The sequence below is a fragment of the Stutzerimonas sp. CXK-1 genome (genome assembly GCF_057738225.1).
Genome location: NZ_CM173217.1, coordinates 1,667,214 through 1,724,884 on the forward strand (window position 1 = coordinate 1,667,214; position 57,671 = coordinate 1,724,884).

At 62.6% G+C, this 57,671-nt stretch carries 48 protein-coding genes (2 of these 48 cut by a window edge); 34 read left to right on the plus strand and 14 right to left on the minus strand.

Annotated elements, in window-relative coordinates:
* A protein-coding gene (ccoN, locus tag AC0KXH_RS07950) for a cytochrome-c oxidase, cbb3-type subunit I (protein WP_014820504.1) crosses the window boundary here: on the minus strand, positions 1–1,049 show its 5' portion. Its footprint begins 376 nt before the window's first position; 1,049 of the gene's 1,425 nt are visible here — the first part of the coding sequence; it begins with the start codon at positions 1,047–1,049; the stop codon falls past the left edge of the window.
* Between the two features lie 61 nt (positions 1,050–1,110).
* Here ccoN and AC0KXH_RS07955 point away from each other — a divergent pair, with 61 nt between their 5' ends.
* Entirely contained in the window at positions 1,111–1,812 is a 702-nt protein-coding gene (locus AC0KXH_RS07955) for an alpha/beta family hydrolase (RefSeq protein ID WP_224109744.1), read from the plus strand.
* A gap of 15 nt (positions 1,813–1,827) precedes the next feature.
* Here the strand turns inward: AC0KXH_RS07955 and AC0KXH_RS07960 are convergent, their stop codons facing one another.
* Together AC0KXH_RS07960 and acnA are read right to left on the minus strand one after the other, a co-directional pair.
* Positions 1,828–3,396 carry a methyl-accepting chemotaxis protein gene (locus tag AC0KXH_RS07960; RefSeq protein ID WP_165563595.1) on the minus strand — a complete coding sequence of 523 codons (1,569 nt, stop codon included), beginning with the start codon at positions 3,394–3,396 and terminating at the stop codon, positions 1,828–1,830.
* Positions 3,397–3,748: 352 nt separating this feature from the next.
* Positions 3,749–6,424, minus strand: a complete 2,676-nt coding sequence (acnA, locus tag AC0KXH_RS07965) for an aconitate hydratase AcnA (protein ID WP_488224453.1) — start codon at positions 6,422–6,424, stop codon at positions 3,749–3,751.
* A gap of 172 nt (positions 6,425–6,596) precedes the next feature.
* Between acnA and rlmM the strand changes: the two genes are divergently transcribed.
* Together rlmM and tusA are read left to right on the plus strand one after the other, a co-directional pair.
* Positions 6,597–7,646 (plus strand): 23S rRNA (cytidine(2498)-2'-O)-methyltransferase RlmM, encoded by a 1,050-nt coding sequence (gene rlmM, locus AC0KXH_RS07970; RefSeq protein ID WP_061339353.1) that lies wholly within the window; start codon positions 6,597–6,599, stop codon positions 7,644–7,646.
* Positions 7,647–7,708: 62 nt separating this feature from the next.
* Positions 7,709–7,957, plus strand: a complete 249-nt coding sequence (gene tusA, locus AC0KXH_RS07975) for a sulfurtransferase TusA (RefSeq protein WP_041105295.1) — start codon at positions 7,709–7,711, stop codon at positions 7,955–7,957.
* Between the two features lie 13 nt (positions 7,958–7,970).
* Here the strand turns inward: tusA and AC0KXH_RS07980 are convergent, their stop codons facing one another.
* The 4 genes from AC0KXH_RS07980 to coxB are packed head-to-tail and all read right to left on the minus strand — an operon-like array spanning position 7,971 to position 12,566.
* On the minus strand, positions 7,971–8,798 hold the full coding sequence (locus AC0KXH_RS07980; protein WP_488224454.1) for a cytochrome c oxidase assembly protein: 828 nt from the start codon (positions 8,796–8,798) through the stop codon (positions 7,971–7,973).
* A complete protein-coding gene (locus AC0KXH_RS07985) occupies positions 8,789–9,148 on the minus strand; it encodes a hypothetical protein (protein ID WP_488224455.1) in 360 nt (119 codons plus the stop codon). The genes AC0KXH_RS07980 and AC0KXH_RS07985 overlap by 10 nt, the downstream gene beginning before the upstream one ends.
* Positions 9,148–11,676, minus strand: coding sequence for a cytochrome c oxidase subunit I (ctaD, locus tag AC0KXH_RS07990; RefSeq protein WP_237145826.1), 2,529 nt, complete (start codon positions 11,674–11,676; stop codon positions 9,148–9,150). Before ctaD ends, AC0KXH_RS07985 begins: the two co-directional genes overlap by 1 nt.
* On the minus strand, positions 11,673–12,566 hold the full coding sequence (gene coxB / locus AC0KXH_RS07995; RefSeq protein ID WP_269263162.1) for a cytochrome c oxidase subunit II: 894 nt from the start codon (positions 12,564–12,566) through the stop codon (positions 11,673–11,675). The genes ctaD and coxB overlap by 4 nt, the downstream gene beginning before the upstream one ends.
* A 198-nt stretch (positions 12,567–12,764) precedes the next feature.
* On the opposite strand from coxB, the gene AC0KXH_RS08000 reads away from it, so the two are divergent.
* Positions 12,765–13,229 carry a DUF2231 domain-containing protein gene (locus AC0KXH_RS08000; protein ID WP_043219697.1) on the plus strand — a complete coding sequence of 155 codons (465 nt, stop codon included), beginning with the start codon at positions 12,765–12,767 and terminating at the stop codon, positions 13,227–13,229.
* Between the two features lie 54 nt (positions 13,230–13,283).
* Here AC0KXH_RS08000 and AC0KXH_RS08005 read toward each other — a convergent pair whose 3' ends face one another.
* Together AC0KXH_RS08005 and AC0KXH_RS08010 are read right to left on the minus strand one after the other, a co-directional pair.
* On the minus strand, positions 13,284–13,697 hold the full coding sequence (locus AC0KXH_RS08005) for a CopD family protein (protein WP_041105304.1): 414 nt from the start codon (positions 13,695–13,697) through the stop codon (positions 13,284–13,286).
* A gap of 92 nt (positions 13,698–13,789) precedes the next feature.
* On the minus strand, positions 13,790–14,677 hold the full coding sequence (locus tag AC0KXH_RS08010) for an ion transporter (RefSeq protein WP_488224456.1): 888 nt from the start codon (positions 14,675–14,677) through the stop codon (positions 13,790–13,792).
* A gap of 157 nt (positions 14,678–14,834) precedes the next feature.
* On the opposite strand from AC0KXH_RS08010, the gene moaA reads away from it, so the two are divergent.
* From moaA to fliS, 8 genes are all read left to right on the plus strand, one after another.
* Positions 14,835–15,830 (plus strand): GTP 3',8-cyclase MoaA, encoded by a 996-nt coding sequence (gene moaA / locus AC0KXH_RS08015; RefSeq protein ID WP_041105307.1) that lies wholly within the window; start codon positions 14,835–14,837, stop codon positions 15,828–15,830.
* 228 nt (positions 15,831–16,058) lie between these two features.
* On the plus strand, positions 16,059–19,544 hold the full coding sequence (gene smc, locus AC0KXH_RS08020) for a chromosome segregation protein SMC (RefSeq protein ID WP_488224457.1): 3,486 nt from the start codon (positions 16,059–16,061) through the stop codon (positions 19,542–19,544).
* Between the two features lie 180 nt (positions 19,545–19,724).
* Positions 19,725–20,567 carry a cell division protein ZipA gene (zipA, locus tag AC0KXH_RS08025; RefSeq protein ID WP_488224458.1) on the plus strand — a complete coding sequence of 281 codons (843 nt, stop codon included), beginning with the start codon at positions 19,725–19,727 and terminating at the stop codon, positions 20,565–20,567.
* Between the two features lie 337 nt (positions 20,568–20,904).
* Positions 20,905–23,271: an NAD-dependent DNA ligase LigA gene (gene ligA / locus AC0KXH_RS08030; RefSeq protein ID WP_488224459.1), complete on the plus strand. Its 2,367-nt coding sequence runs from the start codon at positions 20,905–20,907 to the stop codon at positions 23,269–23,271.
* 402 nt (positions 23,272–23,673) lie between these two features.
* Positions 23,674–25,026: a flagellin gene (locus AC0KXH_RS08035; protein ID WP_488224460.1), complete on the plus strand. Its 1,353-nt coding sequence runs from the start codon at positions 23,674–23,676 to the stop codon at positions 25,024–25,026.
* Positions 25,027–25,140: 114 nt separating this feature from the next.
* Positions 25,141–25,434, plus strand: a complete 294-nt coding sequence (locus tag AC0KXH_RS08040) for a flagellar protein FlaG (RefSeq protein WP_488224597.1) — start codon at positions 25,141–25,143, stop codon at positions 25,432–25,434.
* Positions 25,435–25,499: 65 nt separating this feature from the next.
* Entirely contained in the window at positions 25,500–26,987 is a 1,488-nt protein-coding gene (fliD, locus tag AC0KXH_RS08045) for a flagellar filament capping protein FliD (protein WP_488224461.1), read from the plus strand.
* A gap of 121 nt (positions 26,988–27,108) precedes the next feature.
* Complete coding sequence (gene fliS / locus AC0KXH_RS08050) at positions 27,109–27,495, plus strand: flagellar export chaperone FliS (RefSeq protein WP_488224462.1); 387 nt, start codon at positions 27,109–27,111, stop codon at positions 27,493–27,495.
* Between the two features lie 82 nt (positions 27,496–27,577).
* On the opposite strand, the gene ppnP is transcribed toward fliS, so the two are convergent.
* Positions 27,578–27,859, minus strand: coding sequence for a pyrimidine/purine nucleoside phosphorylase (ppnP, locus tag AC0KXH_RS08055; protein WP_041105319.1), 282 nt, complete (start codon positions 27,857–27,859; stop codon positions 27,578–27,580).
* A 181-nt stretch (positions 27,860–28,040) separates the two neighbouring features.
* On the opposite strand from ppnP, the gene AC0KXH_RS08060 reads away from it, so the two are divergent.
* Both AC0KXH_RS08060 and AC0KXH_RS08065 read left to right on the plus strand, forming a co-directional pair.
* Entirely contained in the window at positions 28,041–28,292 is a 252-nt protein-coding gene (locus AC0KXH_RS08060; RefSeq protein ID WP_074519838.1) for a YkgJ family cysteine cluster protein, read from the plus strand.
* Between the two features lie 34 nt (positions 28,293–28,326).
* Positions 28,327–28,932 (plus strand): START domain-containing protein, encoded by a 606-nt coding sequence (locus AC0KXH_RS08065; protein ID WP_165563586.1) that lies wholly within the window; start codon positions 28,327–28,329, stop codon positions 28,930–28,932.
* A gap of 64 nt (positions 28,933–28,996) precedes the next feature.
* Here AC0KXH_RS08065 and gltA read toward each other — a convergent pair whose 3' ends face one another.
* Positions 28,997–30,271 carry a citrate synthase gene (gltA, locus tag AC0KXH_RS08070; protein ID WP_061339330.1) on the minus strand — a complete coding sequence of 425 codons (1,275 nt, stop codon included), beginning with the start codon at positions 30,269–30,271 and terminating at the stop codon, positions 28,997–28,999.
* Between the two features lie 360 nt (positions 30,272–30,631).
* Here gltA and sdhC point away from each other — a divergent pair, with 360 nt between their 5' ends.
* The 15 genes from sdhC (at position 30,632) to htpG (ending at position 48,686) form a co-directional block, all read left to right on the plus strand.
* The gene (gene sdhC, locus AC0KXH_RS08075) at positions 30,632–31,006 is read left to right on the plus strand and encodes a succinate dehydrogenase, cytochrome b556 subunit (RefSeq protein WP_041105322.1); all 375 of its coding nucleotides are present in this window, start codon (positions 30,632–30,634) and stop codon (positions 31,004–31,006) included.
* On the plus strand, positions 31,000–31,368 hold the full coding sequence (sdhD, locus tag AC0KXH_RS08080) for a succinate dehydrogenase, hydrophobic membrane anchor protein (RefSeq protein WP_043219721.1): 369 nt from the start codon (positions 31,000–31,002) through the stop codon (positions 31,366–31,368). Before sdhC ends, sdhD begins: the two co-directional genes overlap by 7 nt.
* A 3-nt stretch (positions 31,369–31,371) precedes the next feature.
* Entirely contained in the window at positions 31,372–33,144 is a 1,773-nt protein-coding gene (sdhA, locus tag AC0KXH_RS08085) for a succinate dehydrogenase flavoprotein subunit (RefSeq protein WP_488224463.1), read from the plus strand.
* A 10-nt stretch (positions 33,145–33,154) separates the two neighbouring features.
* A complete protein-coding gene (locus AC0KXH_RS08090; protein WP_041105327.1) occupies positions 33,155–33,859 on the plus strand; it encodes a succinate dehydrogenase iron-sulfur subunit in 705 nt (234 codons plus the stop codon).
* A gap of 274 nt (positions 33,860–34,133) precedes the next feature.
* Positions 34,134–36,962, plus strand: a complete 2,829-nt coding sequence (locus AC0KXH_RS08095; protein ID WP_061339329.1) for a 2-oxoglutarate dehydrogenase E1 component — start codon at positions 34,134–34,136, stop codon at positions 36,960–36,962.
* Positions 36,963–37,031: 69 nt separating this feature from the next.
* Entirely contained in the window at positions 37,032–38,261 is a 1,230-nt protein-coding gene (gene odhB, locus AC0KXH_RS08100) for a 2-oxoglutarate dehydrogenase complex dihydrolipoyllysine-residue succinyltransferase (RefSeq protein WP_043219727.1), read from the plus strand.
* A 98-nt stretch (positions 38,262–38,359) separates the two neighbouring features.
* Positions 38,360–39,796 carry a dihydrolipoyl dehydrogenase gene (lpdA, locus tag AC0KXH_RS08105; RefSeq protein ID WP_488224464.1) on the plus strand — a complete coding sequence of 479 codons (1,437 nt, stop codon included), beginning with the start codon at positions 38,360–38,362 and terminating at the stop codon, positions 39,794–39,796.
* A 179-nt stretch (positions 39,797–39,975) separates the two neighbouring features.
* A complete protein-coding gene (sucC, locus tag AC0KXH_RS08110; RefSeq protein WP_437270637.1) occupies positions 39,976–41,145 on the plus strand; it encodes an ADP-forming succinate--CoA ligase subunit beta in 1,170 nt (389 codons plus the stop codon).
* Positions 41,142–42,029 (plus strand): succinate--CoA ligase subunit alpha, encoded by an 888-nt coding sequence (gene sucD / locus AC0KXH_RS08115; RefSeq protein WP_041105335.1) that lies wholly within the window; start codon positions 41,142–41,144, stop codon positions 42,027–42,029. The genes sucC and sucD overlap by 4 nt, the downstream gene beginning before the upstream one ends.
* 284 nt (positions 42,030–42,313) lie before the next feature.
* Positions 42,314–43,621 (plus strand): branched-chain amino acid transport system II carrier protein, encoded by a 1,308-nt coding sequence (gene brnQ / locus AC0KXH_RS08120; RefSeq protein ID WP_043219733.1) that lies wholly within the window; start codon positions 42,314–42,316, stop codon positions 43,619–43,621.
* A gap of 61 nt (positions 43,622–43,682) precedes the next feature.
* Complete coding sequence (locus AC0KXH_RS08125) at positions 43,683–44,408, plus strand: DUF599 domain-containing protein (protein ID WP_313305099.1); 726 nt, start codon at positions 43,683–43,685, stop codon at positions 44,406–44,408.
* Between the two features lie 57 nt (positions 44,409–44,465).
* Positions 44,466–44,924, plus strand: a complete 459-nt coding sequence (locus AC0KXH_RS08130; protein ID WP_041105341.1) for a PaaI family thioesterase — start codon at positions 44,466–44,468, stop codon at positions 44,922–44,924.
* Positions 44,921–45,367, plus strand: a complete 447-nt coding sequence (locus AC0KXH_RS08135; protein WP_041105343.1) for a PaaI family thioesterase — start codon at positions 44,921–44,923, stop codon at positions 45,365–45,367. The genes AC0KXH_RS08130 and AC0KXH_RS08135 overlap by 4 nt, the downstream gene beginning before the upstream one ends.
* Before the next feature lie 56 nt (positions 45,368–45,423).
* Positions 45,424–46,659, plus strand: coding sequence for an MFS transporter (locus AC0KXH_RS08140; protein ID WP_312381645.1), 1,236 nt, complete (start codon positions 45,424–45,426; stop codon positions 46,657–46,659).
* Positions 46,660–46,781: 122 nt separating this feature from the next.
* Positions 46,782–48,686, plus strand: a complete 1,905-nt coding sequence (gene htpG, locus AC0KXH_RS08145) for a molecular chaperone HtpG (protein ID WP_488224465.1) — start codon at positions 46,782–46,784, stop codon at positions 48,684–48,686.
* A gap of 57 nt (positions 48,687–48,743) precedes the next feature.
* On the opposite strand, the gene AC0KXH_RS08150 is transcribed toward htpG, so the two are convergent.
* Positions 48,744–49,178: an OsmC family protein gene (locus tag AC0KXH_RS08150; RefSeq protein WP_041105349.1), complete on the minus strand. Its 435-nt coding sequence runs from the start codon at positions 49,176–49,178 to the stop codon at positions 48,744–48,746.
* Positions 49,179–49,475: 297 nt separating this feature from the next.
* Here AC0KXH_RS08150 and AC0KXH_RS08155 point away from each other — a divergent pair, with 297 nt between their 5' ends.
* The 5 genes from AC0KXH_RS08155 to sstT all read left to right on the plus strand — a co-directional run bounded on the left by AC0KXH_RS08155 (position 49,476) and on the right by sstT (position 55,970).
* Positions 49,476–50,507 carry an amidohydrolase family protein gene (locus AC0KXH_RS08155; RefSeq protein WP_312381643.1) on the plus strand — a complete coding sequence of 344 codons (1,032 nt, stop codon included), beginning with the start codon at positions 49,476–49,478 and terminating at the stop codon, positions 50,505–50,507.
* A gap of 49 nt (positions 50,508–50,556) precedes the next feature.
* A complete protein-coding gene (locus AC0KXH_RS08160) occupies positions 50,557–51,021 on the plus strand; it encodes a DUF3859 domain-containing protein (protein WP_488224466.1) in 465 nt (154 codons plus the stop codon).
* A gap of 149 nt (positions 51,022–51,170) precedes the next feature.
* Complete coding sequence (locus tag AC0KXH_RS08165; protein ID WP_488224467.1) at positions 51,171–52,790, plus strand: methyl-accepting chemotaxis protein; 1,620 nt, start codon at positions 51,171–51,173, stop codon at positions 52,788–52,790.
* A gap of 143 nt (positions 52,791–52,933) precedes the next feature.
* The gene (locus AC0KXH_RS08170; protein ID WP_488224598.1) at positions 52,934–54,556 is read left to right on the plus strand and encodes a methyl-accepting chemotaxis protein; all 1,623 of its coding nucleotides are present in this window, start codon (positions 52,934–52,936) and stop codon (positions 54,554–54,556) included.
* A gap of 184 nt (positions 54,557–54,740) precedes the next feature.
* Positions 54,741–55,970 (plus strand): serine/threonine transporter SstT, encoded by a 1,230-nt coding sequence (gene sstT / locus AC0KXH_RS08175; RefSeq protein ID WP_488224468.1) that lies wholly within the window; start codon positions 54,741–54,743, stop codon positions 55,968–55,970.
* 137 nt (positions 55,971–56,107) lie between these two features.
* Here the strand turns inward: sstT and fabB are convergent, their stop codons facing one another.
* A complete protein-coding gene (fabB, locus tag AC0KXH_RS08180) occupies positions 56,108–57,325 on the minus strand; it encodes a beta-ketoacyl-ACP synthase I (RefSeq protein ID WP_041105353.1) in 1,218 nt (405 codons plus the stop codon).
* An 11-nt stretch (positions 57,326–57,336) separates the two neighbouring features.
* Positions 57,337–57,671: the 3' portion of a 3-hydroxyacyl-[acyl-carrier-protein] dehydratase FabA gene (fabA, locus tag AC0KXH_RS08185; protein WP_041105354.1), read on the minus strand. It continues 181 nt past the right edge of the window; only the last 335 of its 516 coding nucleotides appear in the window; the start codon falls outside the window, past its right edge; its stop codon occupies positions 57,337–57,339.

Sequence of the window (57,671 nt, forward strand, 5' to 3'; positions counted from 1 at the left end):
GCGCCGGCGTGTACGTGGCCGATGGTCCAGTCGGTGTAGTGGGAAAGCGCGTTGACGGTCTTGATCGCCATCATCGGACCTTCGAAGGTCGACATGCCGTAGAACGCCAGGGAGACGACGAGGAAGCGCAGGATCGGGTCGCTACGCAGTTTGTGCCAGGCACCGGAGAGGGTCATCATCCCGTTGATCATGCCGCCCCAGCTCGGAGCCAGCAGAATCAGCGACATCACCATGCCCAGGCTCTGCGCCCAGTCCGGCAGCGCGGTGTAGTGCAGGTGGTGCGGGCCGGCCCAGATGTACACGGTGATCAGTGCCCAGAAGTGCACGATCGACAGGCGGTAGGAATACACCGGGCGCTCGGCCTGCTTCGGCACGAAGTAGTACATGATGCCGAGGAAGCCTGCGGTCAGGAAGAAGCCTACGGCGTTGTGGCCGTACCACCACTGGACCATGGCATCGGTGGCGCCGGCATACAGCGAGTAGGACTTCATCGCCGTGACCGGAATCTCCAGGTTGTTGACGATGTGCAGGATCGCCACGGTCAGGATGAAGCCGCCGAAGAACCAGTTACCCACATAGATGTGCTTGACCTTGCGGGTGGCCAGGGTGCCGAAGAACACCACTGCATAGGCAACCCAGACGACCGTGATCAGCAGGTCGATCGGCCACTCCAGTTCGGCGTATTCCTTGGAGCTGGTGAAACCCAGCGGCAGGGAGATCGCGGCGAGCAGGATGACCAGCTGCCAGCCCCAGAAGGTGAAGGCCGCCAGTTTTGGCGCGAAGAGCGTGGTCTGGCAGGTGCGCTGGACCGAGTAGTAGGACGTTGCGAACAGTGCACAGCCACCAAAGGCAAAGATCACCGCGTTGGTGTGCAGAGGTCGCAGGCGGCCGAAGCTCGTCCACGGCAGGTCAAAGTTCAAGAATGGCCAAGCCAACTGTGCTGCGATGAAAACGCCGAGCCCCATCCCGACGATTCCCCACACCACCGTCATGATGGCAAATTGGCGGACCACCTTGTAGTGATAGGCGGTACTGGTTGCTGTGTTCATGTATGGGCTTCCATCCACGGCTAAATGAGCAGATTTTCTTTCCTAGGAAAGCGAGGCAAGCATGGGGAAAGGGCAATTCGCCGGTATTGACCAAGGTCAATACACACATTGTGACAATGGCCATTTCGTCTGCTGGAATCGCCCGGCTGACGGGGCCTGGGCGACCCTCGTGCTGGCGCACGGAGCGGGCGCGTCGATGGACAGCCCGTTCATGTCGGAAATCGCTGAGCGCCTTGCCGCGCGCGGCATTGCCGTGTGTCGCTTCGAGTTTCGGTACATGGCCGAGCGAAGACTGAGTGGAGGCAAACGGCCGCCCAGTCCGGCGGCCCGGCTAGAGGAGGAGTGGCGGGCGATGTACGCCTGGGTGCGACAGCAAACCACAGGCGCTTTGGCGATCGGCGGGAAGTCCATGGGCGGCCGTATGGCGAGCCTGGTGGCCGACGAGTTGGGGGTCGATGCGCTGGTCTGTCTCGGTTATCCGTTCTATGCCGCGGGCAAGCCGGAAAAGCCGCGGGTGGCGCATCTGGGCACTCTTCGTACCCCGACACTGATCGTGCAGGGCGAGCGCGATGCGCTGGGTGATCGGCAGACCGTTGCCCGCTACGCGTTGTCACCGGCGATCGAGCTGCAGTGGCTCGAGGCCGCCGATCATGACCTCAAGCCGCTGAAACGTTCCGGGCTGACCCATGGCGGGCACCTGGACAGCGCCGCCGATGCGATTTCGGCCTGGCTAAGCCGGCTGCTGCCGGCGCCCGGCGTCTGACAGGCTTTCGCCCGCTCAGCGATTGAAGCGCTCGACCAGCGAATACTGCGCCTGCGCGGTAGCCGCCAGGTCCTCGCTCAGCAGCGCGAGGCTGCGTGCATCGCCCGAGGTGCGGTCGGTCAGCTGGGCGATGGTGCCCACGTTGCGACTGATTTCTTCGGCTACGGCGCTCTGCTCCTCGGTGGCGGACGCGATTTGCGTGGCCATTTCGGTGATGTTGCCAATCGCCTCGCTGATGCCCGCCAGCGCCAGGTCGGCTTCGACCACCTGGCCTACACCCCGCTCGGCTTCCACGCGGCCGCTCTCGGTCGCCTCGACTGCGTGCCTGGCCTGCTGCTGCAGCTTCTCGATGAGCTGGTGAATCTGCCCGGTGGCTTCGGCGGTGCGCTGCGCCAGTTGGCGTACCTCGTCGGCGACCACGGCGAAGCCGCGGCCACTCTCGCCCGCCCGCGCAGCCTCGATGGCCGCATTCAAGGCCAGCAGGTTGGTCTGGTCGGCAATGCCCTTGATCACATCGACCACGCTGCCGATCTCGTCGCTGTCACGGGCGAGTCGATTGACTACCTCGCCGGTCCGCGCCACCGCCGCAGAGAGCCGCTCGATCGCCTTGCGCGTCTCGCCGGTCACGTCGCGCCCGCGCACCGTCAGGTCCGTGGCCTGCTGGGTGGCTTCGGCGGCCAGCGCCACGTTTCCGGCGACCTCCTGGGTGGTGGCCGCCATCTGGTTGACCGCCGTCGCGACCTGCTCGGTTTCCTGATGTTGATGCGCCAGGCCATCGGAGCAGCTCTGGGCCAGTGTGTCGGTGCGTCCTGCCTGGCCCTGCAGTTGTACGGCACTGTCCTGCAGGCGCGTCAGGCAGGTCTTGAGGTGGGCCTGCTGGCTCAGCATGGCCATTTCCAGCTGGGCTTCGACGCCCTTGCTGTCGGTGTACATGCGCGCGATCAGCGGATCGCTGGTGGTTTGCCGGGCCAGCCCGAGTAGGCGCTTCATCCCGCGCTGCTGCCAATGCAGGCCCGCCAGGCCCAGGGGAATCGATAGCAACGCCGCGACGGCGAAACCCGGGCCGTGGTTGAGCCAGACACCGATGGCGAAGCCAACCTGGCTGATCAGTATGAAGGGCAGCCAGTTGAGAAGCAGCGGCACCCAGCGGTCGATCAACGGAATGCCGCGCTTGCCTGCGTTGAGCCGGGCATAGAGGGCTTCGGCGCGGCCAACCTGCTCGCGCGTTGGCTGGGTGCGCACCGACTCGTAGCCGGTAACGTTGCGTGCCGCGTCGAGAACCGGCGTGACGTAGGCATTGACCCAGTAATGGTCGCCGTTCTTGCGACGGTTCTTGACGATGCCCATCCAGGGTCGGCCGTCCTTGAGCGTTGCCCACATGTGCGCAAACACCGCTGGCGGGACATCTGGATGGCGGATGATGTTATGCGGTGCGTTGATCAGCTCCGCGCGATCGAAGCCGCTGACCTCGGCGAAGATGTCATTGCAGTAAGTGATCTGGCCTTTGAGGTTGGTCGTGGAGATCAGGCGCTGCTGGTCGGGGAAGGCGTATTCGCGCTGGGTTACGGGCTGATTGTTACGCATCGAGGAGGCACGTCCGGCAGGTAAGAAAGTGGTGCGACCTGCTACCTATTTGTTCTTTTTGCAGGTCCGGTTGTTTAGTCGGCTCGGTTAGCGCCTTCTTGAACGGAAGCTGACCATCAGATCAGTTCGCTTCGGAATAGGCGACCAGCGGGCAAGGGCTTAATATCCCTGTCATTTTTAGGGCCTATGGTCTCTCTCGAGTCGGCAGAAAACCATTCGCCGAAGGTTTCAAGGGAACTGATCGACGCCGCAGGGTGGCCGTGGCCGGAGTGCCGGGGGAGATGCATCGAGAAGGGACGCAAAAACGCCGGAGCAAGGATTGCTCCGGCGTTTCTATTTGCGCTGGACGAACTCAGCTGCCGATCAGCTGGCGCAGGACGTAATGCAGGATGCCGCCGGCCTTGAAGTACTCGACTTCGTTCTGCGTGTCGATGCGGCACAACACCTGGAAGCTGCTGCGCGAGCCGTCCTCGCGCTCGACGTCCACGGTCAGCAACTGGCGCGGCTTGATTTCCCCGCCCAGGCCGCGAATGGACAAGGTTTCGCGTCCGTTCAGGCCAAGCGTCTTGCGGCTTTGCTCGCCGACGAACTGCAGCGCGAGTACCCCCATGCCAATCAGGTTCGAGCGGTGGATGCGCTCGAAGCTCTCGGCGATCACCGCCTTGACGCCAAGCAGGTTGGTGCCCTTGGCGGCCCAGTCGCGACTGGAGCCGGTGCCGTATTCCTTGCCGGCAATGACTACCAGCGGCACGTTTTCCTGCTGATAGCGCATCGCCGCGTCGTAGATCGACATCCGCTCGCCGCTCGGCTGGTGCAGGGTCTCGCCGCCTTCCTCGCCGCCGAGCACCTCGTTCTTGATGCGGATGTTGGCGAAGGTGCCGCGCATCATCACTTCGTGATTGCCGCGCCGTGAGCCATAGGAGTTGAAGTCCTCCGGCTTGACGCCCAGCTGCTGCAGGTACAGCCCCGCCGGCGAACTGGCCTTGATGTTGCCGGCCGGCGAAATATGGTCGGTAGTGATCGAGTCACCAAACAGCGCCAGGATTCGCGCATTGTCGATATCCCGCGGCGGCGCCGGCGGCTCGCCAATTCCTTCGAAGAAGGGCGGGTTCTGCACGTAGGTGGACGAGGCGTTCCACTGGTAGGTGTCGCCGGCACTGACGGCGATGCGTTGCCAGTGCTCGTCACCGGTGAACACATCGGCGTAACGGCTGCGGAACATCTCGCCGTCGATCATGCCGACCGCCTGGCTCACCTCGGCGCTGCTTGGCCAGATGTCGCGCAGGTAGACCGGCTGGTTGCTCGCGTCGTAGCCCAGCGGATCGGTATCCATGTTGATGCGGGTGGTGCCGGCCAGCGCAAAAGCCACGACCAGCGGCGGTGAAGCCAGCCAGTTGGCCTTGACCAACGGATGCACGCGCCCCTCGAAGTTGCGGTTGCCCGAGAGCACCGAGGAAACGATCAGGTCGTTGTCGGAGATCGCCTGGCCGATCGCCTCTGGAAGCGGCCCCGAATTGCCGATGCAGGTCGTGCAGCCATAGCCGACCAGGTTGAAGCCGAGTTGGTCGAGGTAGCGCGTCAGGCCGGCACGCTCGAGGTAGTCGGTGACGACCTTCGAGCCCGGCGCCAGTGAGGACTTGACCCACGGCTGGCGCTTGAGGCCGCGCTCGACCGCTTTTTTGGCCAGCAGCCCGGCAGCCATCAGCACGTTGGGGTTGGAGGTGTTGGTGCAGGAGGTGATCGCGGCAATCACCACCGCGCCGTGCTTCAGCGAAAAATCCTCGCCGGCAACGGGCGCCGGAGTGTCGGCCTGCTGCTTCTTGCCGCCGGTTTCCAGCAGCAGATCGAAGGCGGCGCCGATCTCCTTGAGGTCGACCCGGTCCTGCGGACGCTTGGGGCCGGCGAGCGATGGCTGGACCTGGTCGAGGTCGAGTTCGAGCGAGGCGGTGAAGATTGGATCCGGCGTCTGGCTGTCGCGCCAGATTCCTTGCGCCTTGCAGTAGGCTTCGACCAGGGCGATGCGGTCGTCGTTGCGCCCGGTCAGACGCAGGTAGTCGATGGTCACCTGGTCGACCGGGAAGAAGCCGCAGGTCGCGCCGTACTCCGGCGCCATGTTGCCGATGGTGGCGCGGTCAGCCAGCGGCAGGTGATCGAGGCCCGGCCCGTAGAACTCGACGAACTTGCCGACCACCCCGTGCTTGCGCAGCATCTGCGTGACCGTGAGCACCAGGTCGGTGGCCGTCACGCCTTCGCGCAGTTTGCCGGTCAGGCGAAAGCCGACGACTTCCGGGATGAGCATGGAAACCGGCTGGCCGAGCATCGCCGCTTCGGCTTCGATACCGCCAACGCCCCAGCCGAGCACGCCGAGGCCATTGATCATGGTGGTATGCGAGTCGGTACCGACCAGCGTGTCGGGGTAGGCATAGGTGGCGCCGTCTTCCTCGCGCGTCCAGACCACCTGGCCGAGATATTCCAGGTTGACCTGATGGCAGATGCCGGTGCCCGGCGGCACCACGCTGAAGTTGTCGAAGGCCTGCTGGCCCCAGCGCAGGAACTCGTAGCGTTCGCCGTTGCGCTGCATCTCGATCTCGACGTTCTCGTGGAACGCCTGGTCGCTGCCGAAGCGATCGACCATGACCGAGTGATCGATCACCAGGTCCACCGGCGACAGCGGATTGATCTTCTGCGGGTCGCCCCCGGCGCGGGCCACGGCATCGCGCATGGCGGCCAGGTCGACCACCGCCGGTACGCCGGTGAAGTCCTGCATCAGCACGCGGGCCGGGCGGTACTGGATTTCACGCTCGCTGCTGCGCGTCTGCAGCCATTGCGCCAGCGCGTCGAAGTCCTCGCCTCGTACTGTCACGCCGTCTTCCCAGCGCAACAGGTTTTCCAACAGCACCTTGAGCGAGGTGGGCAGGCGGCTGATGTCGCCCAGGTGAGTCGCCGCATCGGGCAGGCTGTAATAGTGGTAGGTCTTGCCGGCTACCTCGAGGCTTCGCCGGCAATTGAGGCTGTCCAGGGACGGCATCGCGCATCTCCTTGTGGGCCCGCCTAGCGGGACATTGACAGAATGAACAGGCCAGAACCTGTTTGACCCTAGCTCTGGCCAGGGTGTTTCGCTACCTCACTGGACAGGGCCGGGGCGCCGGCGGTTCCGCTATCATGGCCGCCCCCAGCGGCTGCCCGAACAGGATCGACCCATGAATTCACTGCTGTTGCACTGCCGTCCGGGCTTCGAGGGCGAGGCCTGTGCCGAGCTCAGCGAACAGGCTGCCCGGCTCGATGTGCCCGGCTACGCCCGCGCCAAGCCGGACAGCGCCTACGCCGAGTTCGTCTGCAACGATGCAGCCGATGCCGAGCGCCTGATGCACGGGACTCGCTTTCGCGAGTTGATCTTCCCCCGTCAGTGGGCGCGCGGCGCCTTTGTGCAGTTGCCGGAAACCGATCGCATCTCGGTCCTGCTCGAGCAACTGGCCGGCTATCCGGTGTGCAGCGAGCTGTGGCTGGAGGTCACCGATACCAATGACGGCAAGGAGCTCTCGACCTTTTGCCGCAAGTTCGAGGCGCCGTTGCGCAAGGCGCTGCTCAAGGCTGGTCGCCTGGTGGACAAGAGCGGCGGGCCGCGCCTGCTGCTGACGTTCAAGAGCGGGCGCGAGGTGTTTGCCGGCGTGGCCGAGATTGGCAACAGCGCGTTCTGGCCGATGGGCATACCGCGGCTGAAGTTCCCGCGCCAGGCGCCCAGCCGCTCGACGCTCAAGCTCGAGGAGGCCTGGCACCATTTCATTCCGCGCGACCAGTGGGACACCCGCCTGGCGCCGGGAATGACCGCAGTCGATCTGGGCGCGGCGCCCGGCGGCTGGACCTGGCAGCTGGTCAACCGCCACATGCGCGTCAGCGCGGTGGACAACGGGCCGATGAACGCCGAACTGATGGACTCCGGCCTGGTCGATCATTTCCGCGCCGACGGCTTCGCCTTTCGCCCGCGCAAGCCAGTGGACTGGATGGTCTGCGACATCGTCGAGAAGCCGGCACGCAATGCGGCGCTGCTGGAAACCTGGATCGGCGAGGGCCTGTGCCGCGAAGCGGTGGTCAACCTGAAGCTGCCGATGAAGCAACGCTACGCCGAGGTGCGTCGCTTGCTGGAACGCATCCGCGACGGGCTTGCCGAACGTGGCGTGCGCGCCAGCATCGGTTGCAAGCAGCTCTATCACGACCGCGAAGAAGTCACCTGTCACCTGCGCCGGTTGTGAGGCGGCAGGTGACCTCGGCCAAGGCTTGCGTGACAATGCGCGCCTGATCTTTTGGAGTTCACATGACCCAGACTGACCTGACCGTCGATGCGGTGCTCGATGCCACCGGCCTGAACTGCCCCGAGCCGGTGATGATGCTGCACAACAAGGTGCGCGACCTGGCCGGTGGCGAGTTGCTGAAGGTGATCGCCACCGACCCGTCCACGCAACGCGATATTCCCAAGTTCTGCGTCTTTCTCGGCCACGAGCTGGTCGACCGCCAGGAAGAGGCCGGCACCTACCTGTACTGGATCCGCAAGAAGCTCGACTGAGTCGACCGACGGCTCACAGGCCGTCGTCGGGCTGGGGTTGGCTGTGCCACAGGCGGCCGAGCCAGCGCCAGGCGATCCAGCCGCCGGCAGCCAGGTAGACGAAGCCGCCGGGCACCCACATGATCAGCCCCGCCAGTTGTTGATCCGCCACGTCCCGCGCGGCGCCATAAAACGACACCGAGCCGAACGTCAGCAGGGCGCCCAGCAAGCCGGTATGCATCAGTGTCAGCAGCACCGCCATCAATGCCTGCGGCACCTGCTTGCGGTTGGCGCGCAGGACCGACCACCAGAACAGCCAGCCGGTGAAAAGAAAACAGGCGTGCTCGAAGGCATGCACCCAGAGATTGTCGAGCGCCAGGACGTACAGCCGCGGCGTGTGCCAGATCCAGATGATGGCGCCGTGCAGCAGGGCCAGCGCCGTGGGGTAGCGTCCGGCACGCAGCAGCAGAGTCCACACGCGCTGCCCGAACCAGCCGGTGACGCCGCGCCACTGTGGCAGCGGGCGCGCCAGCGCCCAGAGTGGCGCGATCACCAGAATGAACAGCATGTGCTGCGTCATGTGCCAGCTGGTGCTGGTTTCGGCCCATTCGTCGAGGGGGCCGAACACGCTCAGCACGGTCAGCAGCATCGCCGCGTGAAAACACAGCGCTTCGTGGGGGCGCGGTGGTACGCGGCGCCCACCCAGTAGGTAGAGCAGCCAGGCCGCTGCCACGAGGGCGGCGGTGATCAGCAGTGGCGTGCGTTCGGCCAGGTGCGCGTCGAACAGGCCGTGCGCCGCCGCGGGGGCCGCCCAGGCCAGGCCGAGCAGCAGGGTGGCGGCCGCGCGATGAACTACATACATGGCGGAATCTGCAGCAACGGGATGCCGACGAATAGCGTGGCAATCGCCGCGATCATGTGGATGCCGGCGGCGATCTTGGTGACGAACACCTGCCGTTCGTTGAGTTGATGGGGCGGTCTCGACAAGCGCCAGAAGTGCGTGGCCAGCCACACCAGCAGGCCGAGCGTCAGCAGCGTGAGCAGGCCGAGCCCGGCGTTCAGCCAGTTCCAGACGCCCTGCTCGGGCGCAGGCGGCGCCAGCGTGCAGACGACCGCCTGACCGCCATACATGCCGATGAACCACAGGCTCCAGATCACCAGACCCAGCGGAATCTGCACCGGGTGATAGGCCGAGGTGCGTGCGTATTTCATCAGACACCTCCCCAGGTGCCGGGAAACAGCACGATTGCCGCATAGCTGATCCACAGCACACCGAGGTTGTAGTACCAGAGTTGCTCGACGACGATCGGCTCGTAGGGCGCCTTCACGCCGACGTAGCCATAGCCGACGCGCCAGGCCTGCAGTGCGGTGAGCACCGCGGCCAGCCCGCAGTGGATGATGCTGTAGGCCAGTACGACAAAGATCACCGCATCATGCGCAGTCTGCGTCGGCTCCAGCGGTGTTCCGAGCAGTTGCCAGACCAGCAGAGCGGTCTGCAGCGAGGCGAGCAACGCAAGGCCGGCGAGGTTGACCAGCAGCGTGTTCAGCGTTCCCTGGCGCAGCCGCTTGATCAGCCTGTGCAGCCAGATGCACCCCGCACTGAGCAGCACGCCACTCACCAGCATCGGCCAGCCGTCGAGCCGCTGCTCGGGTACTTGCCACTGCGGTGCGACCGTCCACAGATAGAACCAGCCGAACACCAGCGACAGATAGAGCGCCCCGTTGGCCAGCAGGGTGACGCCCATGCCCCACAGGCCGGGGCCATCGAAGGTGCGTGAATGCAGGGGAGGCTCGTCCGGCTCGGTGCGTGCGTCCGGGGCGGCAGCCGGGTGCGCACCGTTCTCCCATGACCAGCGCAGCAGCACGACGAGCGTGGCCACGGTGGCACCCAGCGCCAACCAGTAGAACTTGTTCAGCAGGCTCAGGCAGAGCACCGCCAGCAGTACGGCAGCGATGAACGGCAGCCAGCTGTTGCCGGGCAGGTGGATGATTTCGCGCACCTTGCCGCTCAGCGGGTCGCTGCCCCAGGTCTCGCGGCGACCGTGATCGATCACCGTCAGCGCATGCTCGCCGCGGGCAATGCTGTCGCCCAGATCCGGCTCCTTCCATAGCGGGTGACGGTCGGTAACGTCCGGCAAACTGACGAAGTTGTAGGCCGAAGGCGGCAGGCTGGTCGCCCACTCCAGGGTATCGGCGTTCCACGGGTTCTTCGGCGCCGGCAGACCGAAGCGAAAGTGCAGCACGATGTCGAGCAGGATGGTCGCCACGCCGATGGCCATGACAAAGCTGCCGACCGACGAGATGAGGTTGGGAATGTCCCAGCCCAGGCCGCTTTCGTAGGTGTATACGCGCCGCGGCATGCCGATCAGGCCGGTCCAGTGCATGATCAGGAAGGTCAGGTTGAAGCCGATGAACACCAGCCAGAAGCCCCAGCGGCCCAGCTTCTCCGAGGGCATGCGCCCGGAGAAGTGCGGCAGCCAGTAGTAGAGCCCGGCCATCAGCGGAAAGAACATGCCGCCGACCAGCACGTAGTGCATGTGCGCGACGACGAAGTGGGTGTCATGGACCTGCCAGTCGAACGGCACCAGGGCGAGCATGACGCCGGTCAGGCCGCCGGCCACGAACACCAGCAGAAAACCCACCAGCCAGAGCATCGGCACCTTGTAAACCGGCCGGCCGAGCCAGAGCGTCGCCAGCCAGGCGAAGATCTGCACGCCGGTCGGCACCGCCACCAGCATGCTCGCCGCTGAGAAGAACGCCTGCGCCAGCTGCGGTATGCCGACGGTGAACATGTGGTGGACCCACAGCCCGAAGCTGATGAAGCCGGTGGTGACGACGCCGAGTACCACCCAGCGATAACCTACCAGCGGGCGCTGGCAGAACACCGGGATCAGCGTGGTGACAATGCCCGCCCCCGGAAGGAAGATGATGTACACCTCCGGATGGCCGAACAGCCAGAACAGGTGCTGCCAGAGCACGGGGTCGCCACCGCCGGCCGGGTCGAAGAAAGGGAATCCGGCGGCGCGCTCGAGTTCCAGCAGGATGCTGCCCAGGATCAGCGGCGGGAAGCCGACCACGATCATCATCGCCATCACCAGGATGTACCAGGCGTAGAGCGGCATCTTGTGCAGCGCCATGCCGCTGGTGCGGGTACGCAGGATCGATACCACCAGCTCGACCCCGGCCGACACTGCGGAGATCTCGACGAAGGTGATGCCCAGCAGCCAGAAGTCCGAGTTGACGCCCGGGGTGTGCGCCTGGCTCGACAGCGGCGTGTACATGAACCAGCCAGCCTTCGGCGCGACGTCCAGAAAGATGCTCGACAGCAGGATGATGCCGCCGAACAGGTAGCAGAAATAGCCGAGCGCCGACAGCCGTGGGAACACCAGGTCGCGTGCGCCGATCATCTTTGGGATCAGGTAGACGGCCAGCCCTTCCATCATCGGCACGGCGAACAGAAACATCATCACCGTGCCGTGCATGGTGAAGACCTGATTGTAGACGTCCGGCTCCATCAGCTCGTAGCCGGGCAGGGCGAGCTGGGTGCGGATGAGCATCGCCAGCAACCCGCCGATCAGGAAGAACACGCCACCGGTGACGAGAAAGCGCAGGCCGATGGTGGTGTGGTTGACGATGGTCAGCGCACGCCAGCCGCGCGGGTTGCCCCAGACCTCGTCGAACTGGTCATGCAGCTGATCGATGTCGGTACCTGGGGCGGTGCGGGGGGTTGCATTGCTCATGGGGAGAGCGTCTCCAGCCATTGGGCGATCTGTTCGAGGGTGGCGTCGGGTACCTCGTCGTGGCGTGGCATGGCATTGCCGTGCTTGAGCGTCTGGTGCTCGCGCAGCCAGCGGCGCAGGCCGTCGTGGTCATTGCGGATGACGCCGGCGCCGAGGGTCGGGCGGGTGGCCAGGTCGGTCAGGTCGGGTGCACGGTTGCCGTCGCTCACGCCGGCGACGCGGTGACATTGCCCGCAGCGCGACGCGAATACCGCGCCGGCCTCGCCCGGGGCCGGCCGGATTGCCGCGCGCTGCTGGCGACGTTCCAGCCAGGCCGAGAAATCACCAGCCTCCAGCGCCTCCACATGCAGCGCCATGAAGGCATGCTGGGTTCCGCAGAATTCCGAGCATTGCCCGCGGTAGGCGCCCGCATGGGCAGCTTCGAGGCGGATGACGTTGGTTCGCCCGGGAATCATGTCCATCTTGCCGCCCAGCCGCGGTACCCAGAACGAATGGATGACATCGGCACTGGTGACCTCGATGTCGGCCGGCCGACCGACCGGTAGAACCAGCTGGTTGGCCGTGACCACCTCCTGGTCCGGATAACGCACTTCCCACCACCACTGATGGCCGACGATCCGGATCCGCAGCGGCTGTTCACCCTCGACGGGCAGCGGCAGCATGCTGCGGCCGGTCGGCAGGCCAAAGGCGAGCAGCACGGCGATGCTCACGCTGGGCAGCACGATGCCGCCACCGATTACCCAGCGGCGATTGATGCGCTTGGCCTGTTCGGCGCTGTGCGGCTGCGAACGACGCAACATGGCATAGACCCACAGCGTGGCTACCGCCAGCCAGACGAGCACGGCAAAGCCAAACATCCACCACCAGACGTTAGCCACGTCCTGCGCCATCGGGCCGGCCGGGTTCAGCGCCGACTGCGCACCGCCGCAGGCAGTCAGAGAAGGAACTGCCAGCGCCAGCGTGGTCCATTTCATCAGGGCCTGCGGCTGCGTCTGTTGCTTCACCGACGCCATGCCGGCCGGCTGACGTTCGCTGTCGCGCCCGGCCGGGGCAGCGTTCAACCCGTGAAGTGGGCCTGGGAGGGCGCAATGGCGATAGAGCGAAATTCGATCCACAGCAATGCGGCGATCGGCAGCCATCCGCTGCATCCGATGATGATCCACTTTCCGGTAGCGGCGCTGATCGGTTTGCTTCCGGCCGACCTGGCCTACCTGTGGACGCTCGATCCGTTCTGGCAGCGCGGCGGGCTCTGGCTGGCCGGTGTCGGTGCGTTCGGCGGCTGGGTCGCGAGCATCGCCGGGCTGATCGATCTGCTCAGCGTGCGGGATATTCGGCGCAAGGTGACAGCCTGGTGCCACGCCATCCTGGCGGTGATGATGCTCTCGCTGGCCTCGCTCAACTGGCTTCTGCGCTATCAGGGCCTTGGCGCTGACGAGGGGGCCCTGTGGGGGCTGTACCTGTCCGTGATCACGGCGCTGCTGATCTCCCTGGCGGCGTTCCTTGGCGGGCGCCTGGTGTACGAACATGCCGTCGGCGTCGATCTGGACAGCTAGCGGGAGCGTGCGGCGGGCGCGGGCGTAAGGCGTCATGCGTCGAGTCCGTCCGGGTCAGAAGGGTTTGGCCAGCACCAGCCAGAGCGTCAGGCTGATCAGCAGGGGGATGAGCACGCCCAGCGTCAGGCACTGGTAGGTGACGCGGCGGTCCGGCCGACGCTCGACGCGCAGCACGAGAACCCCGCACAGCGCATGACAGAGCGCCATGCCGGTTACGGCCGTCAGCTTGATGATCAGCCAGCCGGCGAGGGTGCCGTCGCGCAGGAACAGCGCCGTACCCGAGCCGATGGCCAGCAGCGCGGCGGGCGTACCGATGAGGGTGAAGACCAGGCGCGTCAGATGCGCGTGGTCGCGGTAGAAGAGCTTGTCGCTACTGCGTGTGCCGGCAGCAACCAGCGCCGGTAGGTAGAGCAGCGTGCCGCACCAGCAGATCAGCGCGGCGAAATGCAGCAGCTTGAGAAGGGGCATGCCCGAGTTCGTCCGGTAGCGGCAAGTCTGACTTGTGACAGCCTTGCCTGCGAGCCGTTCGGCTGCTCGGGCTCAGTGCGCGGTCGGGGCGCTCAGTCTGCCGGTGGCGGCGACTCGTCACGCTCGGGGTGCCTTGGCGCTTCCTCGAGGCGTTCGAACAGGCGACTGCCGCAACGGCTGCAGAACGCGGCGTTGGCGTCGTGCACGCCCTTGGCGCAGCTCGGGCAGTTGTAATGCAGCACGCTATCGTCGCGCATGGCATTGGCCAGTTCGGCGGTGAAGATGCCCGTTGGCACGGCAATGATCGAATAGCCGGTGATCATCACCAGCGTCGCCAGGGCCTTGCCCAGGGCCGTGTGTGGAACGATGTCGCCGAACCCCACGGTGGTCAGCGTCACCACCGCCCAGTACACGCTCATCGGGATGCTGGTGAAGCCGTTGCTGGGCCCCTCGATCACGTACATCAGCGTGCCGTACACCACCACCAGCGTGCTCACGCTCAGCAGGAACACGACGATCTTCTGCCGGCTGCCGCGCAGCGCCACCAGAAGGAAGTTGGCCTGGCTGAGGTAATGGGTGAGCTTCAGTACGCGGAAGACCCGCAGCATGCGAATCACCCGGACGATCAGCAGGTACTGGGCATCGGGGAACAGCAAGGCGATGAACGCAGGCACCACCGACAGGAGGTCGATGGCCCCGTAGAAGCTGAAGATGTACTTGCGCGGAGCGGGGTGCACGCACACCCGGGTGATGTATTCGAGGGCGAACAGCGCGGTGAAGACCCATTCGATGCCGGTCAGCAGCATGCCGTGACGCTGGTTGATGCTGGCGACGCTGTCGAACATCACCACCACCAGGCTGGCGAAGATCACCACCAGCAGCCAGGTGTCGAATCGCCGGCCGGCGTCGGTATTGGTGAAGAAAATGATGGTGTACAGGCGTTCGCGCCAGTTCATCTCGCGCAGCGCATCGCTATCCATCCGGCTCGTTCCTCCAGGGCAGGTTGACCCGCGTGGCCAGCGGGTTCGCTCTGCGCCGCAGTGTACACAGCGTGGCCGCGCTTGCCCGAGCGAACGTTCTTTGCCTATTGCCGTCTTCCGTCATAGTCTTGGTTCATGCGTGCAGTGGGAGAGAGAGATGTCCGATTCGAAGCTGGTCGACCCGTTCGGTCGGCGCATCACATACCTACGGCTTTCGGTTACCGACCGTTGCGACTTTCGCTGCACCTACTGCATGAGCGAGGACATGATCTTCGCGCCACGCTCGCACATCCTTTCGCTTGAAGAGCTTTACGCCGTCGCCGATGCCTTCATCGGGCTGGGCGTCAAGCGCATCCGCATCACCGGTGGCGAGCCGCTGGTCCGCAAGGGTTTGACCGAGCTGCTCGAACGCCTTGGCGCACGCAGCGAACTGGAAGACCTGGCCATCACCACCAACGGTTCGCAGCTTTACAAGCTGGCGCCCGCCTTGCGCCGCGCAGGCGTGCGCCGTCTGAACGTCAGCCTCGATTCGCTGAATCCGCAACGCTTCGCCGAGCTGACTCGGCGTGACCGCCTCGAACGCGTGCTTGAAGGCATCGATGCGGCGAAGGCTGCTGGCTTCGAGCGCATCAAGCTCAACAGCGTGATCCAGAAAGGCCGCAATGACGACGAGGTGCTTGATCTGGTCGATTTCGCCGTGGCGCGAGGGCTCGATATCAGCTTCATCGAAGAGATGCCGCTGGGCAACGTGGCCAGCCACGAGCGCCGGATCACTTTCTGTTCCAGCGATGAGGTGCGCGAGCGCATCGAACAGCGGCATACGCTGGTGCGCAGCAGCCATGTCACCGGTGGGCCGTCGCGCTACTGGCAGGTGGCGGGCACGCAGACGCAGGTCGGCTTCATCTCGCCGCACAGCCACAATTTCTGTGGCAGCTGCAATCGCGTACGGGTCACTGCCGAAGGCAAGCTGGTGCTGTGCCTCGGTCATGAAGGGGCGCTGGACCTCAAGCAGCTGATGCGCAGCCATCCCGGCGACGCCGAGCGGCTGCGCAACGCGCTGGTCGAGGCGCTGCAGCTCAAGCCGGAACGTCACCACTTCCGTACCGACGAGCAGGTGCAGGTGGTGCGCTTCATGAGCATGACCGGCGGCTGACGGGCGGCTGGCGAAACCCCCGATCCTTCCCCAACGGTTCCGGCCGCCCCGTCCCCTCGTGCGCCTTTGCGCGCTGCAGCGTGCGTAGGTGCCTGCCTGGCGAACGAGGTGGCGTGCTAGACTCGCGCGCCTATCGCCAACGCCCACCAGGATGCCCGAAACACCCATGACGTCACGGCGACCACTGCTTGCCCGGCCAGGCGCCGGCCGCTGCCACGGAAGGCTTTCATGCGTCTGAAAAGCATCAAGCTCGCAGGCTTCAAGTCCTTTGTCGATCCCACCACCGTGAGCTTTCCGAGCAACATGGCGGCGGTGGTCGGGCCCAACGGCTGCGGCAAGTCCAACATCATCGACGCGGTGCGCTGGGTAATGGGTGAGAGCTCGGCGAAGAACTTGCGCGGCGAGTCGATGACCGACGTCATCTTCAACGGCTCCAACACCCGCAAGCCGGTGACCCAGGCCAGCATCGAGCTGATCTTCGACAATGCCGACGGCAGCCTGACTGGCGGATACGCGGCGTTTGCCGAGATTTCCATCCGCCGCCGGGTGACCCGCGACGGGCAGAACACCTATTTCCTCAACGGCACCAAGTGCCGTCGCCGTGATATCACCGACATCTTCCTCGGCACCGGCCTTGGCCCACGCAGCTATTCGATCATCGAGCAGGGCATGATTTCCCGGCTGATCGAGGCCAAGCCCGAAGATCTGCGGCATTTCATCGAGGAAGCGGCGGGCATCTCCAAATACAAGGAGCGTCGCCGCGAGACCGAGAATCGCATTCGCCGCACCCAGGAGAACCTGGCACGCCTGACTGACTTGCGTGAAGAACTCGAACGGCAGCTCGAACGGCTGCATCGTCAGGCGCAATCGGCGGAGAAATATCAGGAGTACAAAGCCGAGGAGCGCCAGCTCAAGGCCCAGCTGGCCGCATTGCGCTGGCAGGCATTGAACGAGCAGGTCGGCGGGCGTGAGCAGGTCATCGGCAATCAGGAGGTTGCCTTCGAAGCGCTGGTAGCCGAGCAGCGCAGTGCCGATGCCAGTATCGAGCGGTTGCGCGACGGTCATCACGAACTCTCCGAGCGCTTCAACCAGGTGCAGGGGCGCTTTTATTCGGTGGGGGGCGACATCGCCCGCGTCGAGCAGAGCATTCAGCATGGCCAGCAGCGTTTGCGCCAGCTGCAGGATGATTTACGCGAGGCGGAGCGGGCCCGGCTGGAAACCGAATCGCACCTGGGGCATGACCGCACCTTGCTGGCGACGCTTGGCGAAGAGCTTGCCATGCTCGAGCCCGAGCAAGAGCTGGCCGCTGCGAGTGCGGAGGAGGGCGCTGCACAGCTCGAGCAGGCCGAAGCAGCGATGCAGAGCTGGCAGGAACAGTGGGATCGCTTCAACCAGCAGAGCGCCGAGCCACGTCGGGTAGCCGAGGTGCAGCAGGCGCGTATCCAGCAGCAGGAGCAGAGCCTCGAGCGCCTTAGCGAGCGGCAGCGTCGGCTCGACGAGGAGCGTGTTCAGCTGGCGGCCGATCCAGAAGATGCGGCAATCCTGGAGCTGGACGAACAGCTGGCGCTCGGCGAGCTGCGCCTGGAAGAGCTGGCGGCTGCCGAGCAGGTGCTCGACGAGCAGCTCGAGACCCTGCGCGGCGAACTCGACGAACTCGGCAACACCCAGCAGCGAGCTACGGGTGAGCTACAGCGCCTGGAAGGCCGCATCGCGTCGCTCGAGGCGCTGCAGCAGGCGGCGCTGGAGCCGGGCAAGGGCGTCGCCGAGTGGCTGCGCAATCAGCAACTGTTCGACTCCAGCCGGTTGGCCGAGCAGCTACGTGTCGAGGCCGGTTGGGAGGTCGCCGTCGAGACGGTGCTCGGCGCGGATCTGCAGGCCGTGGTGCTGAATGATCTGGGCGCGCTCGATTTCGCCACGTTCGCCGAAGGCGAGCTGCGCATCGCAACGGGCGCTCCGGCGGCGAAGCAGCGGGGCAGCCTGCTCGACAAGGTCGAGGCGGGTATCGATCTCTCGCCCTGGCTGGGTGCTGTCCGCCCGGTCGAAACGCTCGAGCAGGCGCTGGCCGGGCGTGCCTCGCTTGCCGAAGGTGAAAGTCTGGTCAGTCGTGATGGCTACTGGGTCGGGCGCCACTTCCTGCGGGTTCGCCGCGCCGAGGATGCCTCTGGCGGCATCCTCGCGCGCGGTCAGGAGTTGGCCGCGCTCGTCGATGAACGCGAGGAGCGGCTGCGCGCGCTGGACGATATCGAGCGACGCCTGGCCCAGGGGCGCCACGAGCTGTCCGAGCGTGAAGCGGCGCGCGAGCGGCAGCGCCGCTTGCTGCAGGACGAGGCGCGCCAGCAAGGCGAACTGAAGGCGCAGCGGTCTGCCCGCCAGGCGCGCGCAGAGCAGCTGCTGGAGCGCCGTCAGCGCCTCGAGACGGAGCTTGCCGAGCTGGCAGAGCAACGCGCGATCGAGACCGAGCAGCTCGGCGAGGCGCGTCTGCTGCTGCAGGACGCGCTCGATGCCATGGCCAGCGATAGCGAGCGTCGGGAAGAGCTGCTGGCCAGCCGTGACGACATCCGCGAGCGCCTCGACCGGGTGCGCCAGGATGCTCGCCAGCACAAGGATCATGCACACCAGCTCGCCGTGCGGGTGGGCTCGCTGCGCGCCCAGCACGATTCGACTCGCCAGGCGCTGGAGCGGCTGGAGCTGCAATTCGAGCGGGCGGTCGAGCGACGCGAACAGCTGAACCTCAACCTGGAGGAGGGCGAGGCTCCGCTCGAAGAGCTACGCATGAAGCTCGAAGAGCTGCTCGAGCGGCGCATGGCCGTCGAGGACGAGCTGAAGCTGGCGCGGCTTGCCCTCGAAGACGCGGATCGTGAACTGCGTGATGCCGAAAAGCGCCGGACTCAGGCCGAACAGCAGGCGCAGCTGTTGCGTGGTCAGCTGGAACAGCAGCGGCTGGAGTGGCAGGCCCTTACCGTTCGCCGCAAGGCCTTGCAGGATCAGCTGCACGAGGATGGCTACGACCTGCATGGGGTGCTCGCCACGTTGCCCGCCGATGCGGGGGAGGCGCAATGGGAGGCGGGGCTGGAACAACTGGCGCAGCGCATTCAGCGCCTCGGGCCGATCAACCTGGCGGCGATCGACGAATATCAGCAGCAGTCCGAGCGCAAGCGCTACCTGGACGCGCAGAACGACGACCTGGTCGAGGCGCTGGAGACGCTGGAAAACGTCATCCGCAAGATCGACCGCGAGACGCGCAATCGCTTCAAGGAAACCTTCGAGCAGATCAACGCCGGCCTGCAGGCGCTATTCCCCAAGGTGTTCGGCGGTGGCACGGCCTATCTGGAACTTACCGGGGAAGATTTACTCGATACCGGGGTAGCGATCATGGCGCGGCCGCCAGGCAAGAAGAACAGCACCATCCACCTGCTATCCGGCGGCGAGAAGGCGCTGACGGCCCTGGCTCTGGTGTTCGCGATTTTCCAGCTGAATCCGGCGCCGTTCTGCATGCTCGACGAAGTGGACGCGCCGCTGGATGACGCGAACGTCGGTCGCTACGCCCGGTTGGTCAAGGAGATGTCCGAGAAGGTGCAGTTCATCTACATCACCCATAACAAGATCGCCATGGAAATGGCCGACCAGCTGATGGGCGTGACCATGCACGAGCCGGGTTGTTCGCGCCTGGTCGCCGTCGACGTGGAGCAAGCCGTGGCGTTGGCAGAGGCCTGAGGTTGGCTTGGAGTCTGGAAGCGTTTTGCAACGGCCCACGGCTATAAAAGAGAACTGGCGCACGGTGCAAATCTGCCGTTCGTCGTGCTAGCTTAGAGAACATTTTTTGCGATGCGCGAATGCGGCTGGAATGCCTGATATTTCGCGTCTTTATCATCGGATTCAGGGGTAAGAGGATTAATGGATATCGGTCTGCGCGAGTGGCTGATCGTCATCGGCATCATCGTCATCGCCGGGATACTCTTTGACGGCTGGCGCCGCATGCGCGGCGGCAAGGGCAAGCTGAAATTCAAGCTGGACCGCAACCTCGCCAATCTTCCGGACGTCGATGACGACTCCAACGAACTGCTCGGGCCGGCGCGGGTCGTCAATCGCAACAACGAGCCCCAACTGAACGAGACCGATCTGCCTGCCGTCAACGCGCGCGAGGGCATCCGTGAGCCGGCCGCCAAGCGCCGCCACAAGGAGCCGCGTCAGGGTGATCTGCATTTTGCGGCCGAAGAGCCGGTGCCAACCTTGCTCGACCCCGTGGTCGGGGAGGACGACGAGTCCGAGAAGGGGCCGGAAGTCGCGCGGGATCAGTCTCCGGTCGAGGAAGTCCTGGTGATCAACGTGCTAGCGCGCGATCCGGGCGGCTTTCGTGGGCCGTCCTTGCTGCAGAACATCCTCGAGAGCGGGCTGCGTTTTGGTGAAATGGACATCTTCCATCGTCACGAAAGCATGGCGGGCAATGGCGAGGTGCTGTTCTCGATGGCCAATGCCGTCAAGCCGGGTACCTTCGACCTCGATGACATCGACCATTTCACCACTCCGGCCGTGAGTTTCTTCCTTGGCCTGCCTGGGCCGCGACATCCCAAACAGGCCTTCGATGTCATGGTCGCGGCGGCCCGCAAGCTTGCCTCGGAGCTCAACGGCGAACTCAAGGACGACCAACGCAGCGTATTGACCGCTCAGACCATCGAGCACTATCGCCAGCGTATCGTGGAGTTCGAGCGCCGACAGATGACACTCAAGCAACGCTGAGTATCTCCCTTGCACCGGGCCTTGCGCTCGGTGCCGCGTTTGCCGGGCCGGCTCGCCCCGGCCGATCATTCGGCGCTACATCCCTGGAGCGGCCCTTCAGCCCAGCGGCCGCTGAATCGGGGCGCTTCTTCGAGTCGGATTCAGCCCGCCAACCCTATTGGCGCGGCGCCTGTCACCGTTCCGCTGCCGTTTTTCCCGCCCTATTGCCTATGCCCGATCAGGTGCCCGCAGACCTGCCTTCCCGGTCGCATTCGGCTAGAATCCGACGCCTTTCCCTATCAACCAAGGCGCGCTGATGCGGTCTGAATCAGCACAGCCCCAGTCACGGCTCCGTCCTATGCCTTCCGCTCAAACCGCCGCCGAGCGCATCGCCGAACTGCGCAGCGAAATCGACGCCCACAACTACCGCTACTACGTGCTCGACGAACCCAGCGTTCCCGATGCCGAGTACGACCGTCTGTTCAATGAGCTCAAGGCGCTCGAGGCGGAGCACCCGGAGCTGGTGACACCCGAGTCGCCAACCCAGAGGGTCGGTGGCGCGGCGCTGGCGGCGTTCGGTCAGGTGCGCCACGAAGTGCCGATGCTGAGTCTGGGCAACGCCTTCGAGGAGCAGGATCTGCTCGATTTCGACCGCCGCGTGCGCGAAGGGCTGGATCTGCCGGCGGGCGACCTGTTCGGCGATGACGCTGTGGTCGAGTACAGCTGCGAACCCAAACTGGATGGTCTGGCGGTCAGCCTGCTTTATGAGAACGGTCATCTGGTGCGCGGCGCCACCCGGGGCGATGGCAGCACGGGTGAGGACATCAGCGCCAACGTGCGAACCGTACGCAACATTCCATTGAAGCTGCATGGCAGTGGCTGGCCTGCGGTACTCGAGGTGCGCGGCGAGATCTACATGCCGAAGGCCGGCTTCGAAGCGCTCAACGCGCGACAGCTGGAAAGCGGCGGCAAACCCTTCGCCAATCCTCGCAACGCCGCTGCTGGAAGCCTGCGTCAGTTGGATTCGAAGATCACTGCCAGCCGTCCGCTCGAACTTTGTGCCTACGGCGTCGGCCGCAGCGACGGCGAACTGCCTGACACGCACATCGGTATTCTCCAGGCCTTGAAAGGTTGGGGCCTGCCCATCAGTCGAGAGCTGAAACTGGCCAAGGGCGTCGCCGAGTGCCGCGCCTATTACGACGCCATCGGTGAAAAGCGCGACGCGCTGCCTTACGAAATCGACGGTGTGGTGTTCAAGGTCAACGCGGTCGCGCAGCAGCGTGAGCTGGGCTTCCGGGCGCGCGAGCCGCGCTGGGCCATCGCCCACAAGTTTCCCGCGCGGGAGGAAATCACCGAACTGCTCGATGTGGAATTCCAGGTCGGCCGTACCGGCGCGATCACCCCGGTCGCCCGGTTGAAGCCGGTGCAGGTGGCGGGCGTTACGGTTTCCAACGCGACGCTGCACAACATGGACGAAGTGTCGCGCCTGGGCGTGATGATCGGCGATACGGTGATCGTGCGCCGTGCAGGCGACGTGATCCCTCAGATTCTCGGCGTAATCGCCGAACGCCGCCCGGTCGACGCGCGCGCCGTGCATGTGCCGGAGCAGTGCCCGGTGTGCGGTTCCGCCGTGGAGCGTACCCAGCTGATCAAGCGCAGCAAGGGCCGTGAATCGGTCAGCGAAGGCTCGATCTACCGCTGCGTCGGCCGGCTGGCGTGCCAGGCTCAGCTTAAGCAGGCGATCATCCATTTCGTATCGCGCCGAGCGATGGATATCGACGGCCTGGGCGACAAGATCGTTGAGCAGCTGGTCGATAGGGGGTTGGTCAAATCGCCGGCGGATCTTTACTGCCTGACCCATGAGCAGGTCATCGATCTGGAAGGTTTCGCCGAAATTTCCACGCGTAACCTGCTCAACGCAATCGATGCCAGCCGCAAACCGAGTCTCGCGCGGTTCGTCTACGCCCTCGGTATCCCAGACGTCGGTGAGGAAACCGCCAAATTGCTGGCACGTGCGCTGGGTTCCCTAGAGCGAATCAGCCGGGCATTGCCGGACGTGCTCGTCTACCTGCCCGATGTCGGCTTGGAAGTCGCTCATGAGATCCATAGCTTCTTCGAGGACGAACACAACCGCACGGTCATCGCGCTGCTACGCGAACGCGGCGTCGAACCACAGGAGGAGGGCGACGTGCATCCGGAGTTCGCCGCCTGCGCGACACTGCCCGATCTGCTCGACCGGCTCAACGTTCCTCATATCGCCCGCACCGGTGCGCAGCGCCTGGCAGAGCGTTTCGGCTCGCTCGAGGCAATCATCGCCGCCGACTGGCTCGACCTGCGTCAGGTAGAGCGCCTCACCGAAAAGGCCGCACGCTCCCTGCGCGACTACTTCGACAAACCCGAGAACGCTGAACGCGCCCGCGCTATCGAAGCCCAGCTGCGGGATTTCGGTATGCACTGGGAGAGCGAGCGGAAAGCCGCCGAAGGCCTGCCGCTGGCCGGTCAGACCTGGGTACTGACCGGCACGCTGGAAACCATGAGTCGTGATGAAGGCAAGGCGCGGCTGGAGGCGTTGGGGGCAAAGGTCGCCGGGTCCGTATCCGCCAAAACCAACTGCGTAGTAGCGGGCCCAGGCGCGGGCTCGAAGCTCACCAAAGCCAACGAACTCGGCGTGGCGGTGCTCGACGAAGCGCAATTCCTCGAGCGTCTCGCACAGCTTGGTTCATAGCACGTCAGCAACGCCTCATCCCAGCGAGCTTCGCCATCAAACCTGCTCCCAAAATGTTTCGCCGAACCTGTGGGAGCGGCCTTGGCCGCGGATGGTCTAGCAAAGTCCACCCGCAGTGAGCGACCTTCCTTCGACTCCAAGTCAGGGAAACGGCTTCGGCATTTCCCTAAAGTTTTCCCCGCCTCACCCGAGAAGCTAGTCAAGCAAGTCCGCAGTTTGGATGCGCTGGCGTAGCGTTGGAGCGGTACCGGGCTCACGAAAAAGTTCGAATCTGCCCTAAAGCCAACCCAAACGGCGCCGATAAGCTAATCGAATGCGAACTCAATGGGTGCCTGGGCAACAGCCGGCCCGGAGTCGCAAGCTCAGGCAAACCAAAGTAACCAGCGCCCTTGGAGGCTCATCATGGCTCTTACTGTCAATACCAACATTGCTTCGCTGAATACTCAGCGCAACCTCAGCAATTCTTCCAATGCGCTGCAAACTTCCATGCAGCGTCTGTCCACCGGTAGCCGTATTAATAGCGCCAAGGATGACGCTGCTGGCCTGCAAATCTCCAACCGTATGACCAGCCAGATCAATGGCCTGGGTGTTGCGGTGCGTAACGCGAACGATGGCATCTCTCTCGCTCAAACTGCAGAGGGAGCCCTTCAGCAGTCCACTAACCTGCTTCAGCGCATGCGTGATCTAGCTGTTCAGTCAGCGAATGGTAGCAACAGCGACGAGGATCGTACGTCGCTCGACAAAGAGATGCAGCAGCTGAAAAGTGAGCTAAACCGCATCAGTGAAACGACCACCTTTGGTGGTCAAAAGCTACTGGATGGCACGCTGGGCACTGTCAGCTTCCAAGTAGGGGCAAATGCTAACGAAACTATTAGCATCACGGTTGATAAGATGGATGCCGCATCTTTAAAGGGCTCCCACAGCAAAGCAAGTGTGACGGGATCACCTACAGCGGCGCTGGCTGCTGATGGTTCGGTAAAAATAAATGGCACAGAGATCAGTGTTTCAGAAGGCGACAAAGATTTTGCTTTCAATGCTGCTAAAGAAATCAATCGAGCAGGGGTCGGAGTCACTGCCAAATCGGAAGCTGCAGTTACAGCTGCCTATACTGCTCCAACAAGTGCTGGTACGTTAAACATTAATGGTGTCGCTGTAGCCATCGCTAGTGGCGCGACTATGACTGATATAGCTGACGCCATTAATAACGCAGGGGTCGGTGTCAAAGCTGAAGTAAATGGGACTAATTTTGAATTAACTTCGGATAAAGACATTACAATCGGCGCTACTCCTGTCGGTGGTTTCGCCGCAGCCACGACAAGAGCCAAGCTCACGCTTGACTCCGGAAATAACATTCAGGTTGAGGCAGGGGCAAATAATGGCACCAATACGCTGACCGCGTTAGGCCTGACCGCTGGCGGGACGGCAGTTGAAACTACAGAAACTGATGTGTCAGCGCTAAAGTTAGACACGCAAGATGCTGCTCAGCAGTCGATACAAGTTATCGATGACGCGCTTAAATTGGTCGACTCTCAGCGGGCTGATCTCGGTGCAATTCAAAACCGATTCGAAAATACTATTGCCAACTTGCAGAATATCGGTGAAAACGTCTCCGCAGCCCGCGGCCGTATCCAGGACACCGACTTTGCCGCAGAAACTGCAACACTGAGCAAGAACCAGATCCTGCAGCAGGCCGGCACCGCAATCCTTGCCCAGGCCAAGCAGCTGCCGCAGGCTGTACTCAGTCTGCTCCAGTAAGCCGAGCGTGATGAATGGGGTGATTTTCCGCCCCGTTTGTCCATTGAGAGGTGAACCATGGAAGTCGCAAGAATTGCGCTCAATTCCCTTGCGTCATCCTCTGGCAACACTGCGATGCCCAGCTCCCGTTCGGAGGCTGGGCTTTCGTCGTCTGGTGCAGAGAATGAAGCCGGCAAGCCTGAGCAGAAACTGGATGTTGGCGAGGCGGTAGAACGGATTCGCACGCAGATGCAAACGCTGCAGCGCGATCTGAATTTCAGTGTCGACAACTCCACCGGCCAGGTAGTGGTGCAGGTGCTCGATGGCGATTCGGGCAAGGTGGTGCGGCAGATTCCGTCCGAGGATATTCTGCGGCTGGCCGAGCGCCTGGATGAAATGAGAAGTCTGCTGTTCGAGGCTACGGCCTGACGGCACGGTTCTTGTTTGCTTTTTGGTCGTGATGTGTTGTGTGGTTAATTTGACGAGGTGAGGCTATGGCAGGCGTAACAGGTATTGGTTCGGGCATCGATATCGACAGCATCGTAAAGAACATGGTCGTTGCCGAGCGTGCGCCCAAGGAAACCCAGCTGGCCAACCTTGAAAAGAAAACCACTACGCAGATCACCGCCATCGGTGCGCTGAAAAGCGCGATCAGTGAGTTTCAAACAGCGCTGGGCGGATTGAACAAGCCGGAGCTGTTCCAGGCTCGCTCGGCTACGTCGAGCAAGTCCGACCTGGTTGGTATTACCGCTAGTACCAAGGCGGGCGCGGGCAGTTATCAGGTCGAGGTGAAAAGCTTAGCGACGAGCAGCAAGGTTGCATTGCGGTCGTTCGAGAACTCGGTGGATCAGCCGGCGACTTTCGGCAGCGGGACGCTGACGGTAAAGGTGGGCCAGCAGGACAAGTCCCTGAACATCGACGTCGACGAGAGCAACAACACCTTGGCCGGTATTCGCGACGCGATCAACAAGGCCGGCGTAGAACTCGGCGTGTCTGCCACAATCGTTACGGACGACACCGGTGCTCGACTTGTGCTGAGCAGTACAGCAACGGGTAAGGGTGAGGATATTACCGTTCAGGCCACTTCGTCAGATCCTGCTGCGGGTCGTTTCGATTTGACTGATCTTGAAACCAGCGCTCTAGTCCAGAAACCCGAAGCGGACGGCCTGACCGCGGCGCAGTATCAAGATGCGCTGGCTGCCTATGCGGCAAACCCCGGGCCAAAGGCGCTGCAAGTGGCTCAAAGTGCCCAGATAACCGTCGATGGTATGGTGGTGACCAGCAAGACCAATAAGATCGATGGCGCCATCGATGGTGTCATGCTCGATCTCAAGGCTAAAACGGCAGATAACGAACCGTTGACCATCAGTGTTGCAGAAGACAAGGCAGGCGTTAAGAAGCAGATCCAGTCTTTTGTCGACAGCTACAACAAGCTGATCGGCGTGATCAACGCGCAGACCAGGGTTACAAGCGTGGGTGACGGCAAGGCGCCTGTTACCGGAGCGCTGGTAGGGGATGCTACGGCGCGAACGTTGTTGGGGACGATTCGCAGCGAATTGACCAATGTACAGGGTGACGGCGCGCTCCGTGCGCTGGCTGACCTGGGCATTACCACGCAGAAAGACGGCACGTTGAAGATCGACGATGCCAAGTTGAGCAAGGTTATGGACAGCAACTTTACCGAGCTGCCTGCATTGTTTACTGGCGAGAAAGGCCTTGCTACACGTTTGGACGAGAAGCTGAAACCCTATACCGAAACGGGCGGCATTCTCGAACAGCGCAACAAGGTGATGACCGAGACGATCTCCGGCATCGACAAGCAGAAGGAAGACCTGAACCGTCGTATCACCTCGTTGCAGGATCGCCTGTTCAAACAGTTCAACGCCATGGACCTGCTGGTGGGCCAGCTCGCCAATACCTCAAGCAGCCTTCTGGCGTCGCTGGAGAACCTGCCCTGGGCAGCCAACAACTCCAAGAACTAACCTGGAGGCATGTAGTGAAGACCGCCGTTGGGCGGTCTTTTTGTTTGTCCGCGGCGCTCAAGTCTGGCCATTTGCGACCGATAACCCGAGCATGTGATTGATCTGGCGAGGGGCCATCCAAATGTACGCAATGGCAGCAATGAAGCAGTACCAGCAGGTTGGCGTTCAGGCGCAGGTAGGCGAGGCCGATCCGCACCGTTTGATCCAGATGCTGATGCAGGGCGGGCTGGATCGTATCGCCCAGGCCAAGGGCGCCATGGAGCGCGAGGCCTATGCTGAGAAAGGCGTGCTGATCGGCAAGGCGATCAACATCATCGGCGGGCTGCGCGACGTGCTGGACAAGGAGGCCGGGGGTGAGCTGGCTGAGAATCTCGAACGTCTTTACGAATATATGACGATGCGCCTGTTCGAGGCCAGTCGCCATAATGACGTTAGCAAGCTCGACGAAGTGGCATCGTTGCTGTCTGAGATCAAGAACGGTTGGGACGCCATCGGGCCCAACGCCTAAGTTGGCTCGGGATTGCAAAAAGCGCTGGCATTGCCAGCGCTTTTTTGTTTGCTCGCTAATCTGTCGGCCAATAACTTGGGTGTTAGCGATACTCGCAGAGATACGCAGTATCTACGGCGACCTTTAGCTGGAACTTGCTATTGGCGGGAACTGTAAACTGAGTTCCAGCAGCAAATGTCCGATAATCCTCGGCATCGGGCAGCTTCACATCCAGGCTGCCGGCAATAACGTGCATGACTTCCAGTTGGCTCGTACCAAATTCGTACTCACCTGGTGCCATTACGCCAACCGTGGCAGGGCCCTCGGCCATATCGAAGGCGATGGATTTGACGGTGCCATCAAAGTACTCGTTAACCTTGAACATGCTGCTACCTTGCATGAGTTAAAAATGGGTGGCCAGTATGCCCAAGCGTCCAAACGTCGTCACCTGGCCAGGCGGTTCGATCTCGGTAGAAAAGGGCGTCGCGTAACGAAATGTCAGCGAGGGGTGCGTTCGGCGTGACCGCAAACTATTATTTCGTTCGTGATTCGGTCAGGAGTAGCCAATGGAGTGTCGTTCCGGATGCGGGGCATGTTGCATCGCTCCTTCCATTAGTTCGCCTATACCTGGCATGCCACAAGGCAAACCCGCAGGGGTGCGCTGTGCTCAGCTTTCGGCGCAGTTCCGCTGCCTGATTTTCGGCGATGCTGAAAGGCCGGCGGTGTGCTCGGCTTTCCAGGCCGAGCCGGCGATTTGCGGTCAGGACCGCGAAGATGCTGTGCGGATTCTTGGTTGGCTTGAACAAGCCACGGCCTGACCGGTCCGATTCGCATACAACAAAAAGGTGAAGCATGAATTTGAAAGGTTGCGTTGTGGGTGCCTTGCTGATGTTGCCGCTGCTTTCCGTGCAGGCCGCCGAAGGTTGGGAGCTGGCCAAGGAGGAGGATGGCGTCAAGGTCTATTTGCAGACGGTCCCGGGCTCGAAGTACAAGGCCTATCGCGGCGTCGCGATGATGGATACGGATGTCGCAACACTCAAGAAGCTCCAGGAAGACGTTGGCGGCGCCTGTGCGTGGATCCACGAGTGCAAGGAGCAGAAACTGCTCAAGCAGGAGGGAAGCACAGCGGTAACCTATACCCGTTTCAATACCCCCTGGCCAGTCACTCCGCGTGACTCCGTGGTTCAGGTAACGGAAAGTGAGCTCAAGAACGGCGGGCTGCGTCGTGACCTGAAAGGGCTTCCCCAGTACCTTCCGGAAGAGGATGGCTATGTTCGTGTGAGCGAAGTGGAGGGCTTCTGGGAGATGAATCCGCAACCCGGTGGTGAAGTCGAGGTGGTCTATCAGGTGCACACCGAGCCGGGTGGTAGCGTGCCGTCCTGGCTGGCCAATAAGTTCGTGGTCGAGGCGCCTTTGAACACCTTGCGCAATCTGCGCGAGCGCGCCGAAAAGCGTTGAGTGTGCCCGTAGGAGAAAAAAAGAAGGCTGCCCTAGGCAGCCTTCTTTCTTAAACCAGCCTGTTTTAGCGCGGCAGATCGCGCTTGGCGGGGCCGGTGTAGAGCTGACGCGGGCGGCCAATCTTCTGGCCCGAAGCGATCATTTCCTTCCAGTGGGAAATCCAGCCGACAGTCCGCGACATCGCGAAGATGACCGTGAACATGCTGGTCGGAATGCCGATGGCCTTGAGGATGATGCCCGAGTAGAAGTCCACGTTCGGGTACAGGTTACGCTCGGCGAAGTAGGGGTCGCTCAGGGCGATCTCTTCCAGCTTCATCGCGAGTTCGAGCTGCGGATCGTTGATGCCCAGCTCGCCCAGAACCTCATCGCAGGTCTGCTTCATGACCCTGGCGCGCGGGTCGAAGTTCTTGTACACGCGGTGACCGAAGCCCATCAGCTTGAACGGATCGTTCTTGTCCTTGGCCTTGGCCAGGAACTTCTCGATGTTGGACACGTCGCCGATCTCGTCCAGCATGGTGAGTACGGCTTCGTTGGCGCCGCCGTGAGCCGGGCCCCACAGCGCGGCGATGCCGGCGGCGATACAGGCGAACGGGTTGGCGCCGGTCGAGCCCGCCAGGCGGACAGTCGAGGTCGATGCGTTTTGCTCGTGGTCAGCGTGGAGGATGAAGATCCGATCCATGGCCTTGGCCAACACCGGGCTGATCGGCTTAACCTCGGCCGGGGTGTTGAACATCATGTGCAGGAAGTTTTCTGCATAGTTCAGGTCGTTGCGCGGATACATCAGCGGCTGACCCATGGAGTACTTGTAGACCATCGCGGCGATGGTCGGCATCTTCGCGATCAGTCGATGCGCGGAGATTTCACGATGCTGAGGATTATTGATATCCAGCGAGTCGTGGTAGAAGGCGGAAAGTGCACCCACGATGCCGCACATGACAGCCATCGGATGAGCATCGCGGCGGAAGCCGTTGAGGAACGTTTTCAGCTGCTCGTGAACGATGGTGTGGTTCTTGATGGTGTCGACGAACTTGGCTTTCTGCTCGACGGTGGGCAGCTCGCCATTGAGCAGCAGGTAGCAGGTTTCCAGGTAGTCGGATTTTTCGGCCAGCTGCTCGATCGGATAGCCACGATGCAGCAGGATGCCCTGGTCACCGTCGATGTAGGTGATCTTGGATTCGCAAGAGGCGGTGGACATGAAGCCCGGATCGAAGGTGAAGTGACCCGTGGAGGTCCCCAGGCTTCGTACATCTATAACGTCAGGCCCTACGGTACCGGAATAAACGGGCAGTTCGACGGGGGCGGCGCCCTCGATGATCAACTGCGCTTTCTTGTCAGCCATGCATGGCCTCCTGTTTTGTGCTTGGAATCATCATGGCCCCCCACGCAGGGCCCGCATCACTATAGTGTGATAAATCGCAAAGTCAATTTGCGCAGAGCCTCGCTGCAGAGGGGGTTCGGGGGTGTCTGTGCAGCGCTGGGCTGACTGTTTACGGCATTTATATAGGGGTCGCCATCAGCCTTTAGTGGCACTTCACCACATTGTGCTTAGTGACCTAACTGTTTATACTCCGGCACCGACCGGCAGGGGCCTTACAGGCGGAAATCTGTAGGTTGTCACTCGTGGGTAGCGGGTACTGCTGCGTACTCTTCCCAACAACTTTGCCCTGCGCTCTGGGGCTCTCAAGTGTGAAAAGAAGCCGTGAAAAGCCAACGACCTGTAAACCTAGATCTTAGGACAATAAAACTCCCAATCACTGCTTACACGTCGATTCTCCACCGTGTATCCGGTGTCATCCTGTTCATCGGTATCGCGCTCATGCTGTTCGCGCTCGACGCATCGCTGTCTTCGCCAGAAGGCTTCGATGAGGTGCGAGGCTACCTGAGCAGCCCATTGGCCAAGCTGATTGTCTGGGCGCTGCTTTCGGCGCTTCTCTATCACCTGGTCGCTGGCATTCGCCACCTGGTGATGGATACGGGGCACGGTGAGACGCTCGAGGGCGGCAAGCTGGGCTCGAAGATCGTCATCATCGTTTCTGCGGTACTGATCGTTTTGGCGGGAGTGTGGATATGGTAACCAACGTCACCAACTTCTCGCGTTCAGGTCTGTATGACTGGATGGCGCAGCGTGTGTCGGCAGTCGTGCTGGCGGCTTATTTCCTGTTTCTTCTCGGATACCTGATTGCCAACCCAGGGTTGGAATTCGCTCAGTGGCGCGAACTTTTTTCGGCCAACTGGATGCGCATCTTCAGTCTGCTGGCGCTGGTTTCGCTTAGCGTGCATGCGTGGGTCGGTATGTGGACGATTTCCACTGACTACCTGACCAACATGGCGATCGGTAAGTGGGCTACCGGCGTGCGTTTCCTGTTCCAGGCGGTGTGTGGCATTGCCATGTTCACCTTCTTCGTCTGGGGCGTACAGATTCTGTGGGGTATCTGATTCATGGCTAACATTCGTACGCTTTCCTTCGATGCCATCATCGTTGGCGGTGGTGGCGCCGGCATGCGCGCTGCGCTGCAGCTCTCCCAGTCGGGGCATAAGACCGCCGTGGTTACCAAGGTCTTCCCGACCCGTTCGCACACTGTGTCTGCTCAGGGTGGCATCACCTGTGCGATCGCCTCTGCCGACCCGAACGATGACTGGCGTTGGCATATGTACGATACCGTCAAGGGCTCCGACTATATCGGTGACCAGGACGCGATCGAATACATGTGCTCGGTCGGCCCGGAAGCCGTGTTCGAGCTCGAGCACATGGGGCTGCCGTTCTCCCGTACCGAAACCGGTCGCATCTACCAGCGTCCGTTCGGCGGTCAGTCCAAGGACTTCGGCAAGGGTGGCCAGGCTGCCCGTACCTGTGCCGCTGCCGACCGTACCGGCCACGCGCTGCTGCACACCCTTTATCAGGGCAACCTGAAAAACGACACCACCTTCCTCAACGAGTGGTATGCAGTCGACCTGGTGAAAAACCAGGATGGCGCAGTGGTCGGTGTCATCGCCATCTGCATCGAGAATGGCGAAACCGTCTACATTCGCTCCAAGGCCACGGTTCTGGCCACCGGCGGTGCCGGCCGTATCTACGCATCGACCACCAACGCCCTGATCAACACCGGTGACGGTGTCGGCATGGCGCTGCGCGCCGGCGTACCGGTGCAGGACATCGAGATGTGGCAGTTCCACCCGACCGGTATCGCGGGTGCCGGTGTGCTGGTAACCGAAGGTTGCCGCGGTGAAGGTGGTTACCTGATCAACAAGCACGGCGAGCGCTTCATGGAGCGTTACGCGCCGAACGCGAAGGACCTGGCTGGTCGCGACGTCGTTGCACGCTCGATGGTCAAGGAAATCCTGGCGGGTAACGGCTGTGGCCCGGATGGCGACCACGTGATGTTGAAGCTGGATCACCTGGGCGAGGAAGTGCTGCATAGCCGCCTGCCAGGTATCTGTGAGCTGTCGAAGACCTTTGCTCACGTTGATCCGGTCGTTGCACCGGTGCCGGTTGTTCCGACCTGCCACTACATGATGGGTGGTATCGCCACCAACATCCATGGTCAGGCGATTACTCAGGACGCCAACGGTAACGACAAGATCATCGACGGTCTGTTCGCGGTGGGCGAAGTGGCCTGCGTATCCGTACATGGCGCCAACCGTCTGGGTGGCAACTCGCTGCTCGACCTCGTGGTGTTCGGTCGTGCTGCCGGTCTGCACCTGGAGAAGGCGCTGAAGGAAGGTATCGAGCACCGCGGTGCGAGCGAAACCGACCTCGACGTGGCCCTGGCTCGTCTTGCAGGTGTGAACGAGCGGACCACTGGCGAAGACGTTGCGCCGCTGCGCAAAGAGCTGCAGAACTGCATGCAGAACTACTTCGGCGTGTTCCGTACCGGCGAGTACATGCAGAAGGGTATCGCTCAGCTGTCGGATCTGCGTCAGCGCATTGCCAACGTCAAGATCGCCGACAAGAGCCAGGCGTTCAATACCGCGCGTATCGAAGCGCTCGAGCTTCAGAACCTGCTCGAAGTGGCCGAGGCGACTGCCGTTGCGGCTGAGGCACGCAAGGAGTCGCGCGGTGCCCACGCCCGTGAAGATTTCGAAGAGCGTGATGACGAGAACTGGCTGTGCCACACCCTGTACTTCCCCGGCGAGAAGCGGGTAGGCAAGCGTGCCGTGAACTTCGCTCCGAAGACCGTTCCGGCATTCGAGCCGAAGGTCCGGACTTACTGAGGTCACCGATATGTTGCAAGTGAGTGTTTATCGCTACAACCCGGAGCAGGACGAGAAGCCCTTCATGCAGGACTTCCAGGTCAACACCGACGGGAAAGACCTGATGGTTCTCGATGTCCTGGCTCTGATCAAGGAACAGGACCAGGGTTTCTCGTATCGTCGCTCTTGCCGCGAAGGCGTCTGCGGCTCCGACGGTATGAACATCAACGGTAAGAATGGCCTGGCCTGCATCACGCCCTTGTCCGCCGTGGTCAAGGGCAACAAGCTGGTTATCCGTCCGTTGCCTGGTTTGCCGGTCATTCGTGACTTGGTGGTCGATATGGGCATCTTCTACAAGCAGTACGAGAAAGTTCGCCCGTACCTGATGAACGATACGCCGGCTCCGGCCATCGAACGTCTGCAAAGCCCGGAAGAGCGCGAGAAGCTGGACGGTCTGTACGAGTGCATCCTGTGCGCTTGCTGCTCGACCAGTTGCCCGTCCTTCTGGTGGAACCCTGACAAGTTCCTTGGTCCCGCCGCGCTGCTGCAGGCCTACCGTTTCCTGGCCGACAGCCGCGACACCGAGACGGAAAACCGTCTGGCGGCATTGGATGACCCGTTCAGTGTGTTCCGCTGCCGCGGCATCATGAACTGCGTAAGTGTTTGCCCGAAAGGGTTGAACCCGACGAAGGCCATCGGCCACGTGCGCAACATGTTGCTGCAAAGCGCCACCTGAGGTGGCAGGGTTGGATCGGTGTGGATGCTGGTCCGGCCCGTGCGTTACCCGTAGTACCCACGGCGCCAGCTTAGGCGCCGTGGTTTTAGTAGGGATCCCAGCTCACAAAGCCGGGGTCACACTCTGAAAATTTGATGACCAGCAGGAGCATCCGGAATATCCGGAACTATCTGCGCGGTCCGTAGTGGCTTTACCTGAGTCGCTGCTTCAGAACTTGGGAAGTCATGCTGCGGTCTCCACGCTGGTGGTGTCTCCTTATCGAAGGTGACCAGACATGCAAGAAAGCGTAATGCAGCGCATGTGGGACAGCGCACACCTATCCGGTGGTAACGCTGCCTATGTGGAAGAGCTATACGAGCTCTATCTGCACGACCCCAACGCTGTGCCTGAAGAATGGCGCAACTATTTCCAGAAGCTGCCTTCCAGCACCGGCGCAGCGGACGTGTCGCATTCGACTGTTCGCGATCATTTCGTGCTGTTGGCGAAGAACCAGCGCCGCGCACAGCCGGTGTCTGCTGGTGCCGTCAGCAGTGAGCACGAGAAGAAGCAGGTGGAAGTCCTGCGCTTGATTCAGGCTTATCGCCTGCGTGGCCACCAAGCTGCTCAGCTGGACCCGCTCAGTCTGCAGCAGCGTCCCGTTCCGGCCGACCTGTCGATCAACAACTATGGCTTGACCGACGGCGATCTCGATACCGTTTTTCGCACGGGTGACCTGGCGATTGGCAAGGATCAGGCAACTCTGCGCGAAATCGTCGAGGCGCTTCAAGAGACATATTGCCGCACTATCGGCGCTGAGTTTGCCCATATCGTCGATTCTGAACAGCGCAACTGGTTCATCCAGCGCGTCGAGAGCGTGCGCGGCCGGCCGCAGTTCTCCGCTGAGATCAAGAGCCATCTGCTTGAGCGCCTGACCGCTGCAGAAGGTCTGGAAAAGTACCTCGGTACCAAATATCCGGGCACCAAACGCTTTGGTCTGGAAGGTGGCGAGAGCCTCATTCCGCTGCTCGACGAGCTGATTCAGCGCTCGGGATCCTACGGCGTGAAGGAAGTCGTCATCGGGATGGCTCACCGTGGCCGTCTGAACGTCCTGGTTAACACGCTCGGCAAGAATCCGCGCGACCTGTTCGACGAGTTCGAGGGCAAGAAGGTCGAAGGCCTGAGTTCCGGTGACGTGAAGTACCACCAGGGCTTTTCCTCTAACGTGATGACTCCGGGCGGTGAAATTCACCTCGCGATGGCGTTCAACCCGTCTCACCTGGAGATCGTTTCTCCGGTGGTCGAGGGTTCGGTGCGCGCTCGTCAGGATCGGCGTTACGATCCGGTCGGCGACAAGGTGCTGCCAATCACTATCCACGGTGATGCCGCTTTCGCTGGTCAGGGCGTGGTCATGGAGACGTTCCAGATGTCTCAGACTCGCGCCTACAAAACTGGCGGCACGATTCGTCTGGTCGTCAACAACCAGGTCGGCTTCACGACCAGCAAGCAGGAAGACGCTCGTTCGACGGAATACGCGACCGACGTGGCGAAAATGATCCAGGCGCCGATCTTCCACGTGAATGCCGATGATCCGGAAGCCGTATTGTTCGTCAGTCAGCTGGCCGTTGACTACCGCATGCAGTTCAAGCGGGACATCGTCATCGACCTGGTTTGCTATCGCCGCCGCGGCCACAACGAGGCCGACGAGCCGAGCGGTACCCAGCCGCTGATGTACCAGAAGATCGCCAAGCAGCGCACGACTCGCGAGCATTACGCGGATGCGCTGATCAGTGCAGGCGTTCTCAGCAGCGAGGAAGTTCAGGCCCGCGTAGACGAGTACCGTCAGGCGCTCGACAACGGTCTGCACGTGGTCAAGAGCCTGGTCAAGGAGCCGAACCCGGAGCTGTTCGTCGACTGGCGGCCGTACCTGGGGCACGCCTGGACCGCGCGGCACGACACCAGCTTCGATCTGAAGACCCTGCAGGAGCTCGCCAACAAGCTGTTGCAAGTTCCGGAAGGCTTCGTCGTTCAGCGTCAGGTCTCGAAGATTCTCGAGGACCGGACCAAGATGGCGGCAGGGGCGATGCCGATCAACTGGGGTTTTGCCGAAACCATGGCTTACGCAACGCTGCTGTTCGAAGGCCATCCAGTACGCATCACCGGCCAGGACGTCGGCCGTGGCACCTTCTCGCATCGCCATGCCGCGCTGCACAACCAGAAGGATGGCTCGACCTTCATTCCGCTGCAGCACCTGTACCAGGAGCAGCCGAACTTCACGCTGTACGACTCGTTCCTTTCGGAAGAGGCCGTACTCGCGTTCGAATACGGCTACGCCACGACCACGCCCAACGCGCTGGTGGTGTGGGAAGCGCAGTTCGGCGACTTCGCCAACGGTGCCCAGGTGGTGATCGACCAGTTCATCAGCAGTGGTGAAGCGAAGTGGGGGCGCCTCTGCGGTCTGACGATGCTGTTGCCGCATGGCTACGAAGGTCAGGGGCCTGAGCACTCCTCCGCGCGTCTGGAGCGCTACCTGCAGCTGTGCGCCGAGCACAACATCCAGGTTTGCGTGCCTTCGACGCCGGCGCAGGTCTACCACATGCTGCGTCGTCAGGCGATTCGCCCGCTGCGCAAGCCGCTGGTTGCGCTGACGCCGAAGTCGCTGCTGCGCCACAAGCTGGCTATCTCGACGCTGGAGGAGCTGACTCAGGGCTCGTTCCAGACCGTGCTGCCGGAGATCGATCCGATCGACGCCGCGAAGGTCGAGCGTGTGGTGCTGTGTAGCGGCAAGGTGTATTACGACCTGTTGGAAAAGCGTCGCAACGAAGGCCGCGAGGATATCGCGATCATCCGGATCGAGCAGCTGTACCCGTTCCCGGAAGACGACCTGGCCGAAGTCCTGGCGCCGTACCAGAACCTCAAGCACATCGTCTGGTGTCAGGAAGAGCCGATGAACCAGGGCGCCTGGTATTGCAGCCAGCACCATATGCGGCGTGTCGCCACCGCGCACAAGAAGGACCTGTTCCTTCAGTACGCAGGGCGCGAAGCGTCTGCGGCCCCCGCGGTCGGTTATGCCTCCATGCACGCCGAGCAGCAAGAGAAGCTGCTGCAGGACGCGTTCACCGTTTAAAACCCAGCTGCAAGAGGCCGCGCGATGCGCGGCCTCGACGTAGACAACGAATCAATAGGACCCCCGATAATGGCTATCGAGATCAAAGCCCCTACATTCCCGGAATCCGTTGCCGACGGTACCGTCGCGACCTGGCACAAGAAGCCTGGCGAGGCCGTCAAGCGTGATGAGCTGATCGTCGACATCGAGACAGACAAGGTGGTCATGGAAGTGCTTGCCGAGGCTGACGGCGTGCTTACCGAGATCGTCAAGAACGAAGGCGACACCGTGCTCAGCGGCGAGCTGCTCGGCAAGCTCGAGGCGGGTGCCTCCGCTGCTGCCGCACCTGCCTCGGCTCCGGCTGCGGCTGCTGCTCCGCAAGCGGCTGCCGAGTCCGCGCCTGCCGCTTCCGCCGAGGAGCAGATCCTCGCTCCGGCCGCGCGCAAGCTGGCCGAAGAGAACGGCATCGATCCGAACAGCATCCGCGGCACCGGCAAAGACGGCCGCGTAACGAAGGAAGACGTCGTCGCCGCCATCGAGGCGAAGAAGTCTGCACCTGCTGCAGCTGCCAAGCCGGCCGCACCGGCTGCCGCCGCACCGATCTTTGCCGCGGGCGATCGCGTCGAGAAGCGCGTCCCGATGACTCGCCTGCGCGCCAAGGTTGCCGAGCGCCTCGTCGAAGCGCAGTCCTCCATGGCCATGCTGACCACTTTCAACGAGGTCAACATGAAGCCGATCATGGAGCTGCGCTCCAAGTACAAGGACCTGTTCGAGAAGAAGCACAATGGCGTACGCTTGGGCTTCATGTCTTTCTTCGTCAAGGCCGCGGTCGAAGCGCTGAAGCGTCAGCCTGGCGTCAATGCGTCCATCGACGGCAACGACATCGTCTATCACGGTTACCAGGACATCGGCGTGGCCGTCTCCAGTGATCGCGGCCTGGTCGTTCCGGTGCTGCGTAACGCCGAACACATGAGCCTCGCCGAAGTCGAAGGCGGCATTGCCGAATTCGGCAAGAAGGCCAAGGCCGGCAAGCTGACGATCGAGGAAATGACCGGCGGTACCTTCACCATCTCCAATGGCGGTGTGTTTGGTTCGCTGCTGTCGACGCCGATCGTCAACCCGCCGCAGACCGCTATTCTCGGCATGCACAAGATTCAGGAGCGCCCGATGGCGGTCAATGGTCAGGTGGTCATCCTGCCGATGATGTACCTGGCGCTGTCCTATGATCACCGTTTGATCGACGGCAAAGAGGCGGTAACCTTCCTGGTCACCATGAAGGACTTGCTGGAAGATCCGGCTCGCCTGCTGCTGGACATCTGACAAGGCAGCCACGGGCGGTGGGCGGTCAGCTGGTGATATGCCCGGCACCGCTTGCGGCTCGTGGCTTTTCGTTTGCCGCTTAGGAAAGAGGATTGGTAATGAGCGAGAAATTCGACGTCATCGTCATCGGTGCGGGCCCAGGTGGCTATGTCGCCGCTATCCGCGCCGCGCAGCTGGGCCTGAAGACTGCCTGCATCGAAAAGTACAAGGGCAAGGACGGCAAGCTCGCGCTCGGCGGGACCTGTCTGAACGTTGGGTGCATCCCGTCCAAGGCACTGCTGGATAGCTCCTACAAGTATCATGAGGCGCATGCCAGTTTCGATGTTCACGGCATCTCGACCGGCGAGGTCAAGATGGACGTGCCGACCATGGTCGCGCGCAAGGACCAGATCGTTAAGAACCTGACCGGCGGCGTTTCGGCGCTGATGAAGGCCAACGGCGTGACCGTCTTCGAAGGCCACGGCAAGCTGCTGGCCGGCAAGCAGGTCGAAGTCACGGGTACCGACGGCAGCGTGCAAACGCTGGCGGCCGAGAATGTCATCCTCGCCTCGGGTTCGACCCCGGTGAACATTCCGCCGGCACCGGTGGATCAGAAGATCATCGTCGACTCTACCGGCGCCCTGGACTTCCAAACTGTTCCCGGCAAGCTCGGTGTGATCGGTGCGGGCGTCATCGGCCTCGAACTCGGTTCGGTCTGGGCCCGTCTGGGTGCCGAAGTCACCGTCATCGAAGCAATGGACAAGTTCCTGCCGGCGGCTGATGAGCAGATCGCCAAGGAAGCCTTCAAGGTACTGTCCAAGCAGGGTCTGAACATTCTGCTCGGCGCGCGCGTTACCGGCACCGAGATCAAGGGCGACCAGGTCACCGTCAGCTACACCAACGCCGAAGGCGAGCAGCAGCAGACCTTCGACAAGCTGATCGTTGCAGTCGGCCGTCGTCCGGTGACTGCCGATCTGCTGGCTACCGACTCGGAAGTTACGCTCGACGAGCGCGGCTTCATCTATGTCGACGATCAATGCGCGACCAATGTGCCGGGTGTATACGCTATCGGCGACGTGGTGCGTGGCGCCATGCTTGCGCACAAGGCCTCCGAAGAGGGCGTGATGGTTGCCGAGCGCATCGCCGGTCACAAGACTCAGATGAACTACGACCTGATCCCGTCGGTGATCTACACGCACCCGGAAATCGCATGGGTCGGCAAGTCCGAGCAGGCGCTGAAGGCCGAAGGCGTCGAGGTGAACGTCGGTGTATTCCCGTTCGCTGCCAGTGGTCGCGCCATGGCCGCCAACGATACCGCCGGTCTGGTCAAGGTCATCGCCGATGCCAAGACCGATCGTGTTCTGGGTGTCCACGTGATGGGGCCGGCTGCCGCGGAGCTGGTGCAGCAAGGTGCAATCGGCATGGAATTCGGCACCAGTGCCGAAGATCTCGGCATGATGGTGTTCTCGCACCCGACCATGTCCGAGGCCTTGCATGAGGCTGCGCTGGCAGTAAATGGCCACGCCATTCACATCGCGAATCGCAAGAAGCGCTAAGCGAATCGCGTGGTACAAAAGCCCGGCCTGTTCTGAACACGCCGGGCTTTTCTTTGACTAAAATAGGATGTTTTCATGAGCAATCAGGTCCTTGAAAGGTATCGGCGATAGTTTTCAGGGACTTGAAGGGGGCAGGGCAACGCCCTGCTTAAATGCGGTACCTGATAACGGTAAGAAGCATGAATCTTCACGAGTACCAAGGTAAGCAGCTGTTTGCAGAATATGGATTGCCGGTGTCGAAAGGCTACGCGGTAGACAGCCCGAAGGAGGCCGCCGAAGCCTGTGACAAGATCGGGGGCACCGAGTGGGTGGTCAAGGCTCAGGTCCATGCCGGTGGTCGCGGCAAGGCCGGTGGTGTCAAGCTGGTACGCAGCAAAGACGAGGCGCGTGCGTTCGCCCAGCAGTGGTTGGACAAGCGGCTGGTGACCTACCAGACCGATGCCAATGGGCAGCCGGTCAGCAAGATCCTGGTTGAGGCGGCTACCGATATCGACAAGGAACTCTACCTGGGTGCAGTCGTGGACCGCTCGAGCCGCCGTATCGTGTTTATGGCATCCACCGAGGGCGGTGTCGACATCGAGAAGGTCGCACACGACACTCCAGAGAAGATTCTCAAGGCCACCATCGATCCGTTGGTCGGCGCGCAGCCCTTCCAGGCGCGGGAGCTGGCATTTCAGCTCGGGCTCAAGGGCGATCAGGTGAAGCAGTTCGTCCACATCTTCGTCGGCCTGGCCAAGTTGTTTCAGGACTACGATCTGGCCTTGCTAGAGGTCAATCCGCTGGTCATCAAGAAAGATGGCAACCTGCATTGCCTTGACGCCAAGCTCAATATCGACAGCAACGCCATCTATCGACAGCCGAAGCTGCGCGACATGGCCGACCCTTCCCAGGACGACCCACGCGAGGCGCATGCGGCCAAGTGGGAACTCAATTACGTCGCGCTCGACGGCAACATCGGTTGCATGGTCAACGGTGCCGGCCTGGCGATGGGGACCATGGACATCGTCAACCTGCACGGCGGTCGTCCGGCGAACTTCCTCGATGTCGGCGGTGGCGCAACGGAAGAGCGCGTTACCGAAGCGTTCAAGATCATTCTCTCGGATAGCAATGTCGCCGCAGTGCTGGTGAACATCTTCGGCGGTATCGTGCGCTGCGACATGATCGCCGAGGGGATCATCGGTGCAGTGCGCGAAGTGGGGGTCAAGGTACCCGTGGTCGTGCGCCTGGAGGGCAACAACGCCGAGCTGGGCGCGAAGATGCTGAGCGAGAGCGGGCTGAACATCATCGGGGCGCAGAGCCTGACCGATGCGGCCATTCAGGTAGTCAAAGCCGCGGAGGGCAAGCAATGAGCATTCTGATCAACAAGGACACCAAGGTCATCTGCCAAGGCTTTACCGGCTCACAAGGAACCTTCCACTCTGAGCAGGCCATCGCCTATGGCACGCGCATGGTCGGTGGGGTGACGCCCGGCAAGGGCGGCACCATGCATCTTGGTCTGCCGGTGTTCAATACGGTCAAGGAAGCCGTGGAAGCCACCGGCGCCGATGCCTCGGTAATCTACGTACCGGCACCTTTCTGCAAGGACTCGATCCTCGAAGCCGCGTTTGGCGGCATCAAGCTGATCGTATGCATCACCGAAGGCATCCCGACGCTGGATATGCTGGAGGTCAAGATCAAGTGCGATGAGCTCGGTGTGCGTTTGATCGGTCCGAACTGCCCAGGTGTAATCACCCCTGGCGAATGCAAGATCGGCATTCAGCCCGGCCACATCCACCAGCCGGGCAAGGTAGGCATCGTTTCGCGTTCCGGCACGCTGACCTACGAGGCGGTCAAACAGACGACCGATGCGGGCTTCGGCCAGTCCACCTGTGTCGGCATTGGTGGCGATCCGATTCCCGGCTCGAGCTTCATCGACATCCTGGAGCTTTTCCAGAACGACCCTCAGACCGAGGCAATCGTCATGATCGGCGAGATCGGTGGTTCGGCCGAGGAAGAGGCGGCGGCCTTCATCAAGGCCAACGTGACAAAGCCGGTGGTGTCGTACATCGCGGGCGTTACCGCACCGGCGGGCAAGCGAATGGGGCATGCCGGAGCGATCATCTCCGGAGGCAAGGGCACGGCGGAGGAGAAGTTCGCTGCGCTGCAGGACGCGGGCGTGCGAACGGTGCGTTCGCTGGCCGATATTGGCAAGGCCCTGGCTGACGTGACAGGTTGGGAAATGAAGGGCGCCTGACCAGCGCCGTGACAGGGCCACCTTCGGGTGGCCCTTTCGTTTGTGGGCACAAAGCGGTCGGCATGCTCGGCCGATCATGGCATCATGCGCGCCTCCCATCATGGCGCCGTCTTCACGAGAGATGCGTGTCACGCAGGGCCTGGCTCAACCGGCCGGGTGACATTTCCCTTACCCCTGGAGAAATTCCCACATCGTTTCCGTTTCCCGTCGTCCCGAATCGCCCATCGCTCGAGCAACACGCTCGCTGGCGCGGCGGCGGCGCATTCCCCTGGTAATGTTTTCCCATGACTCGTTTGAAAGGCTTTGACCTCGTCGCCCTTGGTTTCATGACCTTTGCTCTGTTTCTCGGCGCCGGCAACATCATTTTCCCGCCCAGCGCCGGACTGGCCGCAGGCGAACATATCTGGCAGGCGGCAGCCGGCTTTCTGCTGACAGGCGTGGGCCTGCCGCTGCTGACGGTCGTCGCGCTCGCTCGCGTCGGCGGCGGGATGGACCGCCTGACTGCGCCTCTGGGTCGGTTCGCCGGAACGCTGCTGGCGATAGCTGTGTACCTGGCCATCGGGCCGCTGTTCGCGACGCCGCGAACCGCCGTGGTGTCGTTCGAAATGGGCATCGCCCCGTTCACCGGCGACAGCGGTACGCCTTTGCTGATCTATACGCTGCTGTTCTTTGCGGCGGTGCTGGTGCTGGTGCTCAATCCCGGGCGCCTGGTAGAGAACGTCGGCAAGATCATCACTCCCGTGCTGCTGCTTTCACTGATCCTGCTCGGCGGCGCCGCGCTGTTTCTTCCCGCCGGCGAGATTGGGGTCAGTGCCGAGAGTTATCGCAGCGCGCCGATGCTCAAGGGCTTTCTCGAGGGCTACCTGACCATGGATACGCTGGGCGCCCTGGTTTTCGGCATCGTCATCGCGACCGCCATCCGCGACCATGGGGTGACCGATGCGGCGCTGGTGACGCGCTATTCGATGATTGCCGGCGTGATCGCCGCCGTCGGGCTTTCGGCGGTGTATCTGGCGTTGTTCTACCTGGGCGCAACCAGCCAGGGCATCGCCGCCGATGCACAGAATGGCGTGCAGGTGCTCACGACCTACGTACAGCACACCTTTGGCACGACTGGCAGCCTGTTGCTCGCCGCAGTCATCACCCTCGCATGCCTGACGACGGCGGTAGGGCTCACGGCTGCGTGCGGTGAGTTCTTCAGTAACCTGCTGCCGGTGTCCTACCGCAGCGTGGTGATCACCTTCTCGCTGTTCAGCCTGCTGGTGGCCAATCAGGGATTGACCCAGCTGATCAGTGTCTCGGTCCCGGTACTGGTAGGGCTTTACCCGCTGGCGATCGTCTTGGTTGCGCTCAGCCTGGCCGACCGGCTGTGGCGTTCGCCCGCCCGAGTGATGATGCCGGTGATGGCGGTCACCCTGGTGTTCGGTTTCGTCGATGGCATGGCGGCAGCCGGCTTCGGTGACGCAGTGCCAGCCTTCTTCGGTGAACTCCCGCTGGCGGGGCAGAGCATGGGTTGGCTGCTGCCGGCGCTCATCACGCTGATGCTCGCGGCCGCCGCGGATCGCCTGTTGGCCGCTCCTGCGCGCGCCTGAGCGCAGCGCAGCGGTAGATGGCAGCTGGCTATAATCGCGTCAGGTTTGAAGAGGACAGGCCATGGCCTTAACCGAACTGCTAACGCCCGACGTCGCCGCGGTCATCTGGTTCGTCGCCTGCTGGGTGGGCTATACCCGTTACGCAAGCTGGCGCGGGCGTGACACGGCCTGCCTGGCCAGTGTGCTGCATCTCTATCGCCAGGACTGGATGCAGCGACTGCTGCAGCGCGACAACCGGATTGCCGATGCCAACGTCATCGGTAATCTCGAGCGCAACGCCTCGTTCTTCGCCTCCAGCACACTGATCATCCTTGCCGGCATCCTCACAGCGCTCGGCGCGTCTGATCGCGCCGTTTCCCTGCTCGCCGATCTGCCGCTCGCGCAGCCGGTCAGCCGCGGGCTGTCGGAAATCAAGCTGCTCGGCCTAGCCGTGGTCTTCGTCTATGCCTTCTTCACCTTCAGCTGGTGCATGCGCCAATACAACTTCGGCGCGGTCCTAGTCGCGTCGGCACCGATGGCTGGTGAGCGCAACGTCAATGACCTCGAGCGCAAGGCATTCGCCGAGCGCGCGGCGCGCGTGCTGTCGATGGCCGCCAACCAGTTCAACTTTGGTCTGCGTGCCTACTATTTCGGCATGGCCACGCTGGCCTGGTTTATCAATCCCTGGTTCTTCATGGCGGTCACCACCGGCGTGGTGCTGGTGCTCTACCGCCGCGAGTTCCATTCCGATGTGCTGAAGGTCATGGTGTTTACGCCAACTTCGCTCGGAGATACGTCCCGGGAGTAGGGCGCAACCTTGCCGCCCGGTATCATGGCCGGCTCGATTCCATCGCCGAGAGATCGAATGAGCGACAGCCAGATTCTCGAGCGCACTCAGCGCTTTCTTTCCTTCCTGCGTCATTGCCAGGTGCTCGGGCTCAGCGTGGAGCACGCTGACAGCAAGGGCCTGACGTTGCGCCTGCCCTATAACGAGAGCCTGATTGGCAATCCCGAGACCGGCGGCATTCATGGCGGGGCGATCACCACGCTGATGGACACCACCTGCGGCATCTCGACCGCCTGCGCATTGCCGGAACTGGAGGTCTGCCCGACGCTCGACCTGCGTATCGATTACATGCACCCGGCCGAGCCGGGTCACGACGTGTTCGGCTTCGCCGAATGCTACCGAGTGACGCCGCACGTGATCTTCACGCGGGGCGTGGCCTATCAGCGCGACATCAACGAGCCGATCGCGCACGTGGTCGGCACCTTCATGCGCATGGGCAAGCAGGCCGGCGGCCGCGGCGGGGAGGGTGCGGCATGACTCGGGTGGATTTCGATGCCATGGTCCGCCAGGCGCTGGAGACCAACAATTACGAGCCGCTGATCGAGTCGGTGCCCTACGCGAAGCTGATCGGCATGCAATGCCTGCGTCTGGGAGACGAGATGGTGTTCCGCCTGCCGCAGAACCAGGACAACATCGGCAATCCCATGCTGCCAGCGATTCACGGCGGCGTGATCGCGGGTTTCATGGAGCATTCGGCGATGCTTCATTTGCTGATGTTCATGGGGGCGCCACATTTGCCGAAAATCATCGACTTCTCGATAGATTATCTGCGCGCCGGTCACTATCGTGACACTTTCGCCGCCTGCCAGGTCTGGCGCCAGGGCCGTCGGGTCGCCAATGTCGCGATCACTGCCTGGCAGACCCATCAGGCCGAACCCATCGCCACCGCCCGTTGCCATTTCAAGATCGACCAGGCCTGATCCTGCGGCCGTCGGCGTGCGGTAGCTGACGTCTGACACCGCTTCAAGGATCCGGAATGGATGCTCTGTTGATTCTCGCCGGCCTGCTGCTGATGCTCGCCGGCATGGTCTGGCTGGTCACGCTCGCCTTTGGCACCAGCCTGTTCTGGGGCATCGGTAGCCTGATGCCGCCGTTCACCCTGGCCTATCTCTTTGCCCACTGGTCGGTTGCCCGTCGGGCCGTATTGACCGTCGGCTTGGGCATCATCCCGCTGGTGGTCGGGCTGTCGATGCTGGCTGCCCGGGCGCCGGAAAAGCTCGACGCCATCCTTGCTCTCGAATGGCTGCCGCAGCCGGAGGCGGCGCAGCCGGGCGGTCTGCTGCACGGCCAGCTCAACGGGCAAGCCTTCAGACCCGAGCATGGCGAGTTGATCGATGGCGTGCTCAGCCTGCGTTCCGGTTCGGGCTTCTACGCAAACCAGGAGGTGCGCATCGAGCTGCGCAAACCGCCAGCCGATGCGCTACGCCTGGATGTTTTGCCCGATGACGAGGGGCCTCTGCCGACCGTGCGCATCGCCTGGCTCGAGCCGGGTCGCGATCTGCCGGAATCGCGTGTCATCCAGCATGGCTACACCCTGCATCTGGTGCTGGCCGAGCAGGCGCCTAACCGGCTGGTGGGTCGTTTCCATCTGGTGCTGCCGCCCCAGTATGCGACCAGCCTCAGCGGCGAAGTCGAACTCTACACCGATCGGCTGCGCTACCGCGATGGGCAGGTCGACCGCACCGTCGATTCGACGGACACCATCGCCTACGTCCTCGAAGATTACCTGCAGCGTCGCCATGCCTCGCATGATGTGACCCTGACGAGCCCGCTCGGCCAACTGCCGCTTGCCGAGCATGCGTTCAGCCTGCCGGTCGAGGCGCGCGTGGACGGCGTCCCGACGCACCTGCAGCTGGCGTTGAGCAAGGGGGCAGAAGGCTGGCGCGTCGAGGATGATGCCTATCCCCCGTTGCCGCCCGCTGTGGTGCAGCCCGCCGAGGCGCGCGAGCCGGCCCCGGTTCGTACGCCACCGGTTCGCAGCCACGACCGGCGCAAGCGTTTTTCCATGGCGCGCCTGCTTCGCGAGCCAGCGACCTACGACAACATGCTGGTGCGCGCGCATACCGAGCGGGGCGGCGTCGCGGAAGGACGCTTCGCGGGGCTGGACGCGGAGGGGCGGTTGCGCATTCGACGTATGCTCGGCGGCCCGGGCGAGGCTTACTTCAATCTCGCGCCGGGCGAAATCGTGCTACTCGAAGCGCTGGAGCCCTGAGCTGCAACCGGGCCCGTACCAATTGAACGGGCCGTTCCACTTGAAATTACATCTACGACCCCCATCTGCCTGACACTGCCGCGCGTGCGGCCCGTATCACTGATGACTGGAGTTCGTAGACGATGAGTGTGGAAACTCAAAAACAGACCCTGGGCTTCCAGACCGAGGTGAAGCAGCTGCTTCATCTGATGATCCACTCGCTTTACTCGAACAAGGAAATCTTCCTTCGCGAGCTGATTTCCAATGCGTCCGATGCCGCCGACAAGCTGCGCTTCGAGGCACTGGCCAAGCCCGAGCTGCTCGAGGGCGGTGCAGAGCTGAAGATCCGTCTGTCCTTCGACAAGGAGGCGAAGACGGTGACCCTGGAGGACAACGGAATCGGCATGAGTCGCGACGAAGTCATCGCGCACCTGGGGACGATCGCCAAGTCCGGCACTGCCGATTTTCTGAAGAACCTGACCGGCGATCAGCGGAAGGATTCGCACCTCATCGGTCAGTTCGGCGTGGGCTTTTATTCCGCGTTCATCGTTGCCGATCAGGTCGATGTGTTTACCCGCCGCGCCGGTGCCGCTGCGAGCGAGGGCGTGCACTGGTCGAGCAAGGGCGAGGGCGAATTCGAGGTCGAGACGATCGAGAAGGCCGAGCGCGGCACCCGCATCGTGCTGCACCTCAAGAGCGGTGAAGAGGAGTTCGCCGACGGTTGGCGCCTGCGCAACATCGTCAAGAAATATTCCGATCATATCGCCTTGCCGATCGAGCTACCGAAGGAGTTCCATGGCGAGGAAACGGACAAGCCGGCCGAGCCGGAATGGGAGACGGTCAACCGCGCCAGCGCGCTGTGGACGCGCCCGCGTACGGAAATCAAGGACGAGGAATACCAGGAGTTCTACAAGCACGTTTCCCACGACTTCGAGAACCCGCTGGCCTGGAGCCACAACAAGGTCGAGGGCAAGCTGGAGTACACCTCGCTGCTCTACGTACCGGGGCGTGCGCCTTTCGACCTGTATCACCGCGAGGCGCCGAAGGGCCTGAAGCTCTACGTGCAGCGCGTATTCATCATGGATCAGGCCGATGAGTTCCTGCCGCTGTACCTGCGTTTCATCAAGGGCGTGGTCGATTCCAACGACCTGTCGTTGAACGTCTCGCGTGAGATCCTGCAGAAGGATCCGGTAATCGACTCCATGAAGTCGGCGTTGACCAAGCGTGTGCTCGACATGCTCGAGAAGCTCGCCAAGGACAAGCCGGACGACTATAAGTCGTTCTGGAAGCAGTTCGGTCAGGTGCTCAAGGAAGGCCCGGCGGAGGATTTCGCCAACAAGGAGAAGATCGCCGGCCTGCTGCGCTTTGGCTCGACCTCCGACGCCAGCGGCGAGGCTTCGGTCGCACTGGCCGACTACATCGGCCGCATGAAGGATGGCCAGGACAAGATCTACTACCTGACCGGCGAGAGCTATGCGCAGGTGCGCAACAGCCCGCACCTGGAAGTGTTCCGCAAGAAAGGCATCGAGGTGCTGCTGCTCACCGACCGCATTGATGAGTGGCTGATGAGCTACCTCACCGAATTGGACGGCAAACAGTTCGTCGATGTTGCCCGCGGAGACCTGGATCTCGGCAAGCTCGACAGCGAAGACGACAAGAAGGCGCAGGAAGAGATCGCCAAGGCCAAGGAAGGATTGGTCGAGCGTCTGAAGAACGCATTGGGCGAGCAGGTTTCGCAGGTGCGCGTCTCGCACCGTCTGACCGACTCTCCGGCGATTCTCGCCATTGGCGAGCAGGACCTGGGCCTGCAGATGCGTCAGATTCTTGAAGCGAGCGGGCAGAAGGTGCCGGATTCCAAGCCGATCTTCGAGATCAACCCGCAGCATCCGTTGATCGACAAGCTCGATGGCGAGCCGGACGAGGACCGTTTCGCCGACCTGTCGCACATTCTCTTCGACCAGGCGGCGCTCGCTGCCGGCGACAGCCTGACGGACCCGGCGGCCTATGTGCAGCGGCTGAACAAGCTGTTGGTCGAGCTGTCCGCCTGAGGCAACTCGCGCCGCTAGGAGAGGCCCGGCAATCGCCGGGCCTTTTCGTTTCTGCGATCAGGCCAGTTCACTGACCAGCCGCGTACCATGCGCCAGGTTGTCGGCGACCGGACAGCGGCGCTCGATCTCTCGCAGCAGTTCGAGTTTCTCGGAGGCAGACAACTCGGCATCGATGTCGACCCTGACGCGGATCTCTTCGAACCCAGGGCGCACGTCCCGGTTGCGTCCCAGGAGGCCGTCCGGGTCATAGTCCGCTTCCAGTTCGAAGCGCATGCCGCGCAGGTCGATCTTTTGCTGATGGGCGATGATGCGGCCGATGGTGCCGAAACAGCCGGCGATCGCTGACAGGATCACGTCCAGCGGCGTCGGGCCCAGGTCATGCCCGGCGGCGTGCTTGGGCTGATCCATCACCAGGCGGTGATTGCCGCATTCGACCTCGATGTTCATGCCCGAGCCCATCTGTCCACGAGCGGTGATCGTTTTGCTTGCCATCTTTGCTCACTCCGGTTCGCTGGCTGCCGTTGCGCAGCCTGGTCCGGGCAGCTTAGCGGCGCCAGGGAGGGCCTACCTTGATGCTTGTCATATAGGGGTGGGGGTATCTTGAGGGCCTGTCGTCACAAAGCGAAACGGGGCCGATGAAACGAGGCGGCCGGGTGATCTGTCTATGGAGCAGGCCGTAGGGCTTGGTTCGAACCGATGCAGCCGGCATCGATGCTGGCGCCGTGCTGCCTGGGCGACGCGGCGCGTCGGGCGGACGCAACCAACGGCACCCTTGACCAGGAGGCTTGAATGTTTCGAATCTTCACCGGCGCCGCCTTGGTGGCGCTCTGCGTGAGCGCGCCCGCGCAGGCGCGCGAGTATGCGTATAGCGATGCCCACCTGCATTACGTTGATTTCTTCCAGGAAACCCAGGGTATGCCCAAGCTGCTGGAGGCGATGGACGAAGGACGTATCGAGCACGTGATGATCAGCGGGATACCCGTGGCCAAGAAGTGGCACGAGAACGAACCCAAGCGGCCGCGCTACTATGCTGGCGACGACGCACCGGTCTATTGGTACAGCGCCACCGATGTGCTGGTGGCGGCTGCCATGAAGGAAGTCGACCCCGAGCAGCGCAAGCGCTTTCACCCGTTTTTGTCGGGCTTCAACCCGAACGACAAGAACGCCGACGCGCACATTCGGCGAATGCTGGAGCTGAACCCTGGGTTATGGCAGGGCATCGGCGAGATATTCACCCGTCATGACGACGTGACCGCGCTTACCGAGGGTGATACCCCGCGAGCGAACAACGAGGCGCTGACGCGCGTGTACCACCTGGCTGCCGAATTCGACCTGCCGGTGATGCTGCACTCGAACATCACCTCCAAGCGAGAACGCAATCCGCTCTATCTGGAGGAACTGGAGGAGCCGCTGCGCAACCATCCTCACACACGCTTCATCTGGGCCCATGCCGGCACCAGCATGGAGTTGCACCGGCATCAGGAAAAGCTCGAGTTTCTGCTGCCGGTGGTGACGCGTCTGCTCGATGAGTATCCCAACCTGTACATCGACCTCTCGTGGACGATGCTCCATCCTTATCTGATAGATGCCAAGGGCCAGCCCGACCCGAAATGGGTGGAACTGGTGGAACGCCACCCGACACGCTTCATGCTCGGATCGGATGTGGTCGGGCACTTCGAGAATCTGGCCGAGGGGCTTGCCGATTTCGATCCGTTCCTCGATGCGCTCTCCGAGAGCACAGCACGCAAGGTCGCTCGCGACAACTTTCTCGCCGTACTGCCCCGCGAGCGTCGCGAAGAAGTGAAGGTGTCACATCCCTGACATGCGCGTGTCATAGGCTCGGCTTCCCTACAGCACTAAGGAAGCTGACATGCGTTTGATATCCGCGCTTCGTCTCATGGCGGCGGTGTGCCTGTCCTCCAGCGCGCTGGCCGAGGTCAGGCTGGAAGGCGAGGTGGAATACGGTATTTTCGAAAGCCCGCAAGTCGAACTGGAGCCAGGCCAGCGCATGCTTCGCACCGGCCAGCAGCCTATTCAGCGGACGTCCGTCATTCCCGCCAGGCTAGGTACCAAGTTTGGTATGCGCTACGTGCTGGCCGGCAAGAGGGAAGGCGATGCCCCGCTGACATTGCTGTACCTGACGCCGGGCGTGGTGGGGCCAAATGGCGCACGACACGACAAGTTCGAGGTGGTGCAGGCCATGGCGCCCGAAGCGAGCCATGACGTCATGGCATTCGAGTTCACCGAGCCCCATGAGCTGGCCCCTGGCGAGTGGCGCTTTCTGGTGTTTCAAGGCGATCGCAAGCTGGCCGAACAGACGTTCGAGGTGCAGTGAGGCCTGGCTGGCCGAACCATTCATCGGTCCGGCAGGTTGTTTGGCAGTTTATTGACGTCAAACAATCAAGTTTTCGTGAAGAGGCTCCGATACTTGTGACTGATTTGGCAGTGCCTGCTGCTGCCATCAGTCATGGAGTGAGCTGTCTCATGTCGTTACGCAACCTGAATCTGTCCAAGCGCTCAGCGCTGGGCTTCGGCCTGATCGGCCTTATCGTTCTCCTGCTGGGCTTGTTCGCCCTGCGGCAGATGACCTCGATACGCGAAGAGGCGGCCAAGGTCAGCAACCAGTGGCTGCCCAGCATCACGGCGCTGGGCGACCTCAACCAGCGCACGATGCGCATCCGCATCCATACCTTGCGCCTGCTACTCGACCGCGCCCGGGTTACCGAGAACCGTGCCAACGTCAACCAGTTCGTCGAGGGCCTTCGGCCAGTCGAAGAGGCCTATGCCAAGACGATCTTCCTGGCCGAAGAACGAGCGCTGTTCGAGCGGTACCAGGGCGCGCGCGAGCACTTCGAGGCCGTGCTGCGTGAAATTCTGCGCCTGGAGGCGAGCGGCGAGCTGACTCAGGCTATCGAACTGGTCGGTTCGCAACTCAATCAGGTGGCGTCCGCCATGAGCGAAGAAGTTCGCTCGCTGATCGCCTTCAACAATGAACAGGCCGAGCTGTCGGCGCAGAAGGCCGACGAGCTGTTCGGCGAGGCGCGTCTGTGGATGATTCTGACCATCATTGCCGCGGGGGTGTTGACCTGGTTGCTGGCCTGGGCCTTCACGCGCAGCATCGTGCAGCCGTTGAGCCAGGCGGTCGAAGTCGCCGAAAGCGTGGCCGCTGGTGATCTGCGCCGGCCGATCGAGATCGACGGCAAGGATGAGCCGGCTCGTTTGCTCGCGGCGCTCAAGAGCATGCAGGGCAGCCTGCGCGAAACCGTGCAGCGCATTGCCGACTCGTCCAATCAGCTGGCTTCGGCCGCCGAAGAACTCAACGTGGTGACCGAGGACTCGACACGCGGCCTGCACCAGCAGAACCACGAAATCGAGCAGGCCGCGACGGCGGTCAACGAGATGACCACCGCGGTCGACGAGGTGGCCAGCAATGCCGTGGCCACCTCCGAGGCGTCGCGTGAGTCGGATGCGACCACCCAGCGGGGCCGCCAGCAGGTCATTCGCACGGTCGAGTCGATCAGCCTGTTGGCCTCGGATGTGACGTCCACCGCCAGCGAGGTCGAGCAGTTGGCCGGCCAGGTGCGCGATATCAGCAAGGTGCTGGATGTGATCCGTTCGATCGCCGAGCAGACCAACCTGCTTGCACTCAACGCGGCCATCGAAGCGGCCCGGGCGGGCGATGCCGGGCGCGGTTTCGCCGTGGTGGCGGACGAGGTGCGGGCACTGGCGCACCGCACGCAGCAATCCACGCAGGAAATCGAGCAGATGATCGGTGCCGTGCACCAGGGTACCGACAAGGCGGTCCAGGCGATGCAGACGAGCAACCAGCGCGCCCGCTCGACGCTCGACCTGGCGCAGGGGGCCGGTGAGGCGCTGGAGGAGATCGCCAGCGCGATCAGCCAGATCAGCGAGCGCAATCTGGTGATCGCCAGCGCCTCGGAGGAACAGGCACAGGTTGCCCGCGAGGTCGATCGCAACCTGGTCAATATCCGCGATCTGTCGATGCAGTCGGCTGCGGGGGCGAATCAAACCAGCGCTGCCAGTCAGGAGCTGGCTCGCCTGGCCGTCGAGCTGAACGGGTTGGTCGCGCGTTTCAGTATTTGACGCGCCGAGGGTGGTGCGTCAAAACACCGCCCTCGTAAAAACCCTTTGCATGGAGTGGTTTTTTACCGTTCGTCGTAAAGTTTTGCGGGTTCCTGGCGATAGCCATGGCAGGACGCAGCCTTTACCTCAGGGGGTATATATCCATGCTTAGACAACTCAGCATTGCGCTTCGGGCGGGCATCGGCTTCGGTGTTGTGGCGCTGCTGGTCTTTCTGCTCGGCGGTTTCTCGCTTCAGCAGATGTCGACCATGCAGCGCGAGTCGCAGGAGGTCAATGAACACTGGCTTCCCGCCATCATTCAGCTCAGTGAGCTGAACCAGGAATTCTTGCGCATCCGCGCGGCCACCCTGCGCTTGCTGGTAGCCGACACGCAAGCACAGCAACAGACGGCGGTAACGGCGATCGATGCCGTTAAACAGGCGTTTCGCAGCGCCCGTGAGAAAGCCGAACCGCTGATCCGGACACCTGAAGGCCGGAAGATCATCACCGGTTTCGATCAGGCCATGGCCGACTACGAGCGTTATCAGACGCAGATCGTCGAACTGGCGCTGCAAGGCGATCAGGAAGGTGCGCGGGCACTGACGCGCGGCGAGCTCAATCAGCATGCCGATGCCGCGTCCAAGGCGGTTCGCGAACTCATCGAGTTCTCCCGGGGGAAAGCGCTCGAGGCGGCACGCCTGTCCGACGACACGGCCTCGCATGCCTTCAATGGCGTAGTCGTCGCCTTGCTGCTTGCGGCCATACTGACCGTTGCCCTGGCGATCCTGCTGACACGTAGCATCGTGCAGCCGCTCAACGAGGCGGTGCGCGTCGCCGAGGTCGTGGCCAGCGGTGACCTCACGCACTCGATCAGCATCGTGGGCCGTGACGAGCCGGCACGCCTGTTGACGGCGCTGGCGAGCATGCAGGACAGCCTGCGCGACACCATCCAGCGTATCGCCGATTCGTCGAACCAGCTCGCCTCGGCGGCGGAGGAGCTCAACGCCGTCACCGAGGACTCGACGCGCGGCATGCACCAGCAGAATGACGAGATCCAGCAGGCGGCAACCGCGGTCAACGAGATGACGACCGCTGTGGATGAGGTGGCCCGCAATGCCGTTGCCACGTCCGAGGCCTCGCGCGAATCGGACGCGACGGCCCAGCACGGCCGCGAGCAGGTACTCAGGACGGTCGAGTCGATCGGTCTGCTGGCCGAAGACGTCACCGCTACCGCCGCCGAAGTCGAGCAGCTCGCCGAGCACGTGCGTGATATCAGCAAGGTGCTCGATGTGATTCGCTCGATTGCCGAACAGACCAACCTGCTGGCACTCAACGCCGCCATCGAAGCCGCCAGGGCAGGGGATGCCGGACGAGGGTTTGCCGTGGTCGCCGACGAGGTGCGCGCCCTGGCGCATCGCACGCAACAGTCGACGCAGGAAATCGAGCAGATGATTGGCTCGGTTCATCAGGGCACCGATAGCGCCGTGCACGCCATGCAAGTCAGCAACGACCGTGCGCGCACTACGCTGGAAATGGCCCAGGCCGCCGGGGAGGCGCTCGAAGGCATCGCCCTGGCGATCAGCCAGATCAGTGAGCGCAACCTAGTCATCGCCAGCGCTTCGGAAGAGCAGGCGCAGGTCGCGCGCGAAGTGGACCGCAACCTGGTGAACATCCGTGATCTGTCGCTGCAGACATCGGCCGGGGCCAACCAGACGACGGCCGCCAGTCAGGAATTGGCGCGACTGGCCGTCGACCTGAACACGCTGGTGGCTCGCTTCAGCGTGTGATCGTGCTGATTCAAAGGCCCCGCTCTGGCGGGGCCTTTTTGTTTCTGCAGCCTAGCCGCGGCGATGGGGCGCATCTGGGCTTCGTTGGGCAGGGGGCGTACCATGCCGAGCCTTGTGCGGGGCGGTCGGTCGAACGCTCGGCAGCGCCCGCAGCCACTCATCCAGAACACAAGAAGCGGCCCCCATGTCCGATCTTTCCACTCGTCTGTTTCGATTCCTGAACCGCACCAGCCTGGTGGCGCAGATCGTCGTCGGCCTGATCGCCGGCGTCGTGCTCGCCCTGCTGGCGCCCGAGGCGGCCCGTTCGGCCGGTCTGCTGGGCGACCTTTTCGTTGCCGCCCTGAAAGCGGCGGCGCCGATCCTGGTATTCATCCTGGTGGCGGCGTCACTGGCCAATCACCAGCGCGGCCAGCCGACCCACATCCGTCCGATCCTCGGCCTTTACGCGCTGGGTACGCTCAGCGCCGCAGTCACGGCAGTGGTAGCGAGCTTTCTGTTTCCGACCAGCCTGACGCTGGTATCGGAAGTAAGCGACGTGGTGCCGCCTTCAGGGGTGGCCCAGGTGCTGAAGACCCTGTTGTTCAACATCGTCGACAACCCCGTGCACGCACTCTTGCAAGGCAACTTCATCGGCATCCTTGCCTGGGCCATCGCGCTCGGCCTCGCGTTCCGCTCGGCCGGGGAGAGCACTCGCAGCCTGGTGAGCGATCTCTCGGCAGGGGTGACGGGCATCGTGCAGCTGATCATCCGCTGCGCACCGCTGGGCATCTTCGGTCTGGTGGCCAATATCCTGGCGACTTCGGGCTTCGGCGTGCTGGTGGGTTATGCCCAGCTGCTGGCGGTACTGGTTGGCAGCATGCTGTTCGTCGCGCTGGTGCTCAATCCTGTGCTCGTCTACTGGCAGATCCGCCGCAACCCCTATCCGCTGGTCTTCACTTGCCTGCGTGAGAGTGGCATCACGGCGTTCTTTACCCGCAGCTCGGCCGCCAACATTCCGGTGAACCTGCAGCTCTGCGAGCGCCTGGGATTGCACAAGGACACCTATTCGGTGTCGATCCCACTGGGGGCGACGATCAACATGGCGGGTGCCGCGATCACCATCACGGTTCTTACTCTGGCCGCGGTGCATACGTTGGGCATTCCGGTGGACCTGCCCAGTGCCTTGCTGCTGAGCCTGCTGGCCGCCGTGTGCGCCTGTGGCGCGTCTGGCGTGGCCGGTGGTTCGCTGTTGCTGATCCCCCTGGCCTGTAGCCTGTTTGGCATTTCCAACGATGTGTCCATGCAGGTGGTGGCGGTGGGCTTCATCATCGGCGTGGTCCAGGACTCGGTGGAAACGGCGTTGAACTCGTCCACGGATGCCCTCTTCACGGCGGCGTCCTGTATCGCGCATGGCGACACGGTAGACGCCGAGTAGCGCTTTGCCGGTTGCGCCTGACATGGATGGCCCCGCTCGCAGGGTGGGGCTGTGATCGGTCAGCCGGCAGCCCGGCCTGAACCAAAAAAAACGGCGCCCGTGGGCGCCGTTTCCTTTACTCGTACGAAGAAGGCCGATCAGCCCTTCCAGCGCTTGAGCACGAGGGTGGCGTTGGTGCCACCAAAGCCGAAGCTGTTGCTCATCACGGTGTCGAACTGCGCGTTCTCGCGCGTCTCGCGCAGGATCGGCATGTCCGCCACTTCCGGGTCGAGCTCTTCGATGTTGGCAGAAGCGGCCAGGAAGTTGCCCTGCATCATCAGCATGCAGTAGATCGCCTCGTGTACGCCGGCTGCACCGAGCGAGTGGCCCGACAGGCTCTTGGTCGAGCTGATCACCGGCACCTTGTCGCCGAACATGTTGCGCACGGCCTTGATCTCGGCCACATCGCCGACTGGCGTCGAGGTGCCGTGGGTGTTGAGGTAGTCGATCGGCCCTTCGACGGTGGACATCGCCTGCTGCATGCAGCGCAGCGCGCCTTCGCCACTCGGGGCAACCATGTCATAGCCATCGGAGGTCGCGCCGTAGCCGACGATTTCAGCGTAGATCTTGGCGCCGCGCTTGAGCGCATGCTCCAGTTCCTCGACCACGACAATGCCGCCGCCGCCAGCGATGACGAAACCGTCACGGTTGGCATCGTAGGCGCGCGAGGCCTTTTCCGGCGTCTCGTTGTACTGGCTGGACAGCGCGCCCATGGCGTCGAACAGGCAGCTCTGGCTCCAGTGCTCTTCTTCACCGCCACCGGCAAAGACCACGTCCTGCTTGCCCATCTGGATCTGCTCCATGGCATGGCCGATGCAGTGAGCGCTGGTGGCGCAGGCCGAAGCGATGGAGTAGTTCAGGCCCTTGATGCGGAACGGCGTGGCCAGGCAGGCCGACACGGTGCTGCTCATGGTGCGCGGTACGCGGTATGGGCCGATGCGCTTGACACCCTTCTCACGCAGGATGTCGATGGCTTCCATCTGGTTGATGGTCGAGGCTCCGCCGGAACCGGCGATCAGGCCGATGCGCGGGTTGGAGATGTCATCGAGACTGAATCCGGCGTCCTTGACCGCCTGCTCCATCGCCAGGTAGGCATAGGCCGCGGCGTCACCCATGAAGCGCATGACCTTGCGGTCGATCAGCTCTTCCAGGTTGATGTCAACGGAGCCGGACACCTGGCTGCGCAGACCCATGTCCGCGTAGGCCTGGTTGTAGCGAATGCCGGGGCGGCCGGCGCGCAGGTTGGCGGAAACGGTGTCTTTGTCATTGCCCAGGCAGGAAACGATGCCCAGACCGGTGATCACGACGCGACGCATGCGGATGTCCTTCAGAAACTGTCAGTGGAGGTGAACAGGCCGACACGCAGCCCTTCAGCACTATAGATCTCGCGCCCGTCGACGCTGACGGTACCGTCGGCGATACCGAGGATCAGCGAGCGATTGATGGTGCGCTTGATGTGGATGTTGTAGGTCACCTTCTTGGCGGTCGGCAGCACCTGACCGAAGAATTTGACCTCGCCGGAGCCGAGTGCGCGGCCGCGGCCGGGATTGCCCTGCCAGCCCAGGTAGAAACCGACCAGCTGCCACATGGCGTCGAGGCCGAGGCAACCGGGCATGACCGGGTCGCCGAGGAAGTGGCAGCCGAAGAACCACAGGTCTGGAT

Coding starts and splice junctions, on each gene's coding strand:
- AC0KXH_RS08150 (WP_041105349.1), bottom strand. CDS start 49,178: ATGGCAAGCAAAACGATCACCGCTCGTGGACAGATGGGCTCGGGCATG.
- sstT (WP_488224468.1), top strand. CDS start 54,741: ATGTCCGATCTTTCCACTCGTCTGTTTCGATTCCTGAACCGCACCAGC.
- zipA (WP_488224458.1), top strand. CDS start 19,725: ATGGATATCGGTCTGCGCGAGTGGCTGATCGTCATCGGCATCATCGTC.
- htpG (WP_488224465.1), top strand. CDS start 46,782: ATGAGTGTGGAAACTCAAAAACAGACCCTGGGCTTCCAGACCGAGGTG.
- AC0KXH_RS08095 (WP_061339329.1), top strand. CDS start 34,134: ATGCAAGAAAGCGTAATGCAGCGCATGTGGGACAGCGCACACCTATCC.
- acnA (WP_488224453.1), bottom strand. CDS start 6,424: ATGCCGTCCCTGGACAGCCTCAATTGCCGGCGAAGCCTCGAGGTAGCC.
- ctaD (WP_237145826.1), bottom strand. CDS start 11,676: ATGAGCAATGCAACCCCCCGCACCGCCCCAGGTACCGACATCGATCAG.
- AC0KXH_RS07980 (WP_488224454.1), bottom strand. CDS start 8,798: ATGTATGTAGTTCATCGCGCGGCCGCCACCCTGCTGCTCGGCCTGGCC.
- AC0KXH_RS08140 (WP_312381645.1), top strand. CDS start 45,424: ATGGATGCTCTGTTGATTCTCGCCGGCCTGCTGCTGATGCTCGCCGGC.
- brnQ (WP_043219733.1), top strand. CDS start 42,314: ATGACTCGTTTGAAAGGCTTTGACCTCGTCGCCCTTGGTTTCATGACC.
- AC0KXH_RS08135 (WP_041105343.1), top strand. CDS start 44,921: ATGACTCGGGTGGATTTCGATGCCATGGTCCGCCAGGCGCTGGAGACC.
- fabB (WP_041105353.1), bottom strand. CDS start 57,325: ATGCGTCGCGTCGTGATCACCGGTCTGGGCATCGTTTCCTGCCTGGGC.
- AC0KXH_RS08130 (WP_041105341.1), top strand. CDS start 44,466: ATGAGCGACAGCCAGATTCTCGAGCGCACTCAGCGCTTTCTTTCCTTC.
- AC0KXH_RS08090 (WP_041105327.1), top strand. CDS start 33,155: ATGTTGCAAGTGAGTGTTTATCGCTACAACCCGGAGCAGGACGAGAAG.
- coxB (WP_269263162.1), bottom strand. CDS start 12,566: ATGGCGCAGGACGTGGCTAACGTCTGGTGGTGGATGTTTGGCTTTGCC.
- AC0KXH_RS07985 (WP_488224455.1), bottom strand. CDS start 9,148: ATGAAATACGCACGCACCTCGGCCTATCACCCGGTGCAGATTCCGCTG.
- fliS (WP_488224462.1), top strand. CDS start 27,109: ATGTACGCAATGGCAGCAATGAAGCAGTACCAGCAGGTTGGCGTTCAG.
- moaA (WP_041105307.1), top strand. CDS start 14,835: ATGTCCGATTCGAAGCTGGTCGACCCGTTCGGTCGGCGCATCACATAC.
- AC0KXH_RS07955 (WP_224109744.1), top strand. CDS start 1,111: ATGGGGAAAGGGCAATTCGCCGGTATTGACCAAGGTCAATACACACAT.
- AC0KXH_RS08005 (WP_041105304.1), bottom strand. CDS start 13,697: ATGCCCCTTCTCAAGCTGCTGCATTTCGCCGCGCTGATCTGCTGGTGC.
- smc (WP_488224457.1), top strand. CDS start 16,059: ATGCGTCTGAAAAGCATCAAGCTCGCAGGCTTCAAGTCCTTTGTCGAT.
- AC0KXH_RS08000 (WP_043219697.1), top strand. CDS start 12,765: ATGGCGATAGAGCGAAATTCGATCCACAGCAATGCGGCGATCGGCAGC.
- tusA (WP_041105295.1), top strand. CDS start 7,709: ATGACCCAGACTGACCTGACCGTCGATGCGGTGCTCGATGCCACCGGC.
- AC0KXH_RS08155 (WP_312381643.1), top strand. CDS start 49,476: ATGTTTCGAATCTTCACCGGCGCCGCCTTGGTGGCGCTCTGCGTGAGC.
- lpdA (WP_488224464.1), top strand. CDS start 38,360: ATGAGCGAGAAATTCGACGTCATCGTCATCGGTGCGGGCCCAGGTGGC.
- AC0KXH_RS08010 (WP_488224456.1), bottom strand. CDS start 14,677: ATGGATAGCGATGCGCTGCGCGAGATGAACTGGCGCGAACGCCTGTAC.
- AC0KXH_RS07960 (WP_165563595.1), bottom strand. CDS start 3,396: ATGCGTAACAATCAGCCCGTAACCCAGCGCGAATACGCCTTCCCCGAC.
- AC0KXH_RS08040 (WP_488224597.1), top strand. CDS start 25,141: ATGCCCAGCTCCCGTTCGGAGGCTGGGCTTTCGTCGTCTGGTGCAGAG.
- AC0KXH_RS08125 (WP_313305099.1), top strand. CDS start 43,683: ATGGCCTTAACCGAACTGCTAACGCCCGACGTCGCCGCGGTCATCTGG.
- AC0KXH_RS08170 (WP_488224598.1), top strand. CDS start 52,934: ATGCTTAGACAACTCAGCATTGCGCTTCGGGCGGGCATCGGCTTCGGT.
- AC0KXH_RS08065 (WP_165563586.1), top strand. CDS start 28,327: ATGAATTTGAAAGGTTGCGTTGTGGGTGCCTTGCTGATGTTGCCGCTG.
- sdhD (WP_043219721.1), top strand. CDS start 31,000: ATGGTAACCAACGTCACCAACTTCTCGCGTTCAGGTCTGTATGACTGG.
- fliD (WP_488224461.1), top strand. CDS start 25,500: ATGGCAGGCGTAACAGGTATTGGTTCGGGCATCGATATCGACAGCATC.
- AC0KXH_RS08165 (WP_488224467.1), top strand. CDS start 51,171: ATGTCGTTACGCAACCTGAATCTGTCCAAGCGCTCAGCGCTGGGCTTC.
- AC0KXH_RS08160 (WP_488224466.1), top strand. CDS start 50,557: ATGCGTTTGATATCCGCGCTTCGTCTCATGGCGGCGGTGTGCCTGTCC.
- AC0KXH_RS08035 (WP_488224460.1), top strand. CDS start 23,674: ATGGCTCTTACTGTCAATACCAACATTGCTTCGCTGAATACTCAGCGC.
- ppnP (WP_041105319.1), bottom strand. CDS start 27,859: ATGTTCAAGGTTAACGAGTACTTTGATGGCACCGTCAAATCCATCGCC.
- odhB (WP_043219727.1), top strand. CDS start 37,032: ATGGCTATCGAGATCAAAGCCCCTACATTCCCGGAATCCGTTGCCGAC.
- sucD (WP_041105335.1), top strand. CDS start 41,142: ATGAGCATTCTGATCAACAAGGACACCAAGGTCATCTGCCAAGGCTTT.
- gltA (WP_061339330.1), bottom strand. CDS start 30,271: ATGGCTGACAAGAAAGCGCAGTTGATCATCGAGGGCGCCGCCCCCGTC.
- rlmM (WP_061339353.1), top strand. CDS start 6,597: ATGAATTCACTGCTGTTGCACTGCCGTCCGGGCTTCGAGGGCGAGGCC.
- sucC (WP_437270637.1), top strand. CDS start 39,976: ATGAATCTTCACGAGTACCAAGGTAAGCAGCTGTTTGCAGAATATGGA.
- sdhA (WP_488224463.1), top strand. CDS start 31,372: ATGGCTAACATTCGTACGCTTTCCTTCGATGCCATCATCGTTGGCGGT.
- AC0KXH_RS08060 (WP_074519838.1), top strand. CDS start 28,041: ATGGAGTGTCGTTCCGGATGCGGGGCATGTTGCATCGCTCCTTCCATT.
- ligA (WP_488224459.1), top strand. CDS start 20,905: ATGCCTTCCGCTCAAACCGCCGCCGAGCGCATCGCCGAACTGCGCAGC.